Here is a 54335-nt window from a genome sequence, read left to right as displayed (position 1 = left end):
GACCGGCTGGCTGCTCGGCACGCCGGGCTATCTCGCGCCCGAGATCCTGTACGGCGACGAGGCCACCCCGGCCGCCGACGTGCACGCCTGGGCGGCGACGGTCGCCTACGCCGCGAGCGGTCGCCCGCCGTACGGCCGCGGTCCGGCGATGGCCGTCATGGACCGCACCCGTCGCGGCCAGCACGACCTCTCCGGCATCGAGAGCCCGCTGGCCGAGGTGCTCACGGCCGCGCTCGACCCCGAGCCGCTCGAGCGACCGCTGCTCGAGGAGCTGCTCGCGTGGCTGCGCCCGCTCAGCACCCGACCCGACCTCCCCGGTGTGCCGCCACCGGGGGCGCTGTTCTCGTCCGCGTCGACCCAGGACGACGACTTCACCCTCCCGCTCGCGCTCGCCGGCCAGGCGGGTGCGTCCGCCGAGCCCGGACCCCCGACGCCGCCGACCGTGCCGGAGACGGCGGTCCCCGGCACCCGGGCGCTGCCGGAGGACGCCGCGCCGCCGTACGCCCCGCCGCCCGCGCCCGTCGTCCCGCTCCGAGCCGTGCCACCAGTGCCGGTCGTGCCGGCCGGGCCACCGCCGGCGGGGGCCGCGGCGCCGGTGGCCCCGGCCGACGCGATGACGCGGATGGAGGAGGAGTTCGACCGGGCGTGGGACCCTGAGCACCCCTTCGCGGCCCCGGCCCGGCCGCCGCTCGCCGAGCGGGTCCGGCGCTGGGGCGCCGTCGGTCTCGGCGCGCTCGGCCTCGGCGCGGGCTTCGCCGCGGCACCGTGGTTGGCGACGGCCGTGGTCGTCCTCGCGGTCTGGTTGCTGCGAGCCGGGTCCCTGGCGGCCTCGGCGGTCGCCGCGCGGCGTACCGTCCGCGGCGCCCGGTGGTACGACGGCCTGCGCTGGCTCACCACCAGCCCCTGGCACCTCATCCGCGCCGTCACCGGCACCGTCGTCCTCGTCTCGTGGAGCGCGGGGCTGGGCCTCGCGGCCGGTCTGCTGGGCTACGCGCTCCAGCTCGACGTCCCCCGCACGCTGCTGGCCTGCGGCACGACGCTCGGCCTCGCCCTGTGGTCGGGGCCGGGCAGCACGCGGTTCCGGCTGCCGGTCTCGCGCGTCCTCGACCCGGTCGTGCGCCGACCGGTGCCGTGGCTGCTGACCTGCGCGGTCCTGCTCGCGGTCGCCGGCGGCCTCGGGGCCCTCGCCGCGGGCAACGGGGTCGCCTGGACGCCCTGGTCCGGCGGGCCGTTCGGACTCTGAGACGCCCGTCTCGCGCTCGTGGCACAATGACGGCGTGACCACCCTCGCCACGATCATTACCTAGCGCGTCCGACCTCGTCAGACGCGCCGGCCTCCTGTCCCCAGGAGGCTTTTGTTTTGCCCGGCCCCCTCACGTGAGAGACCCCGATGACCCAGCAGCGCGACCTCCCCCTGGACCTGCACGGCTCCTTCCACGTCTACGACACGACCCTGCGCGACGGCATGCAGCAGGAGGGGCTCAACCCGACGGTGGCCGACAAGCTCGCGATCGCGCGGCACCTGGACGGCCTCGGGGTCGGCTACATCGAGGGCGGCTGGCCGGGAGCCAACCCCAAGGACACCGAGTTCTTCCGCCGCGCGGCGGTCGAGCTGGACCTCCAGCACGCGCGCCTCGCGGCCTTCGGGTCCACCCGCCGCGCGGGCCTGCTCGCCGCCGACGACCCGCAGGTCGCCGCGCTCCGTGACAGCGGCGCGGGCGTCGTGACCCTCGTCGCCAAGTCGCATGTCGGCCACGTCGAGAAGGCGCTGCGGACCACCCCCGCGGAGAACCTCGCGATGATCCGCGACACCGTGAGCCACCTCCGCGCCGAGGGCCAGCAGGTCTTCCTCGACGCCGAGCACTTCTTCGACGGCTACCGCCTCGACCGGTCCTACGCGCTCGAGGTGCTCCGGGCGGCGTACGACGCGGGCGCGGAGGTGATCGCGCTGTGCGACACCAACGGCGGCATGCTGCCGGGCTGGGTCTCCGACGTGGTGCACGACGTCGTCGAGAACGCCCAGGTCCGCGTCGGCATCCACTGCCACAACGACACCGGCCTCGCCGTCGCCAACACCCTCGCCGCCGTCGACGCCGGCGCCACCCACGTGCAGGGCTGCATCAACGGCTACGGCGAGCGCACGGGCAATGCCGACCTGATCAACGTGGTCGCCAACCTCGAGCTCAAGCTCGACCGGCAGGTGCTGCCGCCGGGTCTGCTCCGCGAGGCGACCCGGATCGCGCACGCCGTCGCGGAGGTCACCAACGTCCCGCCCGCCGCCCGGCAGCCGTACGTCGGGGCGTCGGCCTTCGCCCACAAGGCCGGCCTGCATGCCAGCGCGATCAAGGTCGACCCGGACCTCTACCAGCACATGGACCCGGCGGGCGTCGGCAACGACATGCGGCTGCTCGTCTCCGACATGGCCGGCCGGGCCACCATCGAGCTCAAGGGCAGGGAGCTCGGCTTCGACCTCTCCGACAACCCGGAGCTGGTCACCCGCGTCACCAGCCGGGTCAAGGACCTGGAGTCGCGCGGTTACACCTTCGAGGCCGCCGACGCCTCCTTCGAGCTGCTCCTCGCCGAGGAGGTCGACGGCGTGCGGCCGTCGTACTTCGACGTGGAGAGCTGGCGGGTGATCACCGAGACGCTCACCCACGCCGCGCCGGACGAGGAGGCCGTGTCCGAGGCGACCGTCAAGCTGCGTGCCGCGGGCGTGCGCTACGTCGTGACGGGGGAGGGCAACGGACCGGTCAACGCGCTCGACCAGGCGCTGCGATCCGCGATCGAGCAGGCCTACCCGGAGATCGCGCAGTTCGAGCTGATCGACTTCAAGGTCCGCATCCTCGACCAGGGTCACGGCACCGACGCGATCACCCGGGTGCTGATCGAGACGACCGACGGCGCCTCGTCCTGGGTGACCGTCGGCGTCGGCGCGAACGTCATCGAGGCCTCGTGGGAGGCGCTGGCCGACAGCCTCACCTACGGCCTGCTGCGGCACCACCGGAGCTGATACCTGCCCTCGGCCCGCACCAGGTGCGTGTTGAGAGCAGGTGAGGTCACACCACGCGGCGGACCAGGTCGGCCCATCCGGCCAGCACCTGCTCCTCGGTCATCCCGCCGTGGTCGATCTGCTGGCGCAGCACCGGCACGCCCAGCGGGGCGACCAGCGCGGTGGCGAGATAGGCCAGGTCGCCGGAGGCGCCCAGCTGCGAGAGCAGCATCCGCACGTGGAGCGCGACGAAGCCGAGCACGGCGTAGTTCTCGCCCCAGGTGCTGCCGGCCGCCTCGATGAGCGCGGCCTGCTCGCGGTGATGCCTCAGCCGGGAGGCGCCGAAGGCGAGCAGCCGCTCCATCGGCGGGGCCCCCGGCCCGAGGGGTGGCGGGCCGCTGATCACGCTCGCCTGCCACTCCTGCTCACGGTGGTCGAGCAGCGAGGCCATCAGCCCCTCGCGGCTGCCGAACCGGCGGAACACGGTGCCCTTGCCGACGCCGGCGCGGGCCGCGACCGCATCGGTGGTCAGGTCCTCGACGCCGCAGCGCTCGATCAGCTCCGCGGCCGCCCGGAGCAGCGCCTCGCGGTTGCGCGCCGCGTCGGCGCGCTCGGCGGGCGGCGCGCCGGTGAGCAGCGGCAGACGTTTCGACATGGTTCGCCAACCCTAGGCGCGACCACCGACCTTGGACGACAAAACTCACGCTGGGACGAGGAAGCTTCCTCGTCCCAGCGTGAGTTTCACCGGCCGGCCGGAGAAACTGGCGCGCCATCGGGAATGAAACCGGACTGCGGTCCGTTTCGCCCGTCATGACTGACACCCCGAACACCCACGTCGCCGTCCTCGTCGGAAGCCTGCGGGCCGGATCCGTCAACCGCCGGATCGCCGAGCTGCTGCGCGACGAGGCGCCCGCCGGCGTCACCCTCGACATCGTCGAGGGCCTCGACCAGGTCCCGTTCTACAACGAGGACATCGACGGCGCCGACGCCCCGGCGACCGCCCGCGCGCTGCGTGAGCGGGTCGCCTCCGCCGACCGCGTCCTCGCCGTCACGCCCGAGTACAACGGCACCATGCCGGCCGTGCTCAACAACGCGATCGACTGGCTCTCGCGCCCCTACGGCGCCGGCGCGATGGTCGGCAAGCCGTTCGGCGTCATCGGCGCCACGCCCACGCCGTACGGCGGCAAGTGGGCCCACGGCGACACCGCCCGCTCGGCCGGCATCGCCGGTGCGGTCGTCGTGGAGGACGTCACCGTCTCGCAGTCCGCGATCGACGTGGACCCGACCACCGACGCGGAGGTCCGCGCCAAGCTGCTCGACGCCCTCGCCCGCCTGGCCGAGTTCACCCCCGCCGTCACCGCAGCCTGACGGTGGCTAATCTCGGGGCGTGGCCGAACTCCACGACCTGACCGCCCTGGAGCAGGGGGCGCTGATCCGCACCGGCGAGATCAGCCCCGTCGAGCTCACCGAGCACTACCTCGAACGCGCCGCGCGTCTCCCTTGGGAGTACGTCGACGGCGCGTTCGTGCATCGCGACCCCGATGCCGCGCGGCTGCGCGCCCGGGAGGTCGCCGCGGTCGGGCCGGTGGGGGACGGTGCGTCGCCGCTGGCCGGCGTACCGACCGCGATCAAGGACCTGAACCTCACCCGCGGCGTCCCCACGTCCTTCGGCTCGCCTGCCTTCGCCGGCTATGTGCCCGAGGTCTCCGACGGGGTGACGCTCGCCATCGAGGACGCGGGGATGGTCAGCCTCGGCAAGACCAGCACGCCCGAGTTCGGCTCGCCCTGCTACACCGAGCCGGAGGGCCGTCCGCCCGCCGTCACGCCGTGGGACACGACCCGGATGGCGGGCGGGTCGTCGGGGGGCGCGGCCGCCGCGGTCGCGGCCGGGCTGGTCCCGGTCGCGCAGGGCTCCGACGGCGGTGGGTCGATCCGGATCCCGGCCTCCTGCTGCGGCCTGGTCGGGCTCAAGCCGACGCGGGGCCGGATCAGCGGGTTCCCGATGTACGGCGACCCGGTGGGCCTGGCGGTCGCCGGCCCCATCGCCCGCGACGTCGCCGACGCCGCCGCGCTGCTGGACGTCCTCGCGGGCCGTCGCGCGGGCGACCCCTTCTGGGCGCCCGACCCGGCGGGCACCTTCCTCGCCGCGGCGGGCCGTGAGCCGGGACGGCTGCGCATCGCCTGCTTCGACACCCCGGTCATCGCCGACGTCGACGTGCACCCCGAGGTCCAGCATGCGTACGACGACGCGACCCGGCTGCTCGCCTCGCTCGGGCACGCGGTCGAGGACGTCCCCGTCCCGCTGCCGCCCGAGGCGGTCGGTGTCTTCGAGACCTGCTGGGCGGTCCTGACCGCGCTGTCCACCGTCCCGCTCGAGCCCGACCAGCGCCGCCGGATCCGGCCGCTGACCCGCTGGCTCGGTGAGCGCGGCGCCGCCGTGTCCGGGCCGGAGTTCGGGCTGGCGATCGGAGCGATGCGACGCTACGCCGCCGATGCGCTGGTGGCCCTGGCGCCGTACGACATCGTGCTCACGCCGACCCTCGCCACTCCGCCGCTCCCCGTGGGAGCGTTGCGCGACGACGCGGACCCGGCTGCCGACTTCGAGGCCCAGAAGCGCTTCACGCCGTGGACCTCGGCCTGGAACGTCACCGGGATGCCGGCCATCTCGCTGCCCCTCCACCAGACCCCCGAGGGCCTTCCCGTCGGCATCATGCTCGCCGCGCGGCCGGCCGAGGAGGAGCTGCTGATCTCGCTCGCCGCGCAGGTCGAGGCGGCCGCGCCCTGGAAGGACCGCCGCCCGCCGCTGTGGTGACCCGCGGGCTCAGGCGAACCACGCCGGCGCGGCGGACCGGAACACCTCCGGAGCGAGCGATCCCGCGTCGGCGGGCAGGACGGCGAGCACCGGGACCCCCGTGACGCGGGGGAGGTCCGTGCGGTTGCAGGTCTCGGCGAGTCCGGGCTCTCGCGGCCAGGAGCCGATGACCAGGCCCGCGGGCTCGATCTGGACCGCCCGCAGCGCGGTGGTGGTGAGCTCGGTGTGGTTGAGCGTGCCGAGTCCGGCCCGGCACACGACCACCACGTCGACGGGCGAGCCGTCCGCGCGCCGCAGCGCGAACGTCAGGTCGCGGGCGAGGTCGAGGAGGGTTCCGCCCTCGGCGTCGAGGCGCACGAGCAGTCCGCCGGCGCCCTCGACGATCACGCGGTCGTAGGCCGGCAGCAGTGCGCGGATCCGGGCGACGTGCTCGCGCACGGTCGGGAGCGGCACGCGCTCGAGGCGGGCGGCGGTGTCGGGGGCGAGGGGCTCGCGCAGTCGCGTCAGCTCCTGCACGTCGACGTCCGCCAGCTCCGCGACCGTGTCCACGTCTGCCGGCTCGGCGCTGTCCGGGCCGATCCCGGTCTGCACCGGCTTCACGACGAGCACCCGCTCGCCGGCGGCCCGCGCCCGGGCGGCGAGGGCCGCGGTGGCGATCGTCTTGCCGACCCCGGTGTCCGTCCCGGTCACCACGACGACCCGCGTCACTGATGCTCCTTGACGAGGTCGGTGAGGACGGCGACCGCCCGCTCCCAGTCGTGCTCCGCCACTCCGGCACCGGCGGTGATCCGCAGCCGGGAGATGCCGTCCGGCACCGACGGGGGCCGGAAGCAGCCCACGCGCAGGCCCGCCTCGAGTGCGGCGGCCTGCGCGGCGACCGCGGCTCGCGGTGAGGACATCGGGACCGACAGCACGGCGCCGGCCGGTGCGGCGACGCCGAGCGCGTCGGCCAGCGCGGCGACACGGGTGCGCACGCCGGCACCCAGCGCGGGCCGTGAGCGCAGCAGTCGCAGCGCGGCGAGCGCGCCGGCGGTCGGCGCCGGCGCCAGGCCCGTGTCGAAGATGAACGGCCGTGCTCGGTTGACCAGCTGCTCGCGCAGCGCGAGCGGACCCAGGACGGCGCCGCCCTGGGCCCCGAGCGACTTCGACAGGGTCGCCGTCACCACGACGTGGGGCAGCCCCGCGAGCCCCGACGTCGCCACGAGCCCGGGACCGTGCACCCCCAGGCCGTGCGCCTCGTCGACGACCAGGAGGGCGTCGTACGACTCGCACAGGGCGGCCAGCTCGGCCAGCGGTGCCGCGTCGCCGAGCACCGAGTAGACCGACTCGACGAGGACGAGTGCCCGCTCGCCGGCAGCGGCTGCGGCGACCAGGCCGGCGCGCACCGCCCCGACATCGCTGTGCGGTACGACGCTCAGCCGCGCCCGGGAGAGCCGGACCGCGTCGACGAGGGAGGCGTGGATGTGCGCGTCCGACAGCACCCGCGTCGTGCGGTCGGCCAGCGCGGTCACGACCGCGAGGTTGGCGTGGTAGCCGGTCGACAGCACGAGTGCGCCCGGCTGCCCGAGGTAGTCGGCGAGCTCGCGCTCGAGCTCGTCGTGGACCGCGAGCGTGCCGGTGACGAGCCGGGAGGCGCTCGCGCCGGCCCCCCAGACCAGCGCGGCGTCGGCGGCGGCCCGGCGCACCGCGGGGTCGCGGGCCAGGCCGAGGTAGTCGTTGCCCGCGAGGTCGATCGTCGCGTCGTCGGCCGCCCGTGGCCGCAGGCGCCGGGTCAGCCCGGCTGCCTCGCGCGCGGCCGCCTGCTCGTCGAGCCAGGTGCTCCATCCGGATGGCCGGCTCATCCCGCGCTCACCGCCGCGGCGATGCCCGCCACCAGCCGGTCGACCTCGCCCGGACCGGTGACATAGGGCGGCATCGCGTAGACCAGGTCCCGGAACGGCCGTAGCCACACCCCGGCCGCGAGAGCGGCCTCGGTGGCGGCGACGACGTCGACCTCGTGGTCGAGCTGGACGACGCCGACGGCACCGATGGTCCGGACGTCGACCACGCCCGGAGCCGTCCGCAGTGGGGCGAGGCCCGCGGCCAGCCGGGTGCCGATGGCCTCCACCCGGCCCGCCCAGTCCGCGGAGAGCAGCAGGTCGATCGACGCGCTCGCGACCGCGCACGCGAGTGGATTGCCCATGAAGGTCGGGCCGTGCATGAGGACGCCCGACTCACTTGCCGAGATCCCGCGCGCGACCTCGTCGGTGGTCACGACCGCGGCGAGCGTGAGGTAGCCGCCGGCCAGCGCCTTGCCGAGACAGAGGACGTCGGGCGTGACGAGCTCGCTGACGAACAGGTGCCCGGTCCGGCCGAAGCCGGTCGCGATCTCGTCGAAGATCAGCAGCAGGCGGTGCTCGTCGGCGATCTCGCGCAGCACCCGCAGGCAGGCCACGGCGAAGGGCCACATGCCGCCGGCGCCCTGGAGCAGCGGCTCGACGATGATCGCGGCCAGCTCGTGGGCGTGCCGGGCGGCGAGCTCGCGCATCTCGAAAGCCCAGGCGGCGAGATCGGCCGGGCTCGCGTCGTACGCCGGAGGACGCGGCCCGAAGACCTGGTCGGGCAGCAGGCCGCGCCACATCGCGTGCATCCCGCCGACCGGGTCGGTGACGGACATGCAGTCGAACGTGTCGCCGTGGTAGCCGCCGAGGACGGTGAGCATGCGGGTGCGCTCGGGTCGGCCGCGGCCGCGCTGGTGCTGCAGCGCCATCTTGAGCGCGACCTCGACGCTCACCGAGCCGGAGTCGGCGAGGAACACCCGCTCGAGCGGCGCGGGCGTGATCTCGACGAGTCGCCGACCGAGCCCGACCGCCGGCTCGTGGGTGAGCCCGCCGAACATCACGTGGCTGAACCGGTCGGCCTGCGCGGCGAGCGCGGCGTCGAGGACCGGGTGCCGGTAGCCGTGGATCGCCGACCACCACGAGGACATCCCGTCGACGACCCAGGACCCCTCGGTGGTCGAGCCTGTCGAGATCCTGAGCTCGCAGCCCCGCGCGCCGGTCACGAGCCGGACCGGGGTCGGCGAGGTCATCGACGTGTACGGGTGCCAGAGGTGGTCGCGGTCGAAGTCGAGCAGCTCGTCGGTGGCGGTGCGGGTCATGGCGCTCAGGCGTTCGCCGCGACCTCGGTGCCGGCGCCACGGCGCCGGATCGCGGGGTCGTGCTCGGCGTCGTCGCTCGCGGCGCTCGCGGTGCTCTCGTCCTCCGCGCCGAGGATGACGAAGCCGCTGTCGCGGATCATCGCGATGTCGGCCTTCGCCTCCTGGCCCTCGGAGGTGAGGTAGTCGCCGAGGAAGATCGAGTTCGCGACCTGCAGGGCCAGCGCCTGCAGTGAGCGCAGGTGCATCTCGCGGCCGCCGGCGATGCGCAGCTCCTTGTCGGGACACACGAAGCGCGCCATCGCGAGGATCCTGACGCAGCGGGTGGGGGAGAGCTCCCAGGTGTTCTCGAACGGCGTCCCGTCGAACGGCATGAGGAAGTTGACCGGGATCGAGTCCGAGTCGAGCGCCTTGAGCGCGAGGAGCGCCTCGACCAGCTGCTCGTCGGTCTCCCCGAGCCCGGCGATGAGACCCGAGCAGGGCGACAGGCCGGCCGCCTTGGCCTTGCCGATGGTGTCGACACGGTCGTCGTAGGTGTGGGTCTGCACGATCGTCTCGTGGTGCGACTCGGCGGTGTTGATGTTGTGGTTGTAGGCGTCGACGCCGGCCTGCTTGAGCCGCTCGGCCTGGCCGTCCTTGAGCAGGCCGAGGCAGGCGCAGACCTCGACGTCGGGGTACTCCTCCTTGAGCGCCTCGGTCATCTCGGCGACCTTCTCGACGTCCCGGTTCGACGGGCCCCGGCCCGAGGAGACCAGGCACACCCGGCTCGCGCCGCCGCGCAGGCCGGCGCCCGCCTGTTGGAGGGTCTCGTCGGTGGAGAGCCAGGAGTACGTGAGGATCGGCGCTTCCGAGCCGAGCGCCTGCGAGCAGTAGTTGCAGTTCTCGGGGCACAGCCCGGACCTGAGGTTGACCAGGTAGTTGACCTTGACCGTGTTGCCGAAGTGCGCGCGCCGCAACCGGCCGGCCGCGGCGACGACGGCCATGAGCTCCTCGTCGGAGGACCTCAGCACCGCGAGGGCGTCGGTCGCGGAGGCGGCGCCCCCGTCGAGGATCCGGGTGGCCAGCTCGTCGAAGTCGGTCGCGGTCATGGTGCTCCTCGTCGGATGTCGCCGGGTGAACTGAACAGTGTTCAGGTCGCTCAGGATAGCCGGGACCCGCGACATGGGGAAGGGTGTGCTCGGCGTGGACGGGTCAGTCGTCGCCGAGGCCGCGGGCGTGCAGGGCGTCGCCGGTGGCCCGGGCGTGCGCGACGACGCGGATCACCAGGGGCGTGAGGTAGGCCCGCGGACTGCGCTCCAGGCCGCGCGCCCGAGCGGCGTCGCGGGTCTCGCCGGCGATGGCGAGCGTGAGCGGGATGCCGCGGATCATGAGGGAGAACGCCAGTGCCACCAGCTCGGGGTTGACCCCGACGCGGCGGAACGGGCCGAGCCAGCGCGTGATCGCGTCCACCATCCGCTCCACCGACGTGGTCGTGGTGAAGACCGTCGCGAGGAGGACGAGGGCGACCAGCGCGCCGACGACGACGAAGGCGTGCTCGCCGCCCCGCTGCCAGGTCTGGTACGCCGCGAGCAGCGTCATCGCGACCAGGACGCCGCGCAGGGCGCGGGCGGCACGACCGAGGCGGACGCCGGCGACGAGGCAGCCGAGGACGGCCAGGACGAGCAGCGTGCCGGTCGTGGCGACGCCGCGGAAGGCGACGGCGACGACACTGAGCACCAGCAGGCCGAGGAGCTTGGCTCCCACGGGAAGCCGGTGGAAGACGGTGGTGCCGGGCCGGTAGTCCCCGAGCGGGCTCGCGGTCACCGGACGCTCGCGCGGTAGTGGGCGACCACCTCGTCGGGTGCGCCGTCGGCCACGACCGCCCCGTCCTCGACGAGCAGCACCCGGTCGCAGCGCAGGGCCAGGTCGAGGTCGTGGGTGGCCAGCACCAGCTGCTGGGGCAGTGCGAGGAGCAGGTCGCCGATCATCCGGGCGTTGCGCAGGTCGAGCAGCGTCGTGGGCTCGTCGGCGACGAGCACGGCCGGGTCGGTGGCGAGCACGCCCGCGAGCGCGAGCAGCTGCCGCTGGCCCCCGGAGAGCGTGTGCACGCTGCGATCCGCCAGCTCGTCCAGGCCGTACGACGCCAGGACGGTCCGTGCCGCGGCCGTGCGCTCCTCCCGCGCGCGCACCCGGTGGCGCAAGGAGAGCGCGACGTCCTCGACGACCGTCGGCATCACCAGCTGCGCACTGGGGTCGGTGAACACGAAGCCGACCCGGCGACGTACCTCGCGTCCCTTCTTGGCCACGTCGAGTCCGTCGACGACGACCCGGCCCGCGGTGGGCTCGACCAGGCCGTTGACCAGGCGCGCGAGCGTCGACTTGCCGGACCCGTTGGGACCGATCAGCGCGATCCGCTGCTCGGTGAGGTCGAGCGTCGTCTCCCGCAGGACGCTCACCTCGGGGACGGGACCCCCGGGCGTCGCGGCCCGCACGACGACCCGGTCGAGCTCGATCCGGCTCACGCGGACTGCGTCGCCGGCTCGTCCGTGGTGGTCGCGACCGGGCGCCGGGCGGCGAGGTCGGGGAAGGCGCGGTGGACAGCGGTGGCGATCAGGGCCATCACGACGTTCTTGGCGATGTCGCCGGGGAAGTAGGCGGCGTCGAAGCTGAACGCCTCCTTGAGGCTGAGGTCCGCGCGCCAGGCCAGGTTGAGCGGGCCGAGGGTGTGCACGAAGACGAAGCTGCTGAGCAGGCCGCAGGTGAACACGAGCGTGAACTGCGTGGCGTTCTGGCGGTTGCGGTAGATCAGATAGCCGCACAGGGCCGCGGCCAGCGGGAACGCCGCGAGATAGCCGGCGGTGACGCCGCTGTAGTGCGAGATGCCGGAGGCGCCGCCGGAGTAGATCGGCAGCACCAGGCCGGCCACCAGGTAGAGCACGACGCACAGGAACCCCCGGACCGGTCCGAGGACAGCGCCGGCGAGGAGGACGCCGAAGGTCTGCAGCGAGTAGGGCACGCCGATGCCGGTCTTGATGTCCGGCAGGATGGCGCACACCGCGATGAGCGCGGCGAAGCCGGCGATCAGGGCGACGTCGGTGGTCGGGGTACGGCGGTTCATCGGGTCACTCTCGGGTCCGGGGGAGCGCGGTGCGCAGTTGAACGGTGTTCAGGTTAGGCTGGCCGCAGGACTCCGGTCAACGGGGGTCCACCGATGCGGGGCCGGGACGAGAGGGGTACGGGAGTGCGGTATCGGCGCGGGGACGTGGTCGAGCGGGCGATCGCGGTGCTCGACGAGCACGGCCTCGAGGCCCTGTCGATGCGCCGCCTGGCCGGCGACCTGGGAGTGCAGCCCGGTGCGCTCTACCACCACTTCACCAACAAGGACGCGCTGCTCGCCGCGATCGCCGAGGAGATCCTGCGCCGGGGCCGCCGCCCCGCCGAGATCATGGCCTGGGACGCCGAGGCGCACCTGCTCTGCCTCGGTCTGCGCGACGCCATGCGCCGACACCGTGACGGAGCCCTGCTCATCGCCGGCGTGCACCGCGCGGACGCGGAGGCGCTGGAGCGCCCGCTCCGGGCGGCGCTCGAGCGCGGCGGCGCGGACGACGACCTGGCCCGGGTCGGCGCCCGCACCCTGCTTCGGTTCGTGCTCTCCCACGAGGGCGACGACGACGCGGACTTCGCGCTGGGACTGGGGCTGCTCCTCGACGGCCTGCGCGCACGGCTGGCCTGAGCGTCGTACCGGACACGACGGTCGCGTCGCGGGCGGATCCGCGACCGAGCCGTCCGGTACGACGCGCGACGGACGCCTTCGGACGCCTCTCGTTATCGTGGCAGTAACACCGAGGAGGCACTGTGGACGACATGGCACCGAAGACCCAGAAGCCGGTGACGGTCGTGCTGTTCGGCGCGACGGGCGACCTCGCCCGCCGCAAGCTGCTGCCGGGCATGCTGCACCTGTTCGAGACGGGACTGCTCCCGCAGCTGCAGATCGTCGGCACCTCGCTCGACGAGCACACGACGGAGTCGTTCGTGGACTTCGTGCACGAGGCGGTGCTGGAGTTCTCCGGCGACGACGGCGACATGGCGGCCTGGCCGGAGTTCTCCAAGCTGTTGCACTGGGCGCCCGGGACGGAGGGCACCTCCGGGCTGCGCGCCGCCGTCGAGAAGGCCGAGTCCGCGTGGGACGGCGACCGGGTCCGGCTGCACTACCTCAGCGTCCCGCCCAAGGCGGCGCCGTCCGTCGTCAGGACCATCGACGAGGCCGGGCTCGCCGAGGGCGGCCGGATCATCATGGAGAAGCCGTTCGGCGTCGACCTCGCGTCGGCGAAGAAGCTCAACGCCGAGCTGCACAAGACCTTCGACGAGTCGCAGATCTACCGCATCGACCACTTCCTCGGGAAGGAGGCCGCGCAGAACATCCTCGCCTTCCGGTTCGCCAACGGCCTGTTCGAGCCGATCTGGCATCGCAACAACATCGACCACGTCCAGATCGACGTCCCCGAGGAGCTCGGCCTCGAGCAGCGCGCCGACTTCTACGAGTCCACCGGCGCCTACCGCGACATGGTCGTCACCCACCTGTTCCAGGTGCTCGCGTTCACCGCGATGGAGCCGCCGACCTCGCTGGCCCCCGACGCGATCAACGACGAGAAGAACAAGGTCTTCCGCTCGATGGTGCCGATCGACCCGGCCAACGTCGTGCGCGGCCAGTACGACGGCTACCGCAGCATCGCGGGGGTCGCACCCGAGTCCGAGACCGAGACGTTCATCGCCCTCAAGTGCTTCATCGACAACTGGCGCTGGGCCGGCGTCCCCTTCTACCTCCGCACCGGCAAGCGGCTGGCCGAGGGCGCGCGGATCATCTCGATCGCGTTCAAGGAGCCCCCGCGCTCGATGTTCCCGCGCAACTCGGGTGTCGGCGACCACGGCCCGGACCACCTGACCTTCGACCTCGCCGACAAGGCGAAGATGTCGCTGTCCTTCTACGGCAAGCGTCCCGGGCCCGGCATGAAGCTCGACAAGCTGTCGATGCAGTTCGCGATGACCGACACCACCTGGGCGGGCTCGGTGCTGGAGGCCTACGAGCGCCTCATCTACGACGCCGCGCGGGGCGACCAGACGCTCTTCACCTCCGCCGAGGGCATCGAGCGGCTGTGGGAGGTCTCCCAGCCGCTGCTCGAGAACCCGCCGGTGGTGCGGCCCTACCGGCAGGGCAGCTGGGGCCCCAACCAGATCCACCAGCTCGTCGCGCCCTACGCCTGGCGGCTGCCGTTCGAGCGGCAGTGGCGCAAGCCGAACGCGCTGGGCGGCTGAGTCCGTCTCCGCCCGCGCGGCCTACTCGATGACGCCGGCCTCGCGCGCCAGCCGGACGGCGTGGACCCGGTTGGTGGCGTGCAGCTTGCGCATGGCGTTCTTGAGATAGGACTTCACGGTGCTCTCGACCAGGCCGAGCGACGTCGCCACCTCGCGGTTGCTCTGGCCGAGGGCGACCTGGGCGAGCACGTCGATCTCGCGCGCCGCGAGCCCCGTCGGCACGCCGGAGGTACGCCGCGCGGCCGGCGCCGGCACGGGGGAGCGGCCGTGCTCCACGCGGCTGCGCACCTGCTCCAGGCGAGCCCGCAGCGCCTCGTCCTCGACCAGGGAGGCGAGGTCGGCCAGCTCGTCGGAGATGTCGCGCAGGTCGGCGCGGGTGAGCTGGACCTCGGGCGGCGCGCTGGGCGTCGGGAGCTGACCGAGGCCGCGCAGCGCGCCCACCCGGCGGCGTACCTCGTCGTCGACGGCGATCTCGCGCTCGAGGCGCCGCACGAGCGGCAGGAAGGCGTCGTACCAGACGTCGCCGAGCACCACCTGCGCGCGGTGGCCGACGTAGACCACCATCCGTGGGGTGCGGTCGACGACGATCGGCAGCGCCGTGACGGTCTCCAGCTGCTCCGCGCGCACGGGTCCGTCGTACTGGTGGGTGATGCCGCGGGCGTCGTAGTAGTTGGTCACCGACACGGGCCGGCCCATCAGCAGCGCCTTGCCGCCGAGGCCGTAGCCCGAGCGCACCCGCAACCCCTGCAGGGCGCGGGTCTGGGCGCTGTGCAGGCCGGTGATGGCGAGGGCGGTGCCGTTATCGACCACCGGCCCGCCGAAGGCCATGTCACTGTGCCCCGTCGCGCGGAACGCCGTGAGCGTGCGCAGCAGTCGGGCGCCGTCGGTCGGCGCCTCCTGGGCGAGGTCGAGGGACATGCCTCCACGGTAGGTGACGGCGCTCACAGGCGGCAACGACGGCACCCTCCTTGGGAGGTAGCACCCCCTTCGAGGGGTTCGGCGCTGTTGTGTCCCGGCTCACACTCCTCGGCGATCGACCGAACCCCGAGGAGGGACTCCATGTCCGAACGACCGACCCCGATGCGTCGCGTCGCCTTCGCCAGCTGCGCCGGCACGACCATCGAGTTCTACGACTTCTTCATCTACGGCACCGCCGCGGCGTTGGTGTTCCCGACCGTGTTCTTCCCGGCGCTGGGCGACTCGGCCGCCAGCGTGGCGTCCTTCGCCACCTTCGCCGTGGCGTTCATCGCCCGGCCGCTGGGCGCCATCGGCTTCGGGCACTTCGGTGACCGGCTCGGCCGCAAGAAGACCCTGATCAGCACGCTGCTGCTCATGGGTGCCGCGACCGTCGCCATCGGCCTGCTGCCCGGCGCCGCGACGATCGGGGTCACCGCGCCGATCCTGCTGGTCACGCTGCGCTTCCTGCAGGGCCTGGCGGTCGGCGGTGAGTGGGCGGGCGCCACCCTCCTCGCCGCGGAGTACGCGCCGCCCAACAAGCGCGGTCTCTACGCGGCGTTCCCGCAGCTCGGGCCCGCGATCGCGTTCGCGCTGTCCAGCGGCACCTTCCTGCTCGTGAACCGCATGGTCGGCGAGACCAGCCCGGCGTTCATCGAGTGGGGCTGGCGGGTGCCCTTCGTCGCCAGCGCCCTGCTCGTCATGATCGGCCTCTACGTGCGTCTCAAGGTCGAGGAGACGCCGATGTTCCGCGAGACCACGCGGACCCGCGCCAGCACCCAGGGCCCGCTCACCGCCGCTCTGCGCAACCAGTGGAAGGAGATCCTCCTCGGCGGCGGATCGCTCGCGATGCTCTTCGCGTTCTTCTACGTCGGCACCGCGTTCCTGACCTCCTACGGCACGACCGTCGTCGGCCTGTCCCGGGCCACGGTGCTCACGATGGGCGTGGCCGGCGCCGTCGTCTTCGGCGTGGTGATCACGCTGTCCGCCGTCTTCAGTGACCGGATCGGACGCAAGAAGGTCGTGCTCGGCTCCTGCCTGGTGGCCATCCCGTGGGGCTTCGTGCTGTTCCCGATCCTGGACCGCGGCACGGGCACGGCGTTCGCGATCGGCCTGTTCGGCACGCTCGCCATCTTCGCGATCTCCTACGGCCCCGCGGGGGCGATGCTTCCGGAGATGTTCCGCACCGAGTACCGCTACACGGGCGCGGGCATGGCCTACAACCTGGCCGGCGTGATCGGCGGGGGTACGGCGCCGTACCTCGCCTCCGACTTCGCCGAGGCCGGCAACACGGCCGCCATCGGCTGGATGCTCGCCGCGTTCGGTGCCCTCAGCGTGGTGTGCGTCCTGCTGATGGCCGAGACCCGGCACCGGGTGATGGCCGACTCCGGTCAGGAGGCCGACGCCGCGGCCCTCGCGCCGGTGAACGTGTAGTCGTCCAGCGGGAAGCGGGTCGCCTCGCGCGCGGCGCTCAGTGTCGACGTCGGGCGCAGCAGCACCGCCTCCCCGTGCTGGTTGAAGTAGTAGCTCCGAGCGGTGGCGCAGCTGCCGGCGTTGAAGACGGAGTTGTCGAGGAGGCCGGTCATCCGGTCCAGGAACCGTTCGTTGGCCTCCTCGGTGACCTCCACGACGTCGGCGCTGCGCTTCCGCATCGTCCGCAGCACCCGGCCCAGGTGGGCCATCTGGGTCTCGATCGTCGTGAAGTACGACAGGCCCGAGTACGAGTAGGGGCTGTTGAGCGAGAAGAAGTTCGGGAACCGCGGGATGCTGATGCCCTCGTAGGCGCAGAACCGGTTCTCCCGCCACCAGGTGCCGAGGTCGCGGCCCTCGCGCCCGACGATGCGGATCGCCGGGAAGTTCACGTCCCACAGGTTGAAGCCGGTGGCGAGGACGAGGACGTCGAGGTCGGCCCGGCTGCCGTCGGCGGTCACGACCCCGCCGGCGTCGATGTGGTCGATGCTCGTCGTCTCGAGGTCCACGTGGGGCCGCGTGAACGTCGGGTAGTAGGTGTTGCTGAAGGTCGGCCGCTTGCAGCCGAAGTCGTAGTCGGGCGTGAGCTTCGCCCGCAGCTCCGGGTCCTTGATCTGCCGCCTGAGGTGGGCGTCGCAGACCCGCTTGCCCGCCGCGTTGGCCCAGGGGAGGTCGCGGAAGTGCAGCACGCCGGCGACCATCATCACCTCGAGGATCGAGGTGCCGACGAGTCGCGTCGCCTTCTGGGTTAGTGGCAGCCTCGCGAACGCGCCGCGCACGATGCCCGGCACCGGACCGTCCAGCTTCGGGCTCACGTAGATCGGCGTGCGCTGGTAGACGGTCAGGTGCTCGGCCACCTTCGCCAGCTCGGGGATGAGCTGCACGGCGGTCGCCCCGGTGCCGATGATGCCGACCCGCTTGCCCTCCAGCTCGACGTCGTCGTCCCAGCGGGTGGTGTGCATGACGGTGCCGCGGAAGTCCCCGACACCGGGGATGTCCGGGAGCCGCGGCTGCGAGAGGAAGCCGGTCGCGGTCAGCAGGAACCGGCCGCGGGCCACCTCGCCGCCGGCGACGCTCACCTCCCACGCGGCGGTGTCCTCGTCCCAGCGCGCCTCCTCGACGACCGTGCCGAAGCGCATGTGGCGGCGCAGGTCGTACTTGTCGGCGACGTGCAGCGCGTACCTCTTGAGCTCGGGCCCGGGCGCGAACAGCCGCGACCAGTGCGGGTTCGGCTCGAAGGAGTAGGAGTACGTCGAGCTCGGGATGTCGACCGCGAGACCGGGGTAGCGGTTGACGTGCCAGGTGCCGCCGAGATCGTCCTCGCGCTCGAGGATGACCAGGTCGTCGTACCCCTGGCGACGCAGCTCGATCGCGGCGCCCATGCCGCCGAATCCGGCGCCGACGATGACGGCGTCGTGGAGGGTGGTCATCGGGTGGTCCTCTCGGTCGCGGCGGCGTTGAGGCGCGCGGCGTAGTCGGCGCGTTCGGTGGTGTCGGTGTGCAGGGCGCGGTCGTCGCGCACGATCCGGCGGATCCGGTCGAGCACGCCGACCGGCACCAGCGAGGTGGTCGTGGCCAGCGCGCCGACGTACCGCGGCACGGCGATCTCGGCCTCCCGGCCGCGGACCGAGCCGACGACCGCGTCGGCGATGCGCTGCGGGCTGACCTTGGGGATCGGCCTCATGTCGAGACCCGAGGCGAGGTCGGTGTCGACGGCGGAGGGGAGCACGGCCGTGAGCGTGACGCCGTACGGTGCCATCTCCAGCCGGGTCGCCGCGGTGAGCCCGACGACCGCGAACTTGCTGGCGTTGTAGACCGCGAGGCCGGGGATCGGGAACTTCCCGGCCAGCGACGCGACGTTGACGACGTGGCCACGCCGGCGCTCGACCATGCCGGGCAGCACGCGCCGCATGCCGTGCAGGACGCCGTGGACGTTGACGTCCATCATCAGCCGGTCCAGCGCGGGATCCATGTCGAGGAAGGCGCCGTTGGGCATCACCCCGGCGTTGTTGACCAGCACCTCGACGGGGCCGTGCTCCGCCTCGGCGGCGCTGACGAAGGCGTCGTACGACGACCGGTCGGCCACGTCGAGGTGGTGGGCGCTCGCGCCGGTCGCCTCGGCGGTCGCCTTCGCGAGGTCGAGGTCCAGGTCGCCGAGGGAGACCTTCGCCCCTCGCGCGACGAAGGCCTCGACGGTGGCGCGGCCGATGCCGCGGGCACCGCCGGTGATCGCGACGTGCGCGCCGGCGAGGTCGATCGGGGTGGGATGGCTCATCGGGTGACCTCCTGGTCGGACGTGGTGCCGAGGCGCTCGGCGACGAGGACGGGGGCGCTGCCGGCCGCGGCCGCGCGGACCTGTTCGACGCGCGAGGCGTCCATGAAGTTGGCGCCCATCGCGTCGAGGTCGGCGAGCGTCGGCTCGATCCGGACGACGCGGGCGCCCGCGGCCCGGAGCGCGGCGACCTCTCGGTCGACCCGGCGGGTCATCGGGCGCCGCAGCAGGCGCTCGGCGCGGGCCGGGCCACGGGCAGGGGCCCCGCCCTGGCTGGACATCGGGGCCACGACGACCACCTCCTCGATGTCGCCGTCGCGCACCTGCGGCAGCAGCAGGTCGGCGGAGGTGGGCGAGACGGCGCCGCCGTCGAGATAGTCGCGGTCGCCGATCCGGACGGGCGGGAACCACCCGGGGATCGCCCAGGAGGCGGCGATCGCCTGCCCCAGGGCGGCCGTCGGCGAGTCCGCCCGGCCGAGCGGCACCCGCTCACCGGTGCGGGCGTCGGCGGCGACCACCCAGGTCCGCGGGTGCGTCGTCCAGCCGGTCTCCGGGTCGGTGAGGGCATCGCCGAGGTCCACGAGCCACCGGGCGTCGCCGCCGCCGCGGGGGAGCAGGCCGGCGAGACCGGTGAGGAGGTCGGCCCGGCCGGCGAGGGCCGCTCGGGTCAGGCCGAGGCCGGGCAGGGCGGGCCGGGGGAGGCCGGGCAGCGCGCCCGGCGCGCGGGGCGAGGAGAGGTGCGCGGCCACGACGCGGTCGCTGCCGTCGTGGAGGGCGCCGCCGGACACGCCGGAGCCGAGCAGTGCGACGAGCTCGGCCCCCGCCGACGTACCGATCAGGACGTCGGCGGTCCGCGTGTCCCAGCCCTGGCGGTCGAGCTCGGCGAGCACGGCCGCGGTCCACGCGAAGCCCAGCGTGCCGCCGCAACCGATGACGAGTGCGCGCCCCATGCGGGCCTCCTGTCGGTCCTGACCACAACCGGAACGAGATGTCAGTTACGGAACGTATCGTCATTTTCGACGGCCTGCAATAGGCTCCCGTGCCATGACGGCGGCAACGGAAGGGCTCTCGCGGCTGGAGCGGCGCAAGGCCGAGACCCGGCGCGAGATCATCGAGGCCGCCTTCACCTGCTTCGCCGAGCGGGGCTACCACGCCACCGGGATCGCCGACATCGCCGCGCGCCTCGGCATCGGGCACGGCACCTTCTACCGCTACTTCGAGAACAAACGGGACATCGTCGAGCACGTCATCGACGACCTGGTGGGCCGCATCGTCGAGGCGCTCGGTGCCGAGAACGCGCCGGAGGCCGTGACGACGTTGGAGGGCTACCGCGCCCAGACGGAGCGCATCGGCACGGCGCTGGCGCGGATCTTCAGCGACGACCCCCGGGTCCCGCAGCTGCTCCTGTCGGCGGCGGGCATCGACGACGCCATGCGCGAGCGGATGCTCGACCTCTTCGACACCACGACCCCCCTCACCGCGGCCTATCTCGAGCACGGTGTGCGGCTCGGCTACCTGCGGGCCGACCTCGACGTCGAGCCCACGGCGCAGGCGATCAACGGGATGATCCTCGGCTCGGTGCTGGCCGGGCTGCGTGACTCCGCTCCCGAGCGGCAGGCGCGGCTGAGCGCCGCCATCCGTGCGGTGATGTACGACGGGATCGCCGCACGCTGAGCGGTCCCGCGGGTAAGTGCCGTGCCGGTGCCGGCGTCGATGGGCCCGGAGCGGGCCTGGGCCCGACCGTGCTGCCCCTTCCTCGTGACCGCTGGGCACGGCTCGACAGTGGAAGGTGATGTATGTAGCCTTGATCAGTAGTGTTTATCACCATTACCGATTCGAGGGTCTGACATGTGGTTGGTCGCGGCATTCGCGCTGGCGGGTGGGCTCGCCCAACTCGTCGACGGCACCCTCGGCATGGGCTTCGGCGTCACCTCGGCCACGGTGCTGCTGGCCCTCGGGGTCGCCCCCGCGACAGCCAGCGCCGCGACCCACGCCGCGAAGCTGCCGACGACCTTCGTCTCGGGCATCGCGCACTGGCGCGCTGGCAACGTCGACCCCAGGGTGCTGGTGCGCGTCGCCCTGCCCGGTGCGGTCGGCGGCTTCCTCGGTGCGGTGATCCTGACCTCGATCAGCCTGGAGGCGGCCAAGTCGTCGATGGCCGGGCTGCTCATCTTCTTCGGGCTGGTGATCCTGGTCCGCTTCGGCTTCGGGATGCGGATCATCCCGGTCCCCAAGTCCGGGCACACCGCCCGCTGGCTCTCGCCCATCGGCCTGCTCGGCGGCTTCGTCGACGCCACCGGGGGCGGCGGGTGGGGACCGGTGGTCACGCCCAGCCTGATGACCGTGACCCGTCACGAGCCGCGCCGCGTCGTCGGCACGACCAACGCGGCCGAGTTCGTGGTCGCGCTCTCCGTGTCCAGCGGCTTCATCACCGGAGCCGCCCACCAGGACATCCCCTGGCTGCCCGTCCTCGGCCTGGTCCTCGGCGGCGTCCTCGTCGCGCCCATCGCCGCCCGCCTCGCCGGCCGGCTCCCGCACGCACCGATGGGCGCGGTGGTGGGCGGCCTGGTCATCCTGGTCAACGCCGTCACCGTCGTCGGCGCGGTGACCGACCTGCCCGTCGTGCTGGATGTCGTGCTGATCGTCGGCTGGCTGGCGCTCGTCGGGCGGATCGCGTGGCGGGCGTGGGACCGCGAGAAGGCGGCCGCAGAGCAGCCCGCCGCCCCCGCCCCCGCCCCGGCCTGAACGGTGACCTGGCCGGCCCCACCCTCTGCCTGCGCCATGATGGGCGCGTGGATCCTCGTCAGCGCAGCGCCGATCGCCGACGGTTCCAGAAGATCGGCCTGGCCTTCGTCGTCGGCCTGGTGTTCCTCGGGCTCGGCGCCGCGGCCGCGGTCTTCGATGCCGAGGGAGGAGGTCGACAGTGGCACCGGTTCTCGCCTGGGGTCGGGTACGTCCTCGGTGCGGGATGGATCGGTGTCGCCGTCTTCGACCTCGGGCGCCGCCTCCTGGCCGGGCCGACGAAGCCGGGCAAGAGGGCGCGTCACTGAAGCGCGCCGGTCTCCAGGGCCAACAGCCGCTCGCACTCCTCGACCAGCCGCGCCCGGATCGGTGGGCTTGCGGCGTGCGACGATCCGCGGGTGGACCTTTCCGGTTATCCCTGTCGGCACCTGTCCCTGTCCAACGCCCGCCACGGGGAGCATGAGAACGACCTTCCCGTTCTTCTCCGTCGCGTCGCCGACATGATCGTCGAGGCGCAGATCCAGCCCATGGAGATCTTGAACCTGAAGGTCACATCGGAGATCACGGAGAACGGGCCGTGGTGGTCGGCCACTCTGTACTGGTCGCCTGACGAACAGCCGCCATCTGAATGACCGCGGCAATGCAGCGGAACCCTGCCGTTCGACCACATTCTCCATTTGCGTGGATTCGCCGAAAACAGCCACCGGTTGGTCGTAGCCTCCGGGCATGGCTGAGAAAACCTGGCATGCGGCACGCCTGATCCCGACCTCGGGGATCTCGGGCGCGGAAGAGCAAGAGCGTCGAGCGACGTCTGCGTTGCTGGCCGTCCTTTCGGCGGTCAAGGAGTTCAGCCGAGCCGTCCTCGGACCGTTGGGGGCGCCAGCGGGGAACGTCGAGACCTACATCGAGGTCCCCTTCAAGCTAGGCGAGAAGGACTGGCGTCCGGACGGCCTTGTCCGGGTGTCGCGCGGTTCTCGGAGTTGGGTTGCGCTGGTCGAGGTGAAGACGGGAAAGAACCTGCTTGCTCCCGATCAACTCGAGGCATATCTCGACATTGCGCGTGAACAGGGATTCGACGCGCTCGTGACGATCTCGAACGAGATTCCACCGAGCGCTGAGCAACATCCAACGAGCGTCGATAAGAGAAAGCTCCGCAAGGTCGCGATGAAGCACCTGTCGTGGGCCGATGTTCTCAGCACCGCAGTCCTACAGAAGGAGCACCGAGGAATCTCCGACCCGGATCAGGCATGGATCCTCGGTGAGCTGATCCGATATCTGGAGCATCCGAAGTCCGGGGCACTGGAGTTCGACGACATGGGCTCGGACTGGGTCCGAGTCCGCGAGGCGGTCGGCGCCGGCACGCTTCGCACTACGGACAAGACGATTCCCGATGTGGTTGCCAGGTTCGACGCTCTACTTCGTTACGCATCTCTGCATCTTGGGCGGCGCCTCGGGACAGATGTGACCTTGCAGTTGACCCGCAAGGAACGCGCAGAGCCAGCACTCAGGACCCAAGTCCTTCGCTCGCTGCTCGTGGAGACCGGCACGCTCAGCGGTCAGATCCGCATTCCCGACACGGTGGGCGACATGAGGGTCACCGCCGACCTCAGAGCCGGGAAGATCACCTGTGAGCTCGTCGTCGACGCGCCGAAGACAGGCCGACCGACCACCCGGGTGAACTGGCTCGTCAGGCAGTTGAAGGATGCTCCCGGATCGATTCGCGTCGAGGCATCAGTCGTCAATCAGCGCGGGCCGGGCGCCGCGGAGCTCCTTGTCGCCGTCCGGGAGGATCCTGCACTCCTGGTTGCTGATGCGACCCGCGAACTCCGCGCCTTCACCGTCGCCCTCTCCGCGCCGATGGGGACCAAACGAGGTCGCGGCCGTGGAGCGTTCATCGATTCGGTGATCGACGCTGTGGACACGTTCTACGAGACCGTGGTTCAGAACATCAAGGCTTGGTCCGCCGCCCCACCGAAGATCCGGGACGAGGTCGTGCCGCCTAGCGAGGAGCGATCGTCGCTGACGTCGACCGCGCTGTCCTCCCAGGACGGTGCGGAGCTCGCTGAACGGAACGTTGCCACCGACAGTCACAAGACAGGCGGCAGCGATGACGACTCCGAGCCGATGGACGGTCGGCCCGCCCCGGGGACCGAGACGACAGTCGAACCCGAGTCGTCCGTCGAGCCTGTCGAGAACGGGAAGCTGATCCCGCGAGCCGACACGCTGGCCGGGCCGACCTCCTTTGCCCCGGTGATCACTTATGGGACGCCGATCTCTGAGGGGTCCTGACAGGCCTGCTCGGCATGGTCGCGCGTGCTCGCGGCTTGAGGCGGATGCGCCACGTCCCGCCCGGGGGCCGTCGAATTTCCTGTGCTGGCTCAGCTGCGGGGAATGGCGGACCGTCGTGGCGGGGTTCCCACTCCATGTCTCGACAGCCGGCCCTCGCCGACCGCCTCGACCTGCTTCGTGAGGCGTACGCCGCCACCGGAGGCCCGAGCCCTGAGCAGTGGCGGAGTCTGCTGTCGGTGCCCCTCGACCGGCCGGTGACCCTCGTCAACCTCTTCGCGCTGCGCGACGTCGCCGACTACGGCGGTGCCTCCCACCCGCCGGCGACCGGACAGGAGGCGTTCGGCCGGTACGCCGCCGTGTCCGCTCCGGCGCTCCAGCGCGTGGGTGGGAGGTTCCTCCATCTCGGCGCGCACCACGGCAACCTGGTCGGGGACAGCGGGACCTGGGACCTCGTCGTCGTCGGCGAGTACCCGGACGTCGAGGCGCTGGTCGCGCTTCATGAGGATCCCGACTACCGCGTCGCCTACGAGCACCGGGTCGCGGCGTGCGCGCGTCAGGAAGTCCTGATCAGCGCCTGACGGCGAGCAGTCGCTCGCACTCCTCGACCAGCCGAGCCCGGAGCGGAGCACCCCGCTCGGCGAACCCGCGCTGCGCCTCGACGTACGCGGCCTTGCCGTCGGCGGTCTCGATCGGCACGGGCTCGAAGCCGAGGTCCCGGAGGTCGTACGGCGCCGCCCGCATGTCCATGACCCGGATGTCCCAGGCGAGCTCGAAGCAGTCGGCGACCAGGTCGGAGGCGATCACGGGGGACAGGCGGAAGGCGTGCTTGTAGAGGTCCATGCCGGCGTGGAGGCAGCCCGGCTGCTCGAAGGCGGGCCGGTCGTCGCGACCGGGGCTCAGGGTGTTGAGCGGGCGCGCCGGAGGGGTGAAGAAGCGGTAGGCGTCGAAGTGGGAGCAGGTGATCCGATGGCCCTCGACGACCTCGTCGGTGCCGGCCGGACCGAGGCGCAGCGGCCAGTCGGCATGGCGGGTCTCGTCGTCGGCGAGGCGGTAGACCATGGCCCACTCGTGGAGGCCGAAGCAGCCGAAGTGCGGCGCCCGGGCCGCGGTCGCGGTGAGCAGGCGGTGGATCGCGGAGATCAGGGTGCGCTGTGCGGCGACGTACGCGGCGGTCACCGCGAGTCGGGTGGGCGAGGGTGAGCCAGGGGTCACTCCTGCCCCCACGACTCCGTATCCCTTCACCCCGGCGTACTCCGCGGCGTCCTCCAGCTCGACGCCGAACCCGGGATGCCAACGGCGCAGCTGCGCGGGCCGGTGGGAGTAGTAGGTGAACAGGAAGTCGAAGACCGGGTGCTTGACCTGCGCCTCGCGCCGGGCGAGGTGCGGCGCGACGTACCGGTCGATGCGGGCGGCGTGGTCAGCGGCCCGCTGACGCCATTGCGCCCCCTCCAGAACCCGCGCTGTCACGACGACCAAGCGTAGGTCGATAGGCTCGCCGCGTGCGCATCGTCAGATTCACGACAGGCGAGGAGCCGTCGTACGGCGTCCTGACCGGCGACCTCGACGAGTACGGCCAGCCCGCCGACGACGCCGTGATCGTCGGGCTCGCGGGTGACCCGCTCTACGTCGGCATCAAGCTGCTGGAGAGGGAGCATCGCCTCGAGGACGTCCGCCTGCTGGCGCCGGTCCTGCCCCGCAGCAAGGTCGTCGGCATCGGCCGCAACTACGCGGCGCATGCGGCCGAGCTCGGCAACGAGGTCCCCGCCGAGCCGATGATGTTCCTCAAGCCGAACACCAGCGTGGTCGGGCCCGACGACGCGATCCTCTACCCGCGCCAGACCCAGGACCTCCACTACGAGGGTGAGCTCGCCGTCGTGATCGGTCGGATCTGCCGCGACGTCCCGGCGGACCAGGCCACGGACGTGATCCACGGCTACACGCTCGCCAACGACGTGACCGCGCGCGACCTGCAGCGCGCCGACGGCCAGTTCACACGGGCCAAGGGCTTCGACTCCTTCTGCCCGCTCGGGCCGTGGATCGAGACCGACCTGGACCCGAACGACTTCAGTGAGGGCCGGCGGATCCAGACCTTCCTCAACGGCGACGTCGTCCAGGACGGGACGACGGCCGACATGATCTTCGACGTCCCCGCGCTGATCGCGCACGTCTCCAGCGTGATGACGTTGCTGCCCGGCGACGTCATCCTCACCGGCACTCCCGAGGGTGTCGGCCCCATGCAGGTCGGCGACGAGGTGGAAGTCTCGATCGACGGTCTCGGAACCCTCACGAACAAGGTGGAAGCACGCGCATGAGCAGCACCGATGCACCGGTCCGAGTCCGGATGGCGCCGTCGCCGACGGGCAGCCCCCACGTCGGCATGATCCGGACCGCCCTCTTCAACTGGGCGTTCGCCCGTCACCACGGCGGCACGTTCGTCTTCCGCATCGAGGACACCGACAAGGAGCGCAGCACCACCGAGTCGCTTCACTCGATCCTCGACCTGATGCGCTGGCTCGGCCTCGACTGGGACGAGGGCCCGGAGGTGGGCGGCCCCCACGCGCCCTACTTCCAGAGCGAGCGGGGCGACAAGTACGCCGACGCGCTGGCCCGGCTGAAGGACAGCAGCTTCACCTACGACTGCTACTGCACCAACGAGGAGGCGGCCGCCCGCCGCAAGGCCGCCGGCTCCAAGGTGCAGGGGTACGACGGCTTCTGCCGCGAGCTCACCGCTGAGCAGGTCGCGGCGTTCGAGGCCGAGGGCCGCAAGCCGGTCGTCCGGTTCCGGATGCCCGACGGTTCGATCACCTGGAACGACCTGGTCCGCGGCGAGGTCAGCTTCGAGACCGAGTTCGTCCCGGACTTCGCGCTGTGCCGCGCGAACGGCGACCCGCTCTACACGCTGGTCAACCCGGTCGACGACGCGCTGATGGAGATCACCCACGTCCTGCGTGGCGAGGACCTCCTGTCGAGCACGCCGCGCCAGATCGCCCTCTACGAGGCGCTGAAGGAGATCGGCATCGCGAAGGCGACGCCGCAGTTCGGCCACCTGCCCTATGTCATGGGCGAAGGCAACAAGAAGCTCTCCAAGCGCGACCCGGAGGCGCACGCCCTGGCCTACCGCGACCAGGGCTACCTGCCTGAGGGGCTGCTCAACTACCTCGCCCTGCTGGGCTGGGCGATCGCCGCCGACCGCGACGTCTTCAGCCTCGAGGAGATGGTCGAGGCCTTCGACGTCACCGACGTCGTCCCCAACCCCGCACGCTTCGACCTGAAGAAGTGCGACGCGATCAACGCCGCCCACATGCGCCGGTTGTCGGTCGAGGAGGTCACCCACCGGGTGCTGCCGTTCCTCAAGCGCGACGGCGTCGTCTCCGACCCGGTCTCCGACGCCGACGCGCAGCTGCTCGAGCTCGCGATGCCCCTGGTGGCGGAGCGGATCAACAAGCTGTCCGAGGCCAGCGCGCTGCTCGGCTTCCTGTTCGTCGACGAGGACGCGTTCGAGGTCGACCCCGACGACGCGGCCAAGCAGATCGGCGAGTCCGGCATCCCCGTGCTGCGGGCGGCGTATGACGCCCTGGTGGAGCTGCGGTCCTGGTCCACCGAGGCGATCCAGACCGCACTGCAGACGGCACTCGTCGACGGGCTGGGCCTCAAGCCCCGCAACGCGTTCGGCCCGGTGCGGGTCGCGGTGACCGGCAAGCGGATCTCGCCGCCGCTGTTCGAGTCGATGGAGCTCCTCGGTCGCGACCGCAGCCTCGGGCGGCTGCAGCGTGCCCTCGGCTGAGCAGGCCGGAGCCGCTCCGACGGCGCCGGCGGGGCTGCGGTACGACGAGCTCCACCGGCGCGGTCCCGCCGGCGCGTGGCGCCCGCTCGTCGGCGTACCGCTGGTCGCGGTGCTCTTCTTCGCCGGGCAGTTCCTGCTCACGGCCTTCTTCGCCGTCTACTTCCTGCTGACCTCGCGCGACAGCTACGAGATCGCGCACCGGCTCAGTGGCGACCCGGTCACGCCGGCCTTCCTGGCCTACGTCAATCTCGGCTGGGCGCTCGCGATCCCCGGCGTGCTGGTCGTCGCGCTGCTCCTGCACCGTCAGCGACCGGGGCTGGTCGCGTCCGTCGTGGGCCGGATGCGGTGGCGGTGGTTCGCGGCATGTCTCGGCATCGCGCTCGTCGCGCTGGCGCTCACCGTGGCCGTGTCCGGACTGCTGCCGGACCAGGGCGCCGGCACCATCGACACCGGCGGTGGCGCGAACCCCTGGACCTCGACGGTCCGCGACTTCCTGCTCGTGATCCTCCTTCTCACGCCCCTGCAGGCGGCAGGGGAGGAGTACGTCTTCCGCGGGTATCTCGCGCAGGCGTTCGGCGGCCTCACCGCGCGTCTCGGGTCGCGGGTCAGCGCGGCGGTCGCGGTCGGGGTGCCCGCGCTGCTCTTCGCGCTCGCCCACGGCCTCGGCCAGGACGTGCCGATCTTCTTCGACCGGCTCGCGTTCGGCGTGGTCGCCGGTCTGCTGGTGATCCTCACCGGCGGCCTGGAGGCGGCCATCGCGATGCACGTCCTCAACAACTTCCTGGCCTTCGGTCTCGCTCTCGCGTTCAGCGACATGACGGAGGCACTCAACCCCACCGGCGGGAGCTGGTGGTCGATCCCGGTGACGCTCGTGCAGTCGGTGAGTTATCTGCTCCTTGCGGTCGCCGCAGCGCGCCGACTGGGCGTCGCCAACCGCACCGGAGAGGCGGATGGCGGGGCCATTTTGGAGCCGCGCGGCGGGCTTGTGTAGTGTTTCCAGTCGGCCCGGTCCTCCGGGGGAGGGCCGACGCAGCAGTGGTCTATGGTGTAATTGGCAGCACGACTGGTTCTGGTCCAGTTAGTCTAGGTTCGAGTCCTAGTAGACCAGCGAGTTCTCGCGAGAGAGCAGGAACAGACGCCGATTTGGCGCCTGGGAGGGCACCTCGATAGAGTTCCGCAGGTCGCTCGAGAGAGCGACACGCCCCCGTTGTGTAGCGGCCTAGCACGCCTGCCTCTCACGTAGGTAGCGCCGGTTCGAATCCGGTCGGGGGTACAGATTCGGGCCCGGTCCATCAGGACCGGGCCCGAACGCGTTCCTGCGAGATTCAGCCGGTCTCCGGGCCGGCGGTGGATGTCCGTGCTCCGGCGGCCCTCTTCGCGGCCCGCGTCCTCGGCGGCGTCGGCTCCGTGCCGACGACCGCGAAGATCGGCGCGGTGACCTTCTCCAGGGCGGCGACGGCATCGGCATGGCGCTCGGCGAGTGTGGCGACGACGGCGGCGAGCTCGGCCTGGGCCTCGGCGAGCGTGCGGACGGTGTCCGCGAGCTCGCGCTGACGGACGATGAAGTCCTGTAGGGGCTGGGCCGTGGCGCTCGCCAGGCTCGTCACCGCTCCCGCCATCCCGGCGACGGCGCCGGCGAGGTCGCCGACCTGCCGGGCGAGTTCCTCGGGCTGCGTGACACCGGTGACCGCGGTGTCGCGGACGCCTCGCAGGACGTCGGTGGTGAGCCGGAGCGCGACCTGCTGTGACTTGATCAGCAGCTCGAGGGGATTGAGGGGTGCGTCCGCCATGGACCCAGGGTGGCAGAACCGCGCCGATCGCCGTGACCGTCATGTCCGATTTCCGCGAGAGAATGTCGGTGGCGCCCGGCAGGATAGAGGACATGGACAGCACCGCAACCGCACCGGAGCGGCTCGACTTCGAGCGCTGCTACACCGCCGTGCAGTCGCGCGACCGTCGCTTCGACGGGGTGTTCTACACCGCCGTCCGCTCGACCGGCATCTACTGCCGGCCCTCGTGCCCGGCGCGTACCCCTGCCTCGCGCAACGTCTCCTTCCACCGCACGGCGGCCGCTGCCCAGGCCGCCGGCTACCGCGCCTGCAAGCGCTGTCTCCCCGACGCGACGCCCGGCAGCCCGGACTGGAACGTCGCCGCGACGGTCGCGGGCCGGGCGATGCGGCTCATCGCGGACGGCGTGGTCGACCGCGAGGGCGTGGAAGGCCTGGCGGCGCGGCTCGGCTACACGTCCCGTCACCTCTCGCGCCTCCTGACGACGGAGCTGGGCGCGGGCCCGCTCGCCCTGGCCCGCACGCAACGCGCCCAGACCGCACGCGCCCTCGTGGAGAGCACGACGCTGAGCCTGGCCGACGTCGCGTTCGCGTCCGGCTTCTCCAGCGTGCGGCAGTTCAACGACACGATGCTCGAGGTGTACGACGCCGCGCCGAGCCAGCTGCGTCGGCGCCGGACGCCCGCAGGCGGCCAGGTCGCCGGTGCGATCGATCTGCGGATCGCCGTGCGCACACCGTTCCGGGGCAGTGCCCTGCTCCGGTTCCTGGCGGACCGCGCGGTGCCCGGCGTCGAGGTCGCGCACGTCGGCGCGGCCGGCGCCGGCTGGTACGCCCGCACTCTCGACCTCCCGCACGGACCCGGGGTCGCTCGGGTCGAGCTCGCGGACCTCGACGGTGCCGGTTCGTCGTACCTGCCCCTGCGCCTGGCGCTCGACGACCTTCGCGACACGACGGCCGCCCTCGCGCGGATGCGCGCACTGCTCGACGCCGACGCCGACCCCGTGGCGGTCGACACCCACCTCGGCGCGGATCCCGCGCTCGCGCCGCTCGTGGCCGCTCGACCGGGCCTGCGGGTGCCGGGGCACGTCGACGGCGCCGAGGTTGCCGTCCGTGCCGTCCTCGGCCAGCAGGTCACGGTCGTGGCGGCGCGGACTGCTGCGGCGCGGCTCGTGGCCGCGCACGGCCGACCGGTGACGACCGCCATCGACGGGCTCACCCATCTCTTCCCGGACGCCGCCACCGTCGCCGCACTGGCGCCCGAGGAGTTCCGGATGCCCCGCGCGCGCGGGCGTGCGCTCGTCGGCCTCTGCGCTGCGATCGCCGCCGGCGAGGTCGTGCTCGACCGCGGACCCGACCGCGGCGACGTACGGCGCACCCTGCTCGCGCTCCCCGGCATCGGACCATGGACCGCCGACTACATCGCGCTGCGTGCGCTCGGGCACCCGGACGTGTGGCTGCCGACCGACGTCGGCGTCCGCCACGCGCTGGCCCGCCACGACGTCGCCGGGATCGACCCCGAGGCGTGGGCGCCGTGGCGCTCCTACGCCCTGCTGCACCTGTGGACGTCCCTGTCCGCATCGCTGGAAGGATGAGCTGATCATGTGGACCGTCATCGAGTCGCCCATCGGGCCGCTGCGGATCGTCGAGCAGGGCGGGGCGATCACCGCCATCGAGTTCTCGCCGTTCCGCGACGGCACCGGCCGCCCGCTGGGGGATCGCGCCGACGACGCACCCCTCCTGGTGGAGGCCGCCCGTCAGCTGGCGGAGTACTTCGCCCGCGAGCGCACGGAGTTCGACCTGCCGCTCGCGCCCGCCGGCAGCTCCTGGCAGCGTTCCGTGTGGGCGCAACTGGTCGCCATCGACTATGGCGAGACCGCGTCGTACGGCCAGATCGCGCTGCGCCTCGGCAAGACCAACGCGGCCTCGCGGGCCGTGGGCCTAGCCAACGGCGCCAACCCGATCCCGATCGTGATCCCGTGCCATCGGGTGATCGGCGCCAACGGCACGCTCACGGGGTACGCCGGCGGGCTGGAGCGCAAGCAGCTGCTCCTCGACCTCGAGTCGGATCCGGTCCAGGACGCGCTGTTCTGAGCGCGGCTCGCTGACAGTTTCACCGGCCGGCCGGTGAAACTCATGCCTGGACGAGGAAGCTTCCTCGTCCAGGCATGAGTTTTCTCGTCCCGATGGGACGGCTGAGGCTGGTGTTACTCCGCAGCGGCGCGGCGCAGTGACTCCGATAGCCGCTCGGCAGCGGCGAGGACGGCGGGTGCGTGCATGCGTCCCGGCTGGCGGGAGAGGCGCTCGAGCGGGCCCGAGACGGACACGGCGGCGATGACCTTGCCGCCGGGGGAGCGGACCGGGGCCGACACCGATGCGACGCCCTGCTCGCGCTCGCCGACCGACTGTGCCCACCCGCGGCGACGGATCGCCGAGAGCTCGGCGGCGGAGAAGGCGGAGTTCTGCAGGCCGCGGTGGATCCGCTCCGGGTCGTCCCAGGCGAGCAGCACCTGAGCGGCCGATCCGGCGCGCATGGTCAGCTGGGAGCCGATCGGGATCGTGTCGCGCAGGCCGGAGGGGCGCTCGGCGGCGGCGACGCAGACGCGGTGGTCGCCCTGGCGTCGCCACAGCTGGGCGGACTCGCCGGTGATGTCACGCAGCCGTGCGAGCACCGGGCCGGCGGTGGCGAGCAGCCGGTCCTCGCCGGCAGCGGCGGACAGCTCGGCCAGGCGCGGGCCGAGCACGAACCTGCCCTGCATGTCGCGCGCCACCAGGCGGTGGTGCTCGAGCGCGACCGCGAGCCGGTGGGCCGTGGGCCGCGCGAGTCCCGTGCCCGCCACGAGCCCGGCCAGCGTGGCCGGACCGGACTCCAGTGCGGTCAGCACCAGGGCCGCCTTGTCGAGTACGCCGACGCCGCTCGAGTTGTCCATATGGCAATACTGCCGTCTCGGATCCTGGGATGCAAGAGTAGGCTCGCTCACGGTCGACGGCAGAGGTGCCGTCGACGACCCGAACGAGGAGGAGCGAGTCATGGGCAAGACCCTGGCGGAGAAGGTGTGGGACGAGCATGTCGTCCGATCGACCCCGGGGGAGCCGGACCTCCTCTACATCGACCTCCACCTCATCCACGAGGTCACCAGCCCCCAGGCCTTCGACGGTCTCCGCCTGGCCGGTCGGCAGGTACGTCGGCCCGACCTGACCCTCGCGACCGAGGACCACAACGTCCCGACCCTCGACTGGGACAAGCCGATCGCCGACCCGGTCAGCCGCACCCAGGTCGACACGCTGCGCAAGAACGCAGAGGAGTTCGGCGTCCGCCTGCACCCGCTCGGCGACATCGAGCAGGGCATCGTCCATGTCGTCGGCCCGCAGCTGGGCCTCACCCAGCCCGGCATGACCATCGTGTGCGGTGACTCCCACACCAGCACCCACGGCGCCTTCGGCGCGATCGCGTTCGGCATCGGCACCTCGGAGGTCGAGCACGTCCTCGCCACGCAGACGCTGCCGCAGGCCAAGCCGAAGACCATGGCGGTCACCGTCAACGGCTCCCTGCCCGAGGGCGTCACCGCCAAGGACCTCGTGCTCACGCTGATCGCGCACACCGGCACCGGTGGCGGCCAGGGCTACATCGTCGAATACCGAGGGCAGGCCATCGAGGAGCTCTCGATGGAGGGCCGGATGACGGTCTGCAACATGTCGATCGAGTGGGGCGCCAAGGCGGGCATGATCGCTCCCGACGAGACGACCTTCGCCTACATCAAGGACAAGCCCGAGGCCCCGAAGGGCGCCGACTGGGACGCTGCAGTCGCGCACTGGAAGACCCTCGTCACCGACGCCGACGCGGAGTTCGACAAGGAGATCGTGCTCGACGCGACGGAGATGACGCCGTTCGTCACGTGGGGCACCAACCCCGGCCAGGGCGTCCCGCTCGGCGCCAACGTCCCGAGCCCCGAGGACTACGAGGACGCCACCGACAAGATCGCGACCGAGAAGGCGCTGGAGTACATGGGCCTGGAGGCCGGTACGCCGATGCGCGCGATCAAGGTCGACACCGTGTTCGTGGGCTCCTGCACCAACGGCCGCATCGAGGACCTGCGCCTCGCCGCGGACATCATCAAGGGCCACCACGTGGCCGAGGGCACGCGCCTGCTCGTCGTGCCGGGCTCGGTCCGGGTCCGCAACCAGGCGATCGAGGAGGGTCTCGACCAGATCTTCATCGCCGCCGGCGCCGAGTGGCGGGGCGCGGGCTGTTCGATGTGCCTGGGCATGAACCCCGACCAGCTCACGCCCGGTGAGCGCAGCGCGTCGACGTCCAACCGCAACTTCGAGGGCCGGCAGGGCAAGGGGGGACGCACCCACCTGGTGTCCGTGCCCGTCGCCGCCGCCACCGCCGTGCGCGGCACGCTGTCCTCGCCCGCCGACCTCGTGCCGGCCACGGTCTGAAAGGGAGCCCGACCATGGAGAAGTTCACCACCCACACCGGAGTCGGCGTCCCGCTGCGCCGCAGCAACGTCGACACCGACCAGATCATCCCGGCGGTCTACCTCAAGCGCGTGACCCGCACCGGCTTCGAGGACGGACTGTTCGCCGCGTGGCGCAACGACCCGGAGTTCGTGCTCAACAAGCCCGCCTACAGCGCGGGTTCCGTGCTCGTGGCCGGTCCCGACTTCGGCACCGGATCGTCGCGGGAGCACGCCGTCTGGGCCCTGCAGAACTACGGCTTCAAGGTGGTCCTGTCCTCGCGCTTCGCCGACATCTTCCGCGGCAACTCCGGAAAGGCCGGCCTGGTCGCCGGCCAGGTCGACGAGAAGGTCATCGAGCGACTGTGGGTGTACCTGGAGGAGAACCCCGGGGGCCAGATCACCGTCGACCTCGAGAGCAAGACCGTCACGACGCCGGGCGGTGAGGTCGAGGACTCCTTCGACATCGACGACTACACGCGCTGGCGGCTGCTCGAGGGGCTCGACGACATCGGCATCACGCTCGGTCACGAGGCCGACATCGCGGCGTACGAGAGTGGGCGACCGAGCTGGAAGCCGGTCACCCAGCACGCCTGAAACCGCTCTACGACGGGCCGATCCGAGTCTTCCGCCGGATCGGCCCGTCTGCTTCTCCGGAATCGCCGTCGCCGTCGCCCGGGCGTCAGCAGGGCCTGGATGGGCCCGAATCGGCCTAAATACCGCCGAAATCACGAAAAAACACGCAACAACTTCGGCGTGGTGATTGTGACTGTGCGTGCTAGTGCCTAGCGTTCCCATGAAAGGACGGCTGGGCGAGGGCTCGGCCGCATCAGCCCAAGGGACGCCCAGCGCGGCGTTTCGGAAGGACAGGTAGTGAACAAGTCTCAGTTGATCGACGCGCTGGCTGACCGGTTCGAGGGCAGCCGCAAGGACGCGGCCCATGCACTCGACGCGGTTCTCGACACGATCACCCGTCAGGTCGCCAAGGGCGAGAAGGTCGCCATCACCGGATTCGGCTCGTTCGAGAAGGCCGTCCGCAACGCCCGTTGGGTCCGCAACCCGCAGACCGGCGAGCGCGTGAAGACCAAGAAGAAGGCCGTTCCGAAGTTCAGCGCCGGCGCCGACCTGAAGAACGTCGTCTCCGGCGCGAAGAAGCTCGCCCCGCTGCCGAAGCCGGCGAAGAAGGCGGCTGCTCCGGCGAAGAAGGCCGCGACGACCGCCGCCAAGAAGGCCGCCGCTCCGGCGAAGAAGGCAGCCAGCACCGCGAAGAAGGCCGCCGCTCCGGCCAAGAAGGCCGCCGCCAAGAAGGCTCCTGCGAAGAAGGCGCCTGCCAAGAAGGCTCCTGCGAAGAAGGCTCCTGCGAAGAAGGCGCCCGCGAAGAAGGCGCCCGCGAAGAAGGCTCCGGCCAAGAAGGCGCCCGCCAAGAAGGCTCCGGCCAAGAAGACCGCGAAGAAGGCCTGACGCCGACTTCCCGATCACGCCGAACGGGCCGTACTCTGCAAGGAGTGCGGCCCGTTCGTCATTGCGGGACGCGCCCGATGCGCCGAAGCGCCGCGGCCGTGGAGGAGCCCACGCCGAGTGCGACGGCGGCGGCCAGGCCGTCGGCATCGTCGACGTCGCGGCGGAGGCTGGTGAGCTCCCCGGGCAGGGGAAGCGCACCGGCGGTCGCGTGGGCGTCGGCCGAGCCCGGTCCGAACCGCGGGTCGAAGTCGTCGTACTCCGCGCAGTAGAGCGTCGTTCCCGTTCCGTCGGCGTCACGCACGAAGCACGGGCCCGGGCCGGCGGCCGCGAGCGCGGCGCTCAGGTCGGCGGGGGTGAGAGCCGGGAGATCGCCGCAGAGGGCCGCGGGCCGCAGGTCCGGTCGTCGAGCTCGCAGGACGACAGCGGCGTGCCGGAGCGCCGCGTTCAGGCCGCCGGCCGGGTCCGCGCACGTCGCCGCCCCGCGGGCCGCGAGCTCGGCCGCGAACGGCGCGTCATCGCTGACGACCAGGACGCCGGCCACGTCCTCGGCCAGCAGGCATGCGTCCACCACATCCGTGGCGAACGCCGCGGCGAGCAGCGCACGCTGGTCGTCGCGCAGCGCCGAGAGCCGTGACTTGCCGGTGCCCGGCGACTTCACCGGGAGGAGGACGGCGAACGAGCCCGGACGCGTGAACACCCCCGAATCCTCGCAGGCCCGCGCGGACCTCGTCGTCGTGCCCCGAGACGACCGGTAGCCTGCATTCTCGTGACCGTTCGGAAGCTGCAGGAGAAGCGGGGCTGGGCCTTCAACATCGCCGTCCCCATCCTCAAGCCGGCGCTCCTGGCGGCGACCCGACGCGAGTGGATCGGCGGCGAGAACATCCCTCGCAGCGGTGGCTTCATCATCGCTCTCAACCACATCTCCCACGTCGACCCCCTGACCGCGGCGCACCTGGTCTATGACCACGGCTACAAGCCCCGCTATCTCGCCAAGTCCGGACTCTTCGACAACCCCGCGCTCGGCTTCTTCCTGCGCGGTGCCGGCCAGATCCCCGTCAAGCGTGAGACGAAGGACGCCGTCGGCGCGTACGCCGCCGCGGTCGACGCCGTCCGCTCCGGCCAGTGCGTCGTGATCTATCCCGAGGCCACCATCACCCGCGATCCCGAGATGTGGCCGATGAAGGGCAAGTCGGGGGCGGCGCGCATCGCGTTGGAGACGGGATGCCCGGTGATCCCCGTCGGCCAGTGGGGCGCCCACGAGATCCTGGCGCCGTACACGAAGCGCCCGCACGTCGTACCCCGTCGCAAGGTCGTGATGCGGGTCGGGCCACCCGTCGAGCTCGACGACCTGCGCGCCAAGGAACGCACGATCGCCGTCGTCAACGAGGCGACCGCTCGGATCATGGCAGCGATCACGCACGAGCTCGAGCTGGTCCGCGGCATGACCGCGCCCGCCGAGCGCTACGACATGGCGGTGCACGGCGACCGGTTCAAGAAGAACAAGAAGGCGGCGAGCTGATGGGCAACAAGGTCGCGGTGCTCGGCGCCGGCTCGTGGGGTACGGCGTTCTCGATCGTGCTCGCCGACGCCGGCAACGACGTGGCCGTCTGGGCACGTCGCGAGGAGGTGGCCGCGGCCATCAACGAACGGCACGAGAACGTCGACTACCTGCCGGGCATCGAGCTGCCGAGGACGATCACGTCGACCCACGACCCCGAGCAGGCGCTCGCGGGCGCCGACGTCGTCGTCCTGGCGGTTCCGTCGCAGTCCCTGCGCGACAACCTGCCGACCTTCCTGCCCTACATCGCGAAGGACGCCGTGCTGGTCTCGCTGATGAAGGGCGTCGAGCTCGGCACCCTCAAGCGGATGACGGAGGTGATCGCTGAGGTCGGCGACATCGAGGCCGGACGGATCGCCGTGGTGAGCGGTCCCAACCTGGCCCGCGAGATCGCCCGTCGTGAGCCGGCGGCCTCGGTCGTCGCGTGTGCCGACGAGTCGGTCGCGACCATGCTCCAGCAGCGGGTCCACTCACCGGCCTTCCGTCCCTACACCAGTGTCGACGTCCTCGGCTGCGAGTACGGCGGCGCCTACAAGAATGTCGTCGCCCTCTGCGTCGGGATGGCCGTGGGCCAGGGCTTCGGCGACAACACGACCGCGTCGCTGATCACCCGCGGACTCGCGGAGACCGCTCGCCTCGCCATGCATCTCGGCGCCAATCCGCTCACCCTGATGGGCCTCGCCGGCCTCGGCGACCTCGTCGCCACCTGCTCCTCGCCGCTCTCGCGCAATCGTACGTTCGGGGAGAGGCTCGGCCAGGGCATGACCGTCGAGGAGATCTACGCCTCGACCCGCCAGGTGGCCGAGGGCGCGAAGTCCTGCTCCTCCTTGCGGGCGCTCGCCGCGCGCACCGGGGTCGAGGCGCCGATCGTCGACGCCGTCGACGAGGTCGTGCAGGGGCGGCTCACCACGGCGCAGCTGATGGACGCGTTCATCTCGCGCGACACCAAGGCCGAGCTGTCCTAGCGCTGCCGCAGGGATCGCGGGTCGATCCGTCCGCCTGAGGGCTGCCGGGATGCTCTGCTAGAGGTACGCCGCCAACATCTCCGCCGCGGCCCGCAGCTCCGCCGCCCGCTCCGGCGCGGTGCCGTCCACCTGTGCGGCCGCGGCGAGCCGCTCGTCGCGCTCGCCGGCGACCAGCGCGCGCACGTCGTCGTCCCCGAGCTCGCGCCGCGCGGCCTCGGCCGAGCCCAGCCCCGCGGCGGCGCCGGCGATCGGACCGCTCGTCGTGGACGTCGTCGTCGGGGACTCGGTCACCGGCACCGCCTCGGCGTTCGCGATCACGGCCGTCACGGTGCGCAGCACCTTGACCCGGCGCAGGTCGCGCGCCTTCAGCGCGGCGGCGAGATCCGCTCGCAGCCGGTCGGCCAGGGCGCTCATGCGTTGATCCGGTCGAGCGCCTGCGCGAGATCGGCCCACAGATCCTCGACGTCCTCGATGCCGACCGACAGTCGGACCAGGCCCTCGGGGATCGTGGCCGGCTCGACCTTCCAGCGGCGGCGCCGCTCGAAGGTCGACTCCACGCCGCCGAGGGAGGTCGCGTGCACCCACAGCGAGGTCGCGCGCACCAGGAAGTCACCGGCATCGGCGCCGCCGGCGAGGACCGGCGCCACGATCGCACCGAACCCGGGATAGCGGACCTCCTCGACGGCCGGGTGGTCGGCGAGGCGGCGGGCGAGCTCGGCCGCGTTGGCGGCGGCCCGCTCGAGACGCACGTGGAGGGTGCGCAGGCCGCGCAGCGCCAGCCATGTCTCGAACGGCCCCGGCACCGCGCCCGCGAGGTCACGCCGGCCCTTGAGGGCGGCGTACACCTCGTCGTCGTCGACGACGATCGCGCCCATCAGTACGTCGCTGTGGCCGGCGATGTACTTGGTCGCGGAGTGGATGACGATGTCGGCGCCGAGGGACAAGGGCTGCTGCAGCAGGGGAGTGGCGAAGGTGTTGTCGACCACGACCCGGATGCCGAGCTCGCGAGCCGCCGCGCACAGGGCGGGGATGTCCGCGATCTCCAGAGCCGGGTTCGTCGGGGACTCGAGCCAGAGGAGTGCGCAGTCCTCGTCCTGCTGCAGCGCCTCGATGACGGCCGCGGTGTCGCTCGTGTCGACCAGGGTGGCCCGCAGCCGACCCCGCGACTCGGCGTCGGCGAGGGCGCCCACCGACCCGTTGTAGGCGTGGCGGGGAGCGATCACGCTGCTCCCGGTACCGACCAGGTCGAGGATCGTCGTCACGGCCGCCATGCCGGAGGAGAAGGCCAGCGCGCGTCCGCCCTCGAGTGCGCCGAGCGTCTCCTCGAAGGCCGACCAGGTCGGATTACCGAACCGGGCGTACTCCAGATCGCCCGTGGCGCCGTACGTCGAGGTCATCGTGATCGGGACGTTCAGCGGCTGGTCCGGGCCGTGTGGTGGCCGGCCGGCGGTCACCGCCACCGTGGCGGGACGCAGCGCCGGGGTGTTCGTGGACGGGTCGTGCGCGGGAGCGGCCATGTCCCAAAGGTAGGGTCATCGCCGATGAGCTCTCCCACCGGCCGCCGTGTCCGTGTCGCTGTCGTCTTCGGCGGCCGCTCCAGTGAGCACGCCATCTCGTGCGTGACCGCGGGGAGCGTGCTGCAGGCCATCGACCGCGAGAAGTACGACGTCATCCCCATCGGCATCGCCACCGACGGCCGCTGGGTGCTCGAGGCCGACGACCCCGAGCGACACCGGATCACCGGCGCCGGGCAGCTCCCGTCCGTCGACGGCGACCGGGCCACGGTCGCCCTGGCCCGGACCACGGCCGGCACCGACCTCGTCGTCAGTGAGCCGGCCGAGACTCCGCGGGCGCTCGGAGAGGTCGACGTCGTCTTCCCGCTGCTGCACGGCCCCTGGGGCGAGGACGGCACCATCCAGGGCCTGTTCGAGATGTCCGACGTCCGCTACGTCGGCTCCGGTGTGCTCGCCTCGGCGGTCAGCATGGACAAGGCGTTCATGAAGATCGTGCTCCAGGACGCCGGCCTGCCGGTGATGCCGAGCGAGACGGTCACCGCCCGCCAGTGGTCCGCCGACCCGCAGGCCGTGCGCGAGCGTGTCGCCGCCCTCGGCTACCCCCTCTTCGTGAAGCCCGCCCGCGGCGGCTCCAGCATCGGGATCGCCAAGGCGCACACGGCCGACGAGATCGACGCGGCCATCGAGGGCGCGCTCGCGCACGACCCGAAGGTACTCGTGGAGGTGTCCGCCGAGGGCGCCCGTGAGGTCGAGTGCGGCGTCCTCGAGGCACTCGACGGCGGCGTCGACACCAGCCTGCCCGCGGAGATCCGGATCACCGGCGAGCACGAGTTCTACGACTTCGAGGCCAAGTACCTCCCCGAGGAGCACACCGAGCTCGACGTGCCCGCGGTGCTCCCCGACGGCGTCCAGGAGCGGATGCGGGCGATGGCCGCCCAGGCCTTCACCGCCGTCGGGTGCGAGGGGCTGGCGCGCGTCGACTTCTTCCTGATGCCCGACGGCTCCCTGGTCGTCAACGAGCTCAACACCATGCCGGGCTTCACGCCGCTGTCGATGTTCCCGCAGATGTGGGCCGCGACGGGCGTGCCCTACGGCGAGCTCGTCGATCGGCTGCTCACGCTGGCTCTGCGACGCGACACCGGCCTGCGCTGAGCCGCCGGCGTCGGCCTCAGTCGCAGTCGTCGACGAGCGTGAGGTGCTGCTTCACCAACGGTGCCAGCACGGACATGGCTGCCGGGCCGGCATTGGGCCGGTACCGCGCCGGGATCGTCACCTCGACGCGTGGGCTGTAGCCGGCCGCGGTGAGCGTGAGATCGAGGTCCTGGTCGTCGTACTGCTCGTCGGGGATGTAGTAGCCGACGCCGTCCGCCGACTCGCAGGACGCGGTCAGATCGAAGCCCTCCGGCTTCGCGACACCGCAGCGTACGACGATGGCAGGGTCGCCGTACGCCGCCGCGGGAGCGTCGTCGGGCTCGATCTCCACCCGCTCCTCGTCGGCGAGGGTGTCGGGGAGATCGGCGGCGAAGGCGGCGCAGGCGGCGCGGTCCGCCGTGGACAGCCGCGGCACCTCGACCTCGACGGGGCCGCCGCAGGCCGCCAGGACCGCGGGCAGCACGAGCAGAGCGGTGAGCGCGATCGGCCGCCCGGGGGAGGAGCGAGGCACCGTCAGATGTGGACGACGGGGCAGGTGAGGGTGCGGGTGATGCCCTCGAGGTTCTGCACCTTGGAGACCACGAGCTTGCCCAGCTCGTCGACGTTGCGGGCCTCGGCGCGCACGATCACGTCGTAGGGTCCGGTGACGTCCTCGGCGAGGGTGACGCCGGTGATCGACCCGACCTCGCGGGCGACCTCGGCCGCCTTGCCGACATCGGTCTGGATGAGGATGTAGGCCTGCACCACCATGGGGTCACGCTCCCGTCGGACGGTTTGGTCGGGGCATCAACCTACCTCGCGGCCCCGCGGCAGCAGAACCCGCGAGCCGCGGGACCCGACGCCGCCCGCGTCTGGTGGGATGGGCCCATGGCTGACGCGATCGACCGGGACACGACGCTGGCGGATCTCGGCGAGTTCGGGCTGATCGGCCGGATCGGAGAGATCGTCGCCGCGACGGCGCCCGGGGAGGACGTCCTGCTCGGGCCGGGCGACGACGCCGCCGTGCTCCGGGTCCGCAAGGGGCACGTCGTCGTGTCGACCGACGTGATGGTCGAGGGCCGGCACTTCCGCCGGGACTGGGTCGATGCCGTCGACGTCGGTCACCGGGCCGCGGCGCAGAACCTCTCCGACGTCAACGCCATGGGCGGACGGGCGCAGTGGTTGACGGTGGGGCTCGCGGCCCCCGCCGATCTCCCGGCGCAGTGGGCCCTCGACTTCACCCGCGGGTTCGCCGAGGAGTGTGCGTCCGTCGGCGCCGGACTGGTGGGCGGCGACGTCACTCGGGCCGACGAGATCGTCGTGTCCGTGACCGTGCTCGGCGCGTGCACCGTGTCCCCGGTCCTGCGCTCCGGCGCGGCGCCCGGCGACGTCCTGGCCCTCTGCGGACGGCAGGGCTGGTCGGCCGGCGGCCTCGCGGTGCTGGGCCGGGGCTTCCGCTCGCCCCGGGTGCTCGTCGACGCCTACCGTCGCCCCGCCCCGCCGTACGACGCCGGTCCGGTCGCGGCCGAGGCGGGGGCCACCGCGATGATCGATGTGTCCGACGGCCTGCTCGCCGAGGCGCGGCACCTCGCGGAAGGGTCCGGGGTGAGCATCGACGTGGAGTCCGGGGCCTTCGAGATCCCCGAGCCGCTCCTGGCGGTCGGCCAGGCGACCGGTGCGGACCCGCTGCACTTCGTCCTCGGCGGCGGCGAGGACCATCCGCTGCTGGCCACCTTCCCGCCCGGCGTCGCGCTGCCCGACGGATGGACCCGGATCGGGACGGTGTCGGCTCGCGGGGACCTCCCCGTCACGGTCGACGGCGGCGCCTACGACGGCCCCACCGGATGGACTCATTTCTGAGTTTGTTGGGGCCGAGCGTGTCGGAGATCGACCTCGCCGCCCGGTCCTCGCTGCGCTCGGACCGCGGGCGTCGGTCGATGCGGCTGCGCCGCCGTCCGCCACGCTGCCGGCCCGCGGTCGAGTGGCGTAGGGCCTGGCCCCGCCTGGCGGCAACACGGGGCGACGGGGGCCGAGCGTGTCGGAGATCGACCTCGCCGCCCGGTCCTCGCTGCGCTCGGACCGCCGGGTCGCGCAAAAACACACCGACCCGGCGCGTTCGGACGCGACGGGTCGGTGGGAGGAGCTCAGGTCAGCGGGTGACCTTGCCGGCCTTGATGCAGCCGGTGCACACGTTGAGACGCTTGGGGGTGCCGTTGACCACGGCGCGCACCCGCTGGATGTTGGGGTCGAAGCGGCGCTTGGTGATCTTGCGCGACCACGGCCGGTTGTTGCCGAAGGTCGGCTTCTTGTCGCAGATGTCGCACACGGCGGCCATGGTCGTCACTCCTGGAGGATTGCTCGTAACTAAGTCGTGCGTGCCGGGCGCGCAGAGGGCGCTTCGGGCAACCGGATGAGAATAGCCGACGCGGCCACGCTGACCGAAATCGGCGGCGCGCGCCGCACGTGCCTTAGGGTGACGTCGATGGACGAGCGGACGGCGCCCGGGGAGAGGCGCAGCGGTATCGCGCTGGCGTCGGTCGTCCGGTTCGTCGACATCGCCGTGGACGCCCTCGCGGGCGCGCGCGAGGAGGTCGACGCGCTCAACGTCTACCCGGTGCCCGACGGCGACACCGGCACGAACATGTACCTCACCGTGGTCGCGGCGCGCGACGCGATCCGGGCGGCCCTCGGCGAGCACGCCGACAGCCCCGACCGGGTGACCGAGGTCGACGCGCCGCTGGCGGCGATGGCGCGGGGCGCGCTGCTCGGAGCCCGCGGCAACTCGGGGGTCATCCTCAGCGAGATGCTCGGCGCGGCCGCGCGCCGCATCGGCGCCGCGCGCGCCGACGAGCGCAACGCCGTGGTCATGGCCGAGGCGCTCCAGCAGGCGTCGGCCGCGAGCTACACCGCCGTGGGGGAGCCGGTCGAGGGCACCATGCTGACGGTGATGCGTGCCGCTGCCGACGCCGGTACGACGGCGGCCGGTGCCGAGGACGCGCGCAGCAGCGACGTCCTCGCCGCGGCGGCCGCGGCGGCCCGGGAGGCTCTGCGCCACACCCCCGAGCAACTGCCCGTCCTCGCCCAGGCGGGAGTCGTCGATGCCGGCGGCCGTGGCCTGTCGGTCATCCTCGACGCCGCCGAGACGGTCCTGACCGGTCGCCGGCCGATCCCGGTGACGGCGCCGCTGGGCAGTCACGTGATCCCGGTGCCGCACGTCGAGGCGGGCGGCGACGACCTGAGCGCGGACGGTCCGGCCTACGAGGTGATGTACCTCCTCGACACCGACGACGCGGCCGCGCCCGGCCTCCGCGAGCAGCTCGGCACCCTCGGCGACTCGGTCGTGGTGGTGGGCCGCGACGGCCTGTGGAACGTCCACGTCCACACCGACGACGTCGGCGCCGCGATCGAGGCGGGCCTCTCCGTCGGTCGCCCGCACCGGATCCGGGTCACCCACTTCGCCGAGCAGATCGCGCAGAAGGCGGCCGAGGCGCCCGCCCCGCCCACGCTCGCGGGTCGCCGGGTCGTGGCCGTCGCGGCCGGACCGGGCCTGGCCGACCTGTTCGCCGAGGCCGGCGCGGAGGTCGTCCGTGGCGGACCGGGCCGTCGCCCGTCGACCGGCGAGCTGCTCGAGGCGATCACGGCGTGCGGAGCGCGGGAGGTCGTGGTGCTGCCCAACGACGAGCCGACGATCCGGGCGGCCCTGGCCGCGGCGAGCACCGCCGAGGCCGACCACGGCGCCGCCGGACTGCGGGTCGCGGTGATCCCGACCCACACGCAGGTGCAGGGCCTCGCGGCCGTCGCGGTCCACGAGCCGGGGCGCGCGTTCGACCAGGACGTGACCGAGATGACCGCGACCGCCCGCCACGTGCGGCACGGGGCGGTCACGATCGCCGCCCGGCAGGCGATGACGATGGCCGGCCCCTGCGAACCCGGTGACGCGCTGGGCGTGATCGCGGGCGACTTCGCCGTGGTGGGTGAGGATCTCGGCGCGGTTGCGCTGGTCGTCCTCGACCGCCTGCTCGCCGCGGGCGGCGAGCTGGTGACGATCGTGAGCGGCACCGACAGCGCGGGGCTGGCCGAGCGCGCGACCGCCTGGGTGGAGGAGTTCCACCCCCATGTCGACGTCGTGGTGTACGACGGTGGGCAGGAGCGGTACCCGCTCCTCATGTCCGTCGAATGAGGTTCAGGTGGCCATCGACTTCACATCGCCCGTGACCGCGGTCCTGGGGCCGACCACGCCCGCCAAGCGCAAGCGGTTCGCCGAGGGACTCGGCATCGAGACCGTCGGCGACCTGATGCGGCACTTCCCGCGGCGCTACCTCGAGACCGGCTCGCTCACCCGCGTCGACAACCTGCGCATCGGTCAGCTCCTGTGCGTGGTCGGCGAGATCGACCAGTGCGAGATCAAGACCTACCAGGACCGCCGCACCGGCCGCCCGGCGTACCGGGTCGAGGCGGTGCTGCGCACCGGCGGACCCCGGCTGAAGATGACGTTCTTCGCCAAGAACCAGGGCACCGCCGGCTGGCACGCGCGCCGCGTCGCGCAGGGCAACCGGGGTGTCTTCCTGGGCAAGGCCGACCGGTTCCGCGACCAGTGGCAGCTGGTCAACCCGGCGATGACGATCTTCGGCATGGGCGACGAGGCCGAGGGGGAGGGCAGCGCCGTCCAGGACGTCCTCGACTTCGGCCCGCTCTACCCGATCTACCCCCTCACCAAGGGCGTCGAGACCTGGGACGTCGCCCGCGCCGTGACGTTCGCCCGCGAGGTCGTCGAGCCGGTGGCCGAGCTGCTGCCCGACGCCCTGCGCGAGGAGTACGACGTCCTCGGCATCCAGCAGGCCTACGACTGGGTCCACCGGCCCGAGGACCGTGATCAGGTCGCGCTCGCGCACCACCGGTTCCGGTTCGAGGAGGCGCTGATCACGCAGCTGGTGCTGGGCCGGCGCCGGCGCGCGCGTCGGGCCGAGGGCGCGACCGTCCGCACGGGGGGAGTGAGCGCGGTCCTCGAGGCCTTCGACGAGCGCCTGCCGTTCCGGCTGACCGCCGGGCAGGTCGAGATCGGCCGCCAGATCGAGGCGGACCTCGCGCAGCCCCACCCGATGAACCGCCTGCTGCAGGGCGAGGTCGGCTCCGGCAAGACGCTGGTGGCGTTGCGGGCGATGCTGCGAGTGGTCGACTCCGGAGGCCAGGCGGCGCTGCTGGCGCCGACCGAGGTGCTCGCCCAGCAGCACTACCGCTCGATCGTCACGATGCTCGGCGACCTCGCCGAGGGCGGCACGATCTTCGGCTCGGGCGACGGCACCCGCGTCGAGCTGCTCACCGGCTCGATGAGCAAGACCCAGCGCACCGGACCGCTGTCTCGGATCGCCAGCGGCGAGGCCGGCATCGTGATCGGCACGCACGCGCTGCTCCAGGAGAAGGTCATGTTCGCCGACCTGGGCCTCGTCGTCGTCGACGAGCAGCACCGCTTCGGCGTCGAGCAGCGGGCCGCGCTCACCGACAAGGCGTCCGCGCCGCCGCACCTGCTCGTCATGACCGCGACCCCGATCCCACGGACCGTCGCGATGACCGTCTTCGGCGACCTCGAGACGTCGACGCTCAGCGAGCTGCCGGCCGGCCGAGCGCCGATCCAGACCAACGTCGTCCCGCTGGCCGAGCAGCCGGGCTGGATCGCGCGGGTCTGGGAGCGGGTGCGCGAGGAGGTCGGCAAGGGCCACCAGGTGTACGTCGTGTGCCCCCGCATCTCCGGCGACGAGGCGGAGGCCGGCCAGGTCGATGCCGTCGACCTGCCCGACCCCGAGGACGACACCGAGGGTGGCACCGAGCAGCCCACGCCCCGGCCGCCCGCGGCGGCCGTCGAGGAGGTCGTCGAGCGGCTCGCCGCCGGCGCGCTCGACGGACTGCGCATCGGCCGCCTGCACGGCCGCCTGCCCGCCGACGAGAAGGACGCCACCATGCGGGCGTTCGCGGCCGGCGAGCTCGACGTCCTCGTGTCGACGACGGTGATCGAGGTCGGCGTCGACGTCCACAACGCCACCACGATGGTGATCCTGGACGCCGATCGCTTCGGCATCTCCCAGCTCCACCAGCTCCGTGGCCGGGTGGGTCGGGGCGGACTTCCCGGCCTGGCGCTGCTCGTGACCCACACCGAGGCGGGCTCGCCGTCGCGCGAGCGTCTGGAGGCGGTCGCCTCGACCACCGACGGGTTCGTGCTGAGCCGCATCGACCTGGAGATGCGGCGTGAGGGCGACGTCCTCGGGGCCTCGCAGGCGGGCGGGCGGTCCAGCCTCGAGAACCTGCGCGTGCTCCGTGACGAGGACACCATCGTCGCCGCCCGCCAGGCGGCCGAGGGGCTGCTCGACGTCGACGCCGAGCTCGGCCAGGCCCCCGGGCTCGCCGACGCGGTGCGAACCCTCGAGCGCTCGCAGCTCGCCGACTTCGTGGACAAGTCGTAGGCGCCCGATGACCCGCATCATCGCCGGCCGCGCCGGCGGCCGCCGCCTCCAGACCCCGAAGGGCGCGTCGACCCGGCCCACCAGCGACCGGGTCCGCGAGGCACTGTTCTCAGCCGTCGAGTCCTGGGCCGGCTCGCTGCACGGGCTGCGCTTCCTCGACCTGTACGCCGGCTCCGGCGCGATCGGGCTCGAGGCCTGGTCGCGCGGCGCCGAGGCGGTCACGCTCGTCGAGTCCGACCGGCGCACGGCCGACCTGATCCGGGGCAATGCCCGCTCCATCGGCTGCGAGGCCGCCGACGTGCTCGCGCGCTCGGTGACCGCCGTCCTGGCCGAGCCGGCCCGCGCGCCGTACGACCTGGTCTTCATGGACCCGCCCTACCCGCTCGACGACATCACCCTCGCGGGGGATCTGGCGCTGCTCGCCGCCCAGGGCTGGCTCGCCGAGGGAGCCCTGGTCGTCGTGGAGCGCTCGCGCCGCAGCCCGGAGCCGAGCTGGCCGGCCGGCCTGGAGCCGCTGGCGGGGAAGCGCCGGCTCAGGAAGTACGGCGAGACGCACCTGTGGCTGGCCGAGGCGAGCCCCACCGATAGCCTCGCCTCATGACCCGCGCGGTGTGCCCCGGCTCCTTCGACCCGGTCACGAACGGCCATCTCGACATCTTCCGGCGGGCCTCGGTGCTCTTCGACGAGCTGATCGTGGCGACCGGTACCAACATCTCCAAGTCGCGTCTCTTCGATCCCGAGGAGCGCCTGGAGATGCTGCGCGAGGCCTGCGCCGAGCTGCCGAACGTGAGCGTCATGGGCTTCACCGGGCTCATCGTCGACTTCTGCAAGGAGATCGACGCGCACGCGATCGTCAAGGGCCTGCGCGGCGGCAACGACTACGAGTACGAGCTGCCGATGGCGCAGATGAACGCCCACCTCAGCGGCGTGGAGACGGTCTTCATCCCGACCACGGCCAGCCTGGGCTACGTCTCGTCCAGCCTGGTCAAGGAGGTCGCGTCCCTCGGCGGCGACGTCGCCGAGCTGGTGCCGCCGGCCGTGCACGAGCGACTGACCCGGAAGCTCGGCGGTCCGAGAGCCTGATTTGGCCGGCTCCACGCCGCCCCACTACGATTGCTCTGATCTGTTGTGCCCGGACCTGGAAGCGAACCCCTGAACACTCTGGACCCGAGAGCGCCGCTCGTGCTCGACACCCGCGAGCTCGGACGCCGCCCGGGGTCCCAGCGTCAGGTGTCGCGGACAGTGCCGGCTCCAGCAGATCTGGGCATCGAAGTCCTCTCCGTCCCCGAGGGCGCGCCGGTCGAGCTCGACCTGCGCCTGGAGGCGGTCATGGAAGGCGTGCTCGTCACCGGGACGGCCTCGGCCGCCCTGGAGGGTGAGTGCGTGCGGTGCCTGGAGCCGATCCACGACGACGTCGAGGTGACGTTCCAGGAGCTGTTCGTCTACGACGACATCCGTGACGCCGAGGGAGCCGAGGAGGACGACGAGGTCAGCATGCTCCAGGACGACCTGGTCGACCTGGAGCTGCTGCTGCGGGACGCGGTGGTGCTCGCACTGCCGTTCCAGCCGCTGTGCCAGGACGACTGTCCCGGACTGTGCCCCGAGTGCGGGGTGCGGCTCGCGGACCAGCCGGACCACGGCCACGAGGCTGCGATCGACCCGCGGTGGGCGGCGCTGGCCGAGCTCGATCAAGACCCCACGGACTGAAGAGGCGCTCACCCGAGCGCACCCGAAGCAAGGAGAAGACAGTGGCTGTTCCGAAGCGGAAGATGTCGCGCAGCAACACGCGGCACCGTCGCTCGCAGTGGAAGGCTGTCGCCCCGGTGCTGGTCACCTGCGCCAACCCGGCGTGCGGTGCCAAGCACCTCCCGCACCGTGCCTGCGGCACCTGCGGCCAGTACGGCGCGCGCGCCGACCGTCGCCAGGTCCTCTGACCCCTCCCGGTCGAAGGCCAGCGGCATCACCAACTACGTCGAGCTGCGTCGAGCGCTCGGGGATCCCAGGCTGGACCCCGAGCTGCTCGAACGCGCGTTGACGCACCGTTCCTACGCCTACGAGAACGGCGGTCTGCCGACCAACGAGCGGCTGGAGTTCCTCGGTGACTCCGTCCTCGGCGTGGTGGTGACCGAGACCCTCTACCTGGCCCACCCGGATCTTTCCGAGGGCCGGCTGGCCAAGCTGCGCGCCGCCGTCGTCAACGCCCGGGCCCTCGCCGGCGTCGCCCGCGACATCGGCCTCGGCGCCCACATCAAGCTGGGCCGCGGCGAGGAGGCGACCGGCGGTCGCGACAAGGCCTCGATCCTGTCCGACACGGTCGAGGCCGTGATCGGCGCGATCCACCTCAGTGGCGGCATCGAGGTCTCCTCGACCGTCGTGCACCGGCTCTTCGACCCGCTCATCGAGGCCGCCTCGGCCCTCGGCGCGGGCCTGGACTGGAAGACCTCTCTCCAGGAGCTGTCCGCCGACCAGTCCCTCGGCGTCCCGGAGTACGTCATCGAGGACGACGGTCCCGATCACATGAAGACCTTCACCGCCCAGGTCCGCGTCGGTGACAAGCTCTACGGCAACGGCACCGGCCGCTCCAAGAAGGAGGCCGAGCAGGGCGCCGCCGAGACGGCGTACGGCGAGATCGCCGCCGCCCTGGGCCTCGACGCCGACGGCCGTACGGCCGGCTCCGGCAGCTGACATCCGGACCGATGCCCGAGCTCCCCGAGGTCGAGGTCGTCCGCGCCGGCCTCGAGCGCCACGTCGTCGGCGCCACCATCGCCGCGGTCGACGTCCTGCACGACCGCCCGGTCCGGCGGCACCCGACCGGCGCGGCCGGCTTCGCCGCCGCGCTGACCGGCCGGCGGATCGTGGGCGCCCGCCGCCGCGGCAAGTACCTCTGGCTCCCGCTCGACGACCCGACCGGCGGGGACGCGATCCTCGGCCACCTGGGGATGAGCGGCCAGCTCCTCGTCCAGCCGTCCTCGGCGCCGGCGGAGCGCCATCTGCGGGTCCGCTTCGCGCTCGCCGGCACCGACCACGGCCGCGAGCTGCGGTTCGTCGACCAGCGCATGTTCGGCGGCCTGTCGATCTCGCCCGGCGGTGCCGTCCTCCCGCCGGAGATCGCGCACATCGCCCGCGACCCCCTCGATCCGGAGTTCGACGACGCCGCCTTCGTCGCGCGGCTGCGCAGGCGCACCTCCGGCGTCAAGCGGCTGCTGCTCGACCAGGGCCTGATCTCGGGCGTCGGCAACATCTACGCCGACGAGGCGCTGTGGCGCGCGCGGATCCACGGCGAACGTCCCGGCGACCGGCTGACCCGCGCCCAGGCGACCGAGCTGCTCGCCCATGCCCGCGCGGTCATGAACGAGGCGCTGGCGCAGGGCGGCACGTCCTTCGACGCGCTCTACGTCAACGTCAACGGGGAGTCGGGCTACTTCGACCGCTCCCTGCACGCCTACGGTCGCGAGGCCGAGCCCTGCGACCGGTGCGGTACGCCGATCCGGCGGGTCGCGTTCATGAACCGGTCGTCGTACTTCTGCCCGCGCTGCCAGTCGGCTCCGCGCTCGGCGAGGGCGACGAGGACGGCGTCGGCGTAGGCGTCTGCGGGGGCTTCGGCTCCCGCGGCACCCGGACCGTGATCCAGCGCTTGACCGCGGTGTGGGTCGAGGTGCGCAGCACCCGGACCTGGATCCGGACCCGGCCGGTGTAGGCCGACAGGTCGACGCTCGCGTTGCCCTGGTCGTCGAGCTGGCGGATGCCGATGCGGACCAGGCGTCCGTCGGTGGCCCGCCGGCTGACGGTGAACGCGTCCCCGGGCCCGGCGCCGAGGGCGTGCACCGAGACGAGCGGCCCGGTGGCGCTGAGGCTGAGCACGGGCTGCACGCCGATGCGGCGCTTGCGCGACTGCAGCACGCGGTCCGCCTCCTCGTCCCCGTCGGTGTCGACGTCGACCCGGATCCGGAAGGACGCATTCTCGACGAGGGTGCCCGTCGCGAAGATCGCGGTGCCGTCGGAGCCGGTGACGCCGGAGGCGACCTGCGTCCAGCGGCCGGTGCCGAGTCGTTGGAGCAGCCGCACCTGCTCGCCGACCACCGGCTCGTCGTCGTCGAGGACCAGGGCGGTGACGCTGGCCTGCCCGCCGGTCACGACCCGGCGGACCGAGGTGGTCACCGACACGGTGGTCGGGATCGTCGCCGGCGGGGTGGGTGTCGTGGTCGACGGACCGCTCGACGCGTCGGTGGGCGACGCCGTCTCCGTCGGCCCGCCGGAGGAGGTCGCACTGGCGGACGGATCCGTCACGGTCGCCTCCGAGCCGTCGCCGGACGGGGTCTCGACCGACGACGCGGTGGCGGGGGAGTCCCGGTCGCCGGCGCGCGACGACCGGGCGGACTCCGGTCCGTCCCGGTCATCGGACCGCTCGCTCGCCGCCGGCGTCGGTTCGTCGGTCGGTGGCGCGGTACGCGCGGTGGGGAGCGGCGCCGGCGCGCGCTCCGGGGGGACACCGACGCCTCCGAACGCGTCGTGGGCGAGGGCCTGCACGGAGTGCGGGAGGCTCTGGGTGTAGGCGGCGGCCGCGACGCCCCCGGTCAGGGTGACGGCGGCCAGCAGGGCGGCGCCGCCGACGCCGATGCGGCCGACCACCCGGCCACCCCGCGCCGGGCCGCGCCGTGCACGGCGATAGGCGGCCACGAAGCGGTCCTCGTCGGCCAGCTCCTCGGGCGTGCCGGGTGCGCGCAGCGCGCGGACCAGCGCGGAGTCCTCGAACTCGTCGAGGCCGTCCGGCTCCCAGGTCATCTCGTGCTCACCCCCTCGCCCCTCCGGGCCCGATGTGTCCGTGCCAGCTTCTTCAGCGCCCGGTGGACGTTGACCGCCACCGTGCCGGGCTTCTTGTCGACGATCGCCGCGACCTCGGCCACGGAGAGTCCCGCCACCACCCGCAGCATCACCATCTCCGCCTGGTGGGGTGGCAACGTGGCCACCAGGCGGACGGCCGCGTCGGTGTCGACCCGCTCCAGGGCGGCCGCCTCGGCGCTCGGTGCCGTGCCGATGTCGATGATCTCCGCGGTCGGCGTACTCGGCCGCGCCGCACGGGCCCGTCCGGCGTCGATGGCGCGGTGCCGCCCCAGCGTGAACACCCAGGCGCGGAACTCCGCCGGGCCCCCGGCGAAGCGCGACAGGTCGCGCACGACGTGCAGCCACGTCTCGGCGGCGATGTCCTCGGCCGTGTCGCGGTCGCGCACGCGCAGGTAGCGCAGCAGGGGCGGGTGGAGCAGGCGCCAGACCTCGCCGAACGCCTCCTCGTCACCGTCCAGCGCCCGCGTCAGCGGCTCGCCGAGCGGGTCGACGGTGCGCTGGGGCTCCCGCGGACTCAGGACGCCTCCTCGCTCGGTGGTCAGGGTGCGGACGGTGGGGAGACAGGGGACGTCGCCCAGTTCGCCCACCGCCATCGATCCTGACACACCACGGTGAGCGGACCGGGTGGTCGAACCATTACACCCGCGCCCGCGTGTCCCGGTCGTCTTCCCCGGCACGCGAGGGTGTAATCCCCTGCCGTCGCGATCCGCTGTGCTGGATGTCATGTTCGACGACAGTCAAGGAGTACGAACCATGCACGCGAATCTCCGGCGTACGGCGGGTGCCCTCGCCCTCGTGACGGGCGGTGCCCTGTGGGCCACGGCCGTCGTTCCCGGGACGGCGTACGCCGCCGACCCGCCCCTGTGCAACGGCAAGCCCGCGACGGTCATCGGCACGCCCGGCGACGACGTCCTCAACGGCACCGCCGGCGACGACGTCGTCTTCCTGGACGCCGGCAACGACACCTTCAACGGCCTCGGCGGCAACGACACCGTCTGCGGTGGCGACGGCGACGACACCATCACCACCGGTGCGGGCAACGACTGGGTCGACGCCGGTGCCGGCAACGACACGGTGAGCGTCCTCGGCGGCAACGACACGGTCCTCGGCGGTGGGGGCAACGACACCATCACCGGCGGCGACGGCAACGACACCATCGACGGCGGCGCGGGCGACGACCGGGTCGACGCAGGTGCCGGCGACGACAAGGTGAGCGTGCTCGCCGGCAACGACGTCGTGTTCGGCGGCGACGGTGACGACACCATCACGGTGAAGGTGCCGGTCGCCGACGTCCACGCGGGTGCCGGGGACGACATCGTCTACGCCACCTACCTCACCAGCACGCTGCGCATGAACGCCGGTGACGACACCGTCGTCTTCGACCGCACCTCGGGTGAGATCAAGGGCGGCAAGGGCCAGGACGCGTTCATCGTGGCCGCGCCGCAGCCGGCGACGGGCGAGCCCGCCGAGCCGGGCCTCAACACGGTCGCCACCTCGCTGCTCAAGGGCGGCTCCGGAGTCGACTCGTTCAGCCTCGCCCCGCTGACGACCTCCGTCCGCATCGACGTCTCGGCGGGCGTGGCCAGCTGGGAGGGCGGCAACGCCGTCCGGCTGAAGGGCCTGCAGTCCTACAGCGGCGGCGCCGGCAACGACACGCTGCTGGGCAGCGACAAGTCCGAGACGATCAAGGGCCGGGCCGGTGACGACGTCATCCGCGGCCGCGGCGGCAACGACGTGCTCAAGGGCGGCAAGGGCGTGGACGTCGTCTACGGCGGCGCCGGCCGTGACAGCTGCACCGGCGAGGTCCGCCACAGCTGCTGACGCGTCCCCACGAACGTGCCGGGAGGGCCCGGGGCTGTCGGGCCTTCCCCGTTGCGGCGGCCACGGCCCTCCCGGCACTCGGACGGGCCCGCCCGTCGTCCGTCACGTCCACGGCGGACGGGTGGGCGGCGGGCGTTCCCAGGTTTGACCAGGATGCCGCGAAGTGGGACTCTTGGAGACGGCCCCCAAGGGCCGACACCCTGTCGAACCGGAAGGCTCAACTTCATGGCCAAGGCGCTGATCGGTCACCTGAACAGCGACCTCCGCGACCCCCGTCTCGCCGTCGAGAACGCTCGGCTGCGCAACCGGGTCGCTGAGCTGGAGTCCCTCGTCCTCCGCCTCTCCGAGGAGAACGACAAGCTGATGTCGGCCCGAGCGGCCGAGATCCTGACCGGCGACGCGGAGATGCAGCCGGCCTGAGCTTATTTGGCCGAGCGTGTCGCCTATCGAGGGCGGCGCGCAGACCCTCCGGGCCCACGCTTGCCCCCGATGCACTCCGCGCGGGCGCCACGCTGCCGGCCTGAGTCTATTTGGCCGAGCGTGTCGCCTATCGAGGGCGGCGCGCAGACCCTCCGGGCCCACGCTTGCCCCCGATGCACTCCGC

General features: G+C 72.4%; 58 protein-coding genes and 2 tRNA genes (1 of these 60 running past the window's edge). 37 read left to right on the top strand and 23 right to left on the bottom strand.

The window, feature by feature from the left end; genetic code table 11:
• Positions 1-1243: the 3' portion of a serine/threonine-protein kinase gene (locus ACPZVR_RS09205; protein WP_436699275.1), read on the top strand. The gene continues 506 nt to the left of window position 1, outside the view; only the last 1243 of its 1749 coding nucleotides appear in the window; the start codon falls outside the window, past its left edge; its stop codon occupies positions 1241-1243.
• A gap of 147 nt (positions 1244-1390) precedes the next feature.
• On the top strand, positions 1391-3010 hold the full coding sequence (gene cimA, locus ACPZVR_RS09200) for a citramalate synthase (protein WP_436699274.1): 1620 nt from the start codon (positions 1391-1393) through the stop codon (positions 3008-3010).
• 46 nt (positions 3011-3056) lie between these two features.
• Here cimA and ACPZVR_RS09195 read toward each other — a convergent pair whose 3' ends face one another.
• Entirely contained in the window at positions 3057-3644 is a 588-nt protein-coding gene (locus ACPZVR_RS09195; protein ID WP_436699273.1) for a TetR/AcrR family transcriptional regulator, read from the bottom strand.
• Positions 3645-3799: 155 nt separating this feature from the next.
• Here ACPZVR_RS09195 and ACPZVR_RS09190 point away from each other — a divergent pair, with 155 nt between their 5' ends.
• Both ACPZVR_RS09190 and ACPZVR_RS09185 read left to right on the top strand, forming a co-directional pair.
• The gene (locus ACPZVR_RS09190; protein WP_436699272.1) at positions 3800-4357 is read left to right on the top strand and encodes an NAD(P)H-dependent oxidoreductase; all 558 of its coding nucleotides are present in this window, start codon (positions 3800-3802) and stop codon (positions 4355-4357) included.
• 19 nt (positions 4358-4376) lie between these two features.
• On the top strand, positions 4377-5801 hold the full coding sequence (locus tag ACPZVR_RS09185; RefSeq protein WP_436699271.1) for an amidase: 1425 nt from the start codon (positions 4377-4379) through the stop codon (positions 5799-5801).
• 9 nt (positions 5802-5810) lie between these two features.
• Here the strand turns inward: ACPZVR_RS09185 and bioD are convergent, their stop codons facing one another.
• The 7 genes from bioD to ACPZVR_RS09150 all read right to left on the bottom strand — a co-directional run bounded on the left by bioD (position 5811) and on the right by ACPZVR_RS09150 (position 12034).
• On the bottom strand, positions 5811-6509 hold the full coding sequence (bioD, locus tag ACPZVR_RS09180; RefSeq protein WP_436699270.1) for a dethiobiotin synthase: 699 nt from the start codon (positions 6507-6509) through the stop codon (positions 5811-5813).
• Positions 6506-7642 carry an 8-amino-7-oxononanoate synthase gene (locus tag ACPZVR_RS09175; RefSeq protein ID WP_436699269.1) on the bottom strand — a complete coding sequence of 379 codons (1137 nt, stop codon included), beginning with the start codon at positions 7640-7642 and terminating at the stop codon, positions 6506-6508. The genes bioD and ACPZVR_RS09175 overlap by 4 nt, the downstream gene beginning before the upstream one ends.
• Complete coding sequence (locus ACPZVR_RS09170) at positions 7639-8940, bottom strand: adenosylmethionine--8-amino-7-oxononanoate transaminase (protein WP_436699268.1); 1302 nt, start codon at positions 8938-8940, stop codon at positions 7639-7641. Before ACPZVR_RS09170 ends, ACPZVR_RS09175 begins: the two co-directional genes overlap by 4 nt.
• A gap of 5 nt (positions 8941-8945) precedes the next feature.
• Complete coding sequence (gene bioB / locus ACPZVR_RS09165) at positions 8946-10025, bottom strand: biotin synthase BioB (RefSeq protein WP_436699267.1); 1080 nt, start codon at positions 10023-10025, stop codon at positions 8946-8948.
• Between the two features lie 103 nt (positions 10026-10128).
• Positions 10129-10740: an energy-coupling factor transporter transmembrane component T family protein gene (locus tag ACPZVR_RS09160; protein WP_436699266.1), complete on the bottom strand. Its 612-nt coding sequence runs from the start codon at positions 10738-10740 to the stop codon at positions 10129-10131.
• Positions 10737-11438: an energy-coupling factor ABC transporter ATP-binding protein gene (locus ACPZVR_RS09155; RefSeq protein ID WP_436699265.1), complete on the bottom strand. Its 702-nt coding sequence runs from the start codon at positions 11436-11438 to the stop codon at positions 10737-10739. Before ACPZVR_RS09155 ends, ACPZVR_RS09160 begins: the two co-directional genes overlap by 4 nt.
• The gene (locus ACPZVR_RS09150) at positions 11435-12034 is read right to left on the bottom strand and encodes a biotin transporter BioY (protein WP_436699264.1); all 600 of its coding nucleotides are present in this window, start codon (positions 12032-12034) and stop codon (positions 11435-11437) included. Before ACPZVR_RS09150 ends, ACPZVR_RS09155 begins: the two co-directional genes overlap by 4 nt.
• A gap of 123 nt (positions 12035-12157) precedes the next feature.
• Here ACPZVR_RS09150 and ACPZVR_RS09145 point away from each other — a divergent pair, with 123 nt between their 5' ends.
• Both ACPZVR_RS09145 and zwf read left to right on the top strand, forming a co-directional pair.
• On the top strand, positions 12158-12649 hold the full coding sequence (locus ACPZVR_RS09145; RefSeq protein ID WP_436699263.1) for a TetR family transcriptional regulator: 492 nt from the start codon (positions 12158-12160) through the stop codon (positions 12647-12649).
• Between the two features lie 131 nt (positions 12650-12780).
• Positions 12781-14229, top strand: coding sequence for a glucose-6-phosphate dehydrogenase (zwf, locus tag ACPZVR_RS09140; protein ID WP_436699262.1), 1449 nt, complete (start codon positions 12781-12783; stop codon positions 14227-14229).
• Between the two features lie 21 nt (positions 14230-14250).
• On the opposite strand, the gene ACPZVR_RS09135 is transcribed toward zwf, so the two are convergent.
• Complete coding sequence (locus ACPZVR_RS09135; protein ID WP_436699261.1) at positions 14251-15147, bottom strand: helix-turn-helix transcriptional regulator; 897 nt, start codon at positions 15145-15147, stop codon at positions 14251-14253.
• A 141-nt stretch (positions 15148-15288) separates the two neighbouring features.
• Here ACPZVR_RS09135 and ACPZVR_RS09130 point away from each other — a divergent pair, with 141 nt between their 5' ends.
• Entirely contained in the window at positions 15289-16617 is a 1329-nt protein-coding gene (locus tag ACPZVR_RS09130; protein WP_436699260.1) for an MFS transporter, read from the top strand.
• Here ACPZVR_RS09130 and ACPZVR_RS09125 read toward each other — a convergent pair.
• From ACPZVR_RS09125 to ACPZVR_RS09115, 3 genes are read right to left on the bottom strand one after another with little or no spacing between them, the layout of a single operon-like run.
• Positions 16575-18083 carry a flavin-containing monooxygenase gene (locus tag ACPZVR_RS09125; protein WP_436699259.1) on the bottom strand — a complete coding sequence of 503 codons (1509 nt, stop codon included), beginning with the start codon at positions 18081-18083 and terminating at the stop codon, positions 16575-16577. The two genes, ACPZVR_RS09130 and ACPZVR_RS09125, sit on opposite strands and share 43 nt — an antisense overlap.
• Positions 18080-18928 carry an SDR family oxidoreductase gene (locus tag ACPZVR_RS09120; protein ID WP_436699258.1) on the bottom strand — a complete coding sequence of 283 codons (849 nt, stop codon included), beginning with the start codon at positions 18926-18928 and terminating at the stop codon, positions 18080-18082. The genes ACPZVR_RS09125 and ACPZVR_RS09120 overlap by 4 nt, the downstream gene beginning before the upstream one ends.
• Positions 18925-19875, bottom strand: a complete 951-nt coding sequence (locus tag ACPZVR_RS09115; RefSeq protein ID WP_436699257.1) for a patatin-like phospholipase family protein — start codon at positions 19873-19875, stop codon at positions 18925-18927. The genes ACPZVR_RS09120 and ACPZVR_RS09115 overlap by 4 nt, the downstream gene beginning before the upstream one ends.
• A gap of 94 nt (positions 19876-19969) precedes the next feature.
• On the opposite strand from ACPZVR_RS09115, the gene ACPZVR_RS09110 reads away from it, so the two are divergent.
• The 6 genes from ACPZVR_RS09110 (at position 19970) to ACPZVR_RS09085 (ending at position 24534) form a co-directional block, all read left to right on the top strand.
• Positions 19970-20599, top strand: coding sequence for a TetR/AcrR family transcriptional regulator (locus ACPZVR_RS09110; protein ID WP_436699256.1), 630 nt, complete (start codon positions 19970-19972; stop codon positions 20597-20599).
• Between the two features lie 174 nt (positions 20600-20773).
• Positions 20774-21670, top strand: coding sequence for a sulfite exporter TauE/SafE family protein (locus ACPZVR_RS09105; RefSeq protein WP_436699255.1), 897 nt, complete (start codon positions 20774-20776; stop codon positions 21668-21670).
• A gap of 47 nt (positions 21671-21717) precedes the next feature.
• Positions 21718-21975, top strand: a complete 258-nt coding sequence (locus ACPZVR_RS09100; protein ID WP_436699254.1) for a hypothetical protein — start codon at positions 21718-21720, stop codon at positions 21973-21975.
• 90 nt (positions 21976-22065) lie between these two features.
• Complete coding sequence (locus ACPZVR_RS09095) at positions 22066-22299, top strand: hypothetical protein (RefSeq protein WP_436699253.1); 234 nt, start codon at positions 22066-22068, stop codon at positions 22297-22299.
• Between the two features lie 94 nt (positions 22300-22393).
• The gene (locus ACPZVR_RS09090; protein WP_436699252.1) at positions 22394-23956 is read left to right on the top strand and encodes a hypothetical protein; all 1563 of its coding nucleotides are present in this window, start codon (positions 22394-22396) and stop codon (positions 23954-23956) included.
• Positions 23957-24090: 134 nt separating this feature from the next.
• The gene (locus tag ACPZVR_RS09085; protein ID WP_436699251.1) at positions 24091-24534 is read left to right on the top strand and encodes a DUF1330 domain-containing protein; all 444 of its coding nucleotides are present in this window, start codon (positions 24091-24093) and stop codon (positions 24532-24534) included.
• On the opposite strand, the gene ACPZVR_RS09080 is transcribed toward ACPZVR_RS09085, so the two are convergent.
• Positions 24524-25423 carry a 3-methyladenine DNA glycosylase gene (locus tag ACPZVR_RS09080; protein ID WP_436699250.1) on the bottom strand — a complete coding sequence of 300 codons (900 nt, stop codon included), beginning with the start codon at positions 25421-25423 and terminating at the stop codon, positions 24524-24526. The genes ACPZVR_RS09085 and ACPZVR_RS09080 overlap by 11 nt on opposite strands.
• Positions 25424-25455: 32 nt before the next feature.
• On the opposite strand from ACPZVR_RS09080, the gene ACPZVR_RS09075 reads away from it, so the two are divergent.
• The 5 genes from ACPZVR_RS09075 (at position 25456) to ACPZVR_RS09055 (ending at position 29013) form a co-directional block, all read left to right on the top strand.
• A complete protein-coding gene (locus tag ACPZVR_RS09075) occupies positions 25456-26268 on the top strand; it encodes a fumarylacetoacetate hydrolase family protein (protein ID WP_436699249.1) in 813 nt (270 codons plus the stop codon).
• Positions 26265-27740 carry a glutamate--tRNA ligase gene (gene gltX, locus ACPZVR_RS09070; protein ID WP_436699248.1) on the top strand — a complete coding sequence of 492 codons (1476 nt, stop codon included), beginning with the start codon at positions 26265-26267 and terminating at the stop codon, positions 27738-27740. Before ACPZVR_RS09075 ends, gltX begins: the two co-directional genes overlap by 4 nt.
• On the top strand, positions 27727-28731 hold the full coding sequence (locus tag ACPZVR_RS09065) for a CPBP family intramembrane glutamic endopeptidase (protein WP_436699247.1): 1005 nt from the start codon (positions 27727-27729) through the stop codon (positions 28729-28731). Before gltX ends, ACPZVR_RS09065 begins: the two co-directional genes overlap by 14 nt.
• 45 nt (positions 28732-28776) lie before the next feature.
• Positions 28777-28848: transfer RNA gene (locus ACPZVR_RS09060), tRNA-Gln, on the top strand.
• Between the two features lie 92 nt (positions 28849-28940).
• A tRNA-Glu gene (locus tag ACPZVR_RS09055) sits at positions 28941-29013 on the top strand.
• A gap of 52 nt (positions 29014-29065) precedes the next feature.
• Here ACPZVR_RS09055 and ACPZVR_RS09050 read toward each other — a convergent pair.
• A complete protein-coding gene (locus ACPZVR_RS09050; RefSeq protein ID WP_436699246.1) occupies positions 29066-29530 on the bottom strand; it encodes a hypothetical protein in 465 nt (154 codons plus the stop codon).
• 92 nt (positions 29531-29622) lie between these two features.
• Between ACPZVR_RS09050 and ACPZVR_RS09045 the strand changes: the two genes are divergently transcribed.
• Together ACPZVR_RS09045 and ACPZVR_RS09040 are read left to right on the top strand one after the other, a co-directional pair.
• A complete protein-coding gene (locus tag ACPZVR_RS09045; RefSeq protein ID WP_436699245.1) occupies positions 29623-31119 on the top strand; it encodes a DNA-3-methyladenine glycosylase 2 family protein in 1497 nt (498 codons plus the stop codon).
• 7 nt (positions 31120-31126) lie between these two features.
• Positions 31127-31618, top strand: a complete 492-nt coding sequence (locus tag ACPZVR_RS09040) for a methylated-DNA--[protein]-cysteine S-methyltransferase (RefSeq protein WP_436699244.1) — start codon at positions 31127-31129, stop codon at positions 31616-31618.
• Positions 31619-31731: 113 nt separating this feature from the next.
• Here the strand turns inward: ACPZVR_RS09040 and ACPZVR_RS09035 are convergent, their stop codons facing one another.
• Positions 31732-32454, bottom strand: coding sequence for an IclR family transcriptional regulator (locus tag ACPZVR_RS09035; protein WP_139622247.1), 723 nt, complete (start codon positions 32452-32454; stop codon positions 31732-31734).
• Positions 32455-32554: 100 nt separating this feature from the next.
• On the opposite strand from ACPZVR_RS09035, the gene leuC reads away from it, so the two are divergent.
• The 3 genes from leuC (at position 32555) to ACPZVR_RS09020 (ending at position 35445) form a co-directional block, all read left to right on the top strand.
• Entirely contained in the window at positions 32555-33967 is a 1413-nt protein-coding gene (gene leuC / locus ACPZVR_RS09030) for a 3-isopropylmalate dehydratase large subunit (protein ID WP_436699243.1), read from the top strand.
• A 14-nt stretch (positions 33968-33981) separates the two neighbouring features.
• Positions 33982-34581, top strand: coding sequence for a 3-isopropylmalate dehydratase small subunit (leuD, locus tag ACPZVR_RS09025; RefSeq protein ID WP_436699242.1), 600 nt, complete (start codon positions 33982-33984; stop codon positions 34579-34581).
• A 276-nt stretch (positions 34582-34857) separates the two neighbouring features.
• Complete coding sequence (locus ACPZVR_RS09020) at positions 34858-35445, top strand: HU family DNA-binding protein (RefSeq protein ID WP_436699241.1); 588 nt, start codon at positions 34858-34860, stop codon at positions 35443-35445.
• 58 nt (positions 35446-35503) lie between these two features.
• Here ACPZVR_RS09020 and cofC read toward each other — a convergent pair whose 3' ends face one another.
• Positions 35504-36142, bottom strand: a complete 639-nt coding sequence (cofC, locus tag ACPZVR_RS09015; RefSeq protein WP_436699240.1) for a 2-phospho-L-lactate guanylyltransferase — start codon at positions 36140-36142, stop codon at positions 35504-35506.
• Between the two features lie 69 nt (positions 36143-36211).
• On the opposite strand from cofC, the gene ACPZVR_RS09010 reads away from it, so the two are divergent.
• Together ACPZVR_RS09010 and ACPZVR_RS09005 are read left to right on the top strand one after the other, a co-directional pair.
• Positions 36212-36964: a lysophospholipid acyltransferase family protein gene (locus ACPZVR_RS09010; protein ID WP_436699239.1), complete on the top strand. Its 753-nt coding sequence runs from the start codon at positions 36212-36214 to the stop codon at positions 36962-36964.
• Positions 36964-37968 (top strand): NAD(P)H-dependent glycerol-3-phosphate dehydrogenase, encoded by a 1005-nt coding sequence (locus ACPZVR_RS09005; RefSeq protein ID WP_436699238.1) that lies wholly within the window; start codon positions 36964-36966, stop codon positions 37966-37968. Before ACPZVR_RS09010 ends, ACPZVR_RS09005 begins: the two co-directional genes overlap by 1 nt.
• A gap of 57 nt (positions 37969-38025) precedes the next feature.
• Here the strand turns inward: ACPZVR_RS09005 and ACPZVR_RS09000 are convergent, their stop codons facing one another.
• Complete coding sequence (locus ACPZVR_RS09000; protein ID WP_436699237.1) at positions 38026-38382, bottom strand: GatB/YqeY domain-containing protein; 357 nt, start codon at positions 38380-38382, stop codon at positions 38026-38028.
• Complete coding sequence (locus ACPZVR_RS08995) at positions 38379-39485, bottom strand: trans-sulfuration enzyme family protein (protein WP_436699236.1); 1107 nt, start codon at positions 39483-39485, stop codon at positions 38379-38381. Before ACPZVR_RS08995 ends, ACPZVR_RS09000 begins: the two co-directional genes overlap by 4 nt.
• Positions 39486-39509: 24 nt before the next feature.
• Between ACPZVR_RS08995 and ACPZVR_RS08990 the strand changes: the two genes are divergently transcribed.
• Positions 39510-40634, top strand: a complete 1125-nt coding sequence (locus ACPZVR_RS08990) for a D-alanine--D-alanine ligase family protein (protein ID WP_436699235.1) — start codon at positions 39510-39512, stop codon at positions 40632-40634.
• Positions 40635-40650: 16 nt separating this feature from the next.
• Here the strand turns inward: ACPZVR_RS08990 and ACPZVR_RS08985 are convergent, their stop codons facing one another.
• Positions 40651-41145, bottom strand: a complete 495-nt coding sequence (locus tag ACPZVR_RS08985; protein WP_436699234.1) for a DUF3515 family protein — start codon at positions 41143-41145, stop codon at positions 40651-40653.
• A 2-nt stretch (positions 41146-41147) separates the two neighbouring features.
• Positions 41148-41384 (bottom strand): Lrp/AsnC family transcriptional regulator, encoded by a 237-nt coding sequence (locus tag ACPZVR_RS08980; RefSeq protein ID WP_436699233.1) that lies wholly within the window; start codon positions 41382-41384, stop codon positions 41148-41150.
• A gap of 117 nt (positions 41385-41501) precedes the next feature.
• On the opposite strand from ACPZVR_RS08980, the gene ACPZVR_RS08975 reads away from it, so the two are divergent.
• Complete coding sequence (locus ACPZVR_RS08975) at positions 41502-42473, top strand: thiamine-phosphate kinase (protein WP_436699232.1); 972 nt, start codon at positions 41502-41504, stop codon at positions 42471-42473.
• A 289-nt stretch (positions 42474-42762) separates the two neighbouring features.
• Here ACPZVR_RS08975 and rpmB read toward each other — a convergent pair whose 3' ends face one another.
• Positions 42763-42948, bottom strand: a complete 186-nt coding sequence (rpmB, locus tag ACPZVR_RS08970; protein WP_038680308.1) for a 50S ribosomal protein L28 — start codon at positions 42946-42948, stop codon at positions 42763-42765.
• A 147-nt stretch (positions 42949-43095) separates the two neighbouring features.
• Here rpmB and ACPZVR_RS08965 point away from each other — a divergent pair, with 147 nt between their 5' ends.
• From ACPZVR_RS08965 to mutM, 8 genes are all read left to right on the top strand, one after another.
• Positions 43096-44793, top strand: a complete 1698-nt coding sequence (locus ACPZVR_RS08965; RefSeq protein ID WP_436699231.1) for a DAK2 domain-containing protein — start codon at positions 43096-43098, stop codon at positions 44791-44793.
• Positions 44794-44800: 7 nt separating this feature from the next.
• Positions 44801-47068, top strand: coding sequence for an ATP-dependent DNA helicase RecG (locus ACPZVR_RS08960; RefSeq protein WP_436699230.1), 2268 nt, complete (start codon positions 44801-44803; stop codon positions 47066-47068).
• A 7-nt stretch (positions 47069-47075) separates the two neighbouring features.
• Positions 47076-47669: a 16S rRNA (guanine(966)-N(2))-methyltransferase RsmD gene (rsmD, locus tag ACPZVR_RS08955; protein WP_436699229.1), complete on the top strand. Its 594-nt coding sequence runs from the start codon at positions 47076-47078 to the stop codon at positions 47667-47669.
• The gene (gene coaD / locus ACPZVR_RS08950; RefSeq protein WP_436699228.1) at positions 47666-48151 is read left to right on the top strand and encodes a pantetheine-phosphate adenylyltransferase; all 486 of its coding nucleotides are present in this window, start codon (positions 47666-47668) and stop codon (positions 48149-48151) included. Before rsmD ends, coaD begins: the two co-directional genes overlap by 4 nt.
• Positions 48152-48220: 69 nt before the next feature.
• A complete protein-coding gene (locus ACPZVR_RS08945; protein ID WP_436699542.1) occupies positions 48221-48775 on the top strand; it encodes a YceD family protein in 555 nt (184 codons plus the stop codon).
• A gap of 41 nt (positions 48776-48816) precedes the next feature.
• Positions 48817-49002: a 50S ribosomal protein L32 gene (gene rpmF / locus ACPZVR_RS08940; RefSeq protein WP_141006753.1), complete on the top strand. Its 186-nt coding sequence runs from the start codon at positions 48817-48819 to the stop codon at positions 49000-49002.
• Positions 48944-49753 (top strand): ribonuclease III, encoded by an 810-nt coding sequence (gene rnc / locus ACPZVR_RS08935; RefSeq protein ID WP_436699227.1) that lies wholly within the window; start codon positions 48944-48946, stop codon positions 49751-49753. Before rpmF ends, rnc begins: the two co-directional genes overlap by 59 nt.
• Positions 49754-49764: 11 nt before the next feature.
• Positions 49765-50652 carry a bifunctional DNA-formamidopyrimidine glycosylase/DNA-(apurinic or apyrimidinic site) lyase gene (mutM, locus tag ACPZVR_RS08930; RefSeq protein WP_436699226.1) on the top strand — a complete coding sequence of 296 codons (888 nt, stop codon included), beginning with the start codon at positions 49765-49767 and terminating at the stop codon, positions 50650-50652.
• Here mutM and ACPZVR_RS08925 read toward each other — a convergent pair.
• Together ACPZVR_RS08925 and ACPZVR_RS08920 are read right to left on the bottom strand one after the other, a co-directional pair.
• On the bottom strand, positions 50570-51850 hold the full coding sequence (locus ACPZVR_RS08925) for a hypothetical protein (protein WP_436699225.1): 1281 nt from the start codon (positions 51848-51850) through the stop codon (positions 50570-50572). The two genes, mutM and ACPZVR_RS08925, sit on opposite strands and share 83 nt — an antisense overlap.
• Complete coding sequence (locus tag ACPZVR_RS08920) at positions 51847-52497, bottom strand: RNA polymerase sigma factor (protein WP_436699224.1); 651 nt, start codon at positions 52495-52497, stop codon at positions 51847-51849. Before ACPZVR_RS08920 ends, ACPZVR_RS08925 begins: the two co-directional genes overlap by 4 nt.
• A gap of 166 nt (positions 52498-52663) precedes the next feature.
• Between ACPZVR_RS08920 and ACPZVR_RS08915 the strand changes: the two genes are divergently transcribed.
• Complete coding sequence (locus ACPZVR_RS08915) at positions 52664-53731, top strand: calcium-binding protein (RefSeq protein ID WP_436699223.1); 1068 nt, start codon at positions 52664-52666, stop codon at positions 53729-53731.
• A gap of 225 nt (positions 53732-53956) precedes the next feature.
• A complete protein-coding gene (locus tag ACPZVR_RS08910; protein WP_141006760.1) occupies positions 53957-54151 on the top strand; it encodes a hypothetical protein in 195 nt (64 codons plus the stop codon).
• Positions 54152-54335: the final 184 nt, after the last annotated feature.

It is taken from the genome of Nocardioides segetis (assembly GCF_051390595.1).
In the GTDB taxonomy this organism is placed as follows: domain Bacteria; phylum Actinomycetota; class Actinomycetes; order Propionibacteriales; family Nocardioidaceae; genus Nocardioides.
This window is presented reverse-complemented; position numbering and strand designations above follow the sequence as displayed.

Bases quoted from the DNA above. Each gene is read 5' to 3' on its own strand.
- ACPZVR_RS09105 (WP_436699255.1), top strand. From the start codon at position 20,774: ATGTGGTTGGTCGCGGCATTCGCGCTGGCGGGTGGGCTCGCCCAACTC.
- bioB (WP_436699267.1), bottom strand. From the start codon at position 10,025: ATGACCGCGACCGACTTCGACGAGCTGGCCACCCGGATCCTCGACGGG.
- ACPZVR_RS09125 (WP_436699259.1), bottom strand. From the start codon at position 18,083: ATGACCACCCTCCACGACGCCGTCATCGTCGGCGCCGGATTCGGCGGC.
- ACPZVR_RS09195 (WP_436699273.1), bottom strand. From the start codon at position 3,644: ATGTCGAAACGTCTGCCGCTGCTCACCGGCGCGCCGCCCGCCGAGCGC.
- ACPZVR_RS09000 (WP_436699237.1), bottom strand. From the start codon at position 38,382: ATGAGCGCCCTGGCCGACCGGCTGCGAGCGGATCTCGCCGCCGCGCTG.
- ACPZVR_RS08910 (WP_141006760.1), top strand. From the start codon at position 53,957: ATGGCCAAGGCGCTGATCGGTCACCTGAACAGCGACCTCCGCGACCCC.
- gltX (WP_436699248.1), top strand. From the start codon at position 26,265: ATGAGCAGCACCGATGCACCGGTCCGAGTCCGGATGGCGCCGTCGCCG.
- ACPZVR_RS09120 (WP_436699258.1), bottom strand. From the start codon at position 18,928: ATGAGCCATCCCACCCCGATCGACCTCGCCGGCGCGCACGTCGCGATC.
- ACPZVR_RS09040 (WP_436699244.1), top strand. From the start codon at position 31,127: ATGTGGACCGTCATCGAGTCGCCCATCGGGCCGCTGCGGATCGTCGAG.
- ACPZVR_RS09135 (WP_436699261.1), bottom strand. From the start codon at position 15,147: ATGTCCCTCGACCTCGCCCAGGAGGCGCCGACCGACGGCGCCCGACTG.
- rsmD (WP_436699229.1), top strand. From the start codon at position 47,076: ATGACCCGCATCATCGCCGGCCGCGCCGGCGGCCGCCGCCTCCAGACC.
- ACPZVR_RS09050 (WP_436699246.1), bottom strand. From the start codon at position 29,530: ATGGCGGACGCACCCCTCAATCCCCTCGAGCTGCTGATCAAGTCACAG.
- ACPZVR_RS09170 (WP_436699268.1), bottom strand. From the start codon at position 8,940: ATGACCCGCACCGCCACCGACGAGCTGCTCGACTTCGACCGCGACCAC.
- leuC (WP_436699243.1), top strand. From the start codon at position 32,555: ATGGGCAAGACCCTGGCGGAGAAGGTGTGGGACGAGCATGTCGTCCGA.
- zwf (WP_436699262.1), top strand. From the start codon at position 12,781: ATGGCACCGAAGACCCAGAAGCCGGTGACGGTCGTGCTGTTCGGCGCG.
- ACPZVR_RS09175 (WP_436699269.1), bottom strand. From the start codon at position 7,642: ATGAGCCGGCCATCCGGATGGAGCACCTGGCTCGACGAGCAGGCGGCC.
- ACPZVR_RS09090 (WP_436699252.1), top strand. From the start codon at position 22,394: ATGGCTGAGAAAACCTGGCATGCGGCACGCCTGATCCCGACCTCGGGG.
- ACPZVR_RS09005 (WP_436699238.1), top strand. From the start codon at position 36,964: ATGGGCAACAAGGTCGCGGTGCTCGGCGCCGGCTCGTGGGGTACGGCG.
- leuD (WP_436699242.1), top strand. From the start codon at position 33,982: ATGGAGAAGTTCACCACCCACACCGGAGTCGGCGTCCCGCTGCGCCGC.
- cimA (WP_436699274.1), top strand. From the start codon at position 1,391: ATGACCCAGCAGCGCGACCTCCCCCTGGACCTGCACGGCTCCTTCCAC.
- ACPZVR_RS09085 (WP_436699251.1), top strand. From the start codon at position 24,091: ATGTCTCGACAGCCGGCCCTCGCCGACCGCCTCGACCTGCTTCGTGAG.
- coaD (WP_436699228.1), top strand. From the start codon at position 47,666: ATGACCCGCGCGGTGTGCCCCGGCTCCTTCGACCCGGTCACGAACGGC.
- ACPZVR_RS09190 (WP_436699272.1), top strand. From the start codon at position 3,800: ATGACTGACACCCCGAACACCCACGTCGCCGTCCTCGTCGGAAGCCTG.
- ACPZVR_RS09130 (WP_436699260.1), top strand. From the start codon at position 15,289: ATGTCCGAACGACCGACCCCGATGCGTCGCGTCGCCTTCGCCAGCTGC.
- rpmB (WP_038680308.1), bottom strand. From the start codon at position 42,948: ATGGCCGCCGTGTGCGACATCTGCGACAAGAAGCCGACCTTCGGCAAC.
- ACPZVR_RS08990 (WP_436699235.1), top strand. From the start codon at position 39,510: ATGAGCTCTCCCACCGGCCGCCGTGTCCGTGTCGCTGTCGTCTTCGGC.
- ACPZVR_RS08980 (WP_436699233.1), bottom strand. From the start codon at position 41,384: ATGGTGGTGCAGGCCTACATCCTCATCCAGACCGATGTCGGCAAGGCG.
- ACPZVR_RS08975 (WP_436699232.1), top strand. From the start codon at position 41,502: ATGGCTGACGCGATCGACCGGGACACGACGCTGGCGGATCTCGGCGAG.
- ACPZVR_RS09045 (WP_436699245.1), top strand. From the start codon at position 29,623: ATGGACAGCACCGCAACCGCACCGGAGCGGCTCGACTTCGAGCGCTGC.
- ACPZVR_RS08925 (WP_436699225.1), bottom strand. From the start codon at position 51,850: ATGACCTGGGAGCCGGACGGCCTCGACGAGTTCGAGGACTCCGCGCTG.
- ACPZVR_RS09035 (WP_139622247.1), bottom strand. From the start codon at position 32,454: ATGGACAACTCGAGCGGCGTCGGCGTACTCGACAAGGCGGCCCTGGTG.
- ACPZVR_RS09150 (WP_436699264.1), bottom strand. From the start codon at position 12,034: ATGAACCGCCGTACCCCGACCACCGACGTCGCCCTGATCGCCGGCTTC.
- ACPZVR_RS08965 (WP_436699231.1), top strand. From the start codon at position 43,096: ATGGACGAGCGGACGGCGCCCGGGGAGAGGCGCAGCGGTATCGCGCTG.
- ACPZVR_RS09110 (WP_436699256.1), top strand. From the start codon at position 19,970: ATGACGGCGGCAACGGAAGGGCTCTCGCGGCTGGAGCGGCGCAAGGCC.
- mutM (WP_436699226.1), top strand. From the start codon at position 49,765: ATGCCCGAGCTCCCCGAGGTCGAGGTCGTCCGCGCCGGCCTCGAGCGC.
- ACPZVR_RS08915 (WP_436699223.1), top strand. From the start codon at position 52,664: ATGCACGCGAATCTCCGGCGTACGGCGGGTGCCCTCGCCCTCGTGACG.
- ACPZVR_RS09115 (WP_436699257.1), bottom strand. From the start codon at position 19,875: ATGGGGCGCGCACTCGTCATCGGTTGCGGCGGCACGCTGGGCTTCGCG.
- ACPZVR_RS08995 (WP_436699236.1), bottom strand. From the start codon at position 39,485: ATGGCCGCTCCCGCGCACGACCCGTCCACGAACACCCCGGCGCTGCGT.